The following is a 46,899-nucleotide window of genomic DNA, read 5'->3' on the forward strand; positions in this document are numbered from 1 at the left end:
TCAAAAATCGCACGCGCACATGAGACCCCCGCTCGGGCTATGCCCTCCCGGCGGTCTCATGTGCGCGCCAAAGGTGGCCTGGTCTTGCTCCGCCTAATGGCCGGATTTTACTCCGCCGTTGACAGATGACCTCGTTCGCAACGACCCAGGCGACATTGCAGCGATCGTCCTTGGCCGGTATCGCCTCCCCAAATGAAGGGCTAGCGAAGCTAGCGGCGCTGAGCACCACCAGCCGCTCGGCTGCGACCTCCAGATATGCCTGCTCCAATGGAACCCGACTGATCAACTGCCCAGTATCGGCATCGAAAACCAAGGCTTCGCGATCAGTCGGTGCTAACGCGATCTCCTGGCTAAATGTCGCTGAACTCCAGGTGATCTTCTCAGGCCATGGCGCGGGAAGCGAAAGTCGCTGCCCCCCAGAAATTCGGGTAGGAACAACGCCCATTCGGACCCATTGCGTCCCGCTTGATCGATCCGCCTGGAGTCCAAGTAAGTCTCCGGCCCAGAAGATTTTCGGTGCCCCCACAAGATTGGTGCGTCGCGTACCATAAATCTCGGACGCTTCGTCGAAGGCACTGAAAAGGTGTGCCTCTCCTTCACCATGAGGAAGTTCGCCTTGACGCCAAGCTTCGAACTGTCGGGCAGAGTATGCCGATGCATCATAGTGGATGGTGTCACGCAACCGCGGATGATTTGGGCACCTTTGAATTACCGCAACTCGCTGCCAGCGGCGCGCTGCAGTCGTGTCCTCTATCGCCGGAGGACCAGAGCGCAACGCCGTCTGCACGAACGCCTTCGCTAACTCTCGATGTTGCGCGCGTGCAGGGCCCAATGGTGGGAAAAACAAGGTCGATGGCTCGTTGCCTGAAACAGGCAGCCCGAGTTTCCTTGCCGCCAGTCGAAACTTGCCTTTGAGGATTTCTCTGGACGAGGAGTCCGAGAAATCCTCACCCGAGAAATTGCTGACATGGCTGTATACCTCGCTAGTGCTCTCACCATAATGCAACGAGAGGGGGTGAAGCACCGCCCAAATGGCCAGGGTGGGGTAGCGATCGAGTAGCGTCGACAACCCGACCTGCTTGACGGCCAGTACGGCCAATTCGAACTGGGATTGTGATGGACGGATGTCCGCGAGAAACGGCGTTGATCCAGCGCCAGTCCAGGCAGTATGAAAATCCTCATCCAGTGCCTGCAGGTCCTGATGGCCGAGTATCCTCCTCTTACTAACGATGCCCCCCGACAAAACTATTGCCCCCATCTCAACTCACTGGGTAGCTGACCCGAGATGAGAATTTCCCCAAATAAGCACCCGAATTTTCGTATGCGCGAAATAGTATCCGTCAGTTTTTGTTCGTTTGCAAACCGCCTCTGAGTCCGGTGAAATCTCACTAAATAGATAGCGCGACCTCGTCGAATAGTGATCGCGAGTGCCGCCAGTATGCCAACGCCCCCGGACTTGACACGTCTCGACCCCAGGCGCGTCTTGCACCCAGATCATTGTTGGGGGACCTCCGGCCCCCGTGCAGAGGTCATTCATGGGTTGGCGGTCGCGGAGACTCGAACCGCCAACCAACGCAGGGCCATTGCTCCAGCTGAGCTGATGAGCACCCGCGCTTCGGCGTCAGCGCGGTCTATATGATAGGGTCTGGCGTCAATATGTGATGATTGCTGTCCTTACGTGATGGGAGACAGGCGCGTTTTCACCGCCGTAGGCGGTCGGCGGTCAGTGTCACATTTTGGCAACAATTGTGTTGAAGGGTTGGGCGAATTGGGTCAGACTCCGCCCCTTGCGGCAGAGACGGAGTGCCTTCGGCATTTATGATTGAAGTAACGGCGCCAAATGAGGGCGATCAGCAGCGCGTTGTGAACGAACAGGCCAAGCCGGCCCGGTCGGCGTTTGCGTCTGCACGCAATAATCGGCCGCTGCGCATCCTTGGCTTTATTGTGGTTTTCGCCTCGGTGCTGATGTCGTCGCTGTCGTTCCTGATTCTGTCGGGCACCACCAATATCGAACCATCCACTACCGTCTGGACCGTGATCTGGATTGTCACCGGTCTATTGGTGCTGCTGGTGATCGCGCTGGTGGTGACCGAGGCCGTGCTGCTGATTCAGGCGCGGCTGCAGGGGCAGGCCGGCGCCGGCATGCAGATCCGCATGGTGACCATGTTTGCGCTGGTCGCGGCGATTCCGGCGGCGCTGGTGGCCGTGGTTGCTACCATTGCGCTCAATCAGGGGCTGGACCAGTGGTTCTCCGAGCGCACCCGCGCCATGGTGGAAAGCTCGCGGCTGGTGGCGCGCTCCTACATGCTCGAACACGCCCAGGTGCTGCGCGATGACGTCATCTGGGTCGCCTCGGAACTCGAGCAGGCCCACACCACCTTCGGCGAGGACCAGGAGCGGTTCCAGCGCATCCTGACGGCGCTGGCGGTCACCCGTTCCTTGCCGTTCACCTCGCTGGTCAATGCGCAGGGCGATACGTTGATGCGGGCGCAGATCGCGGTGCAGGGGGCCTATCCACGCTTGCCAGACGGGATAACCGAAGGGCTGGTTGAGGGCATTCCAGCGGCCATTGCGCCGGGCCGAGTCAATCTCGTCGGCTCGGTGATCAAGCTGCGCAACTATGACGACACCTATCTGTTCGTCGCCCGGCCGGTTGAGGCCGAGGTGCTCGAATATATGCAGCTCACCGATGAGAATATCAGCGAATACCGCGAATATGCGTCGAACCGGCTGGTGTTCCAGATCACCTTCACCATCATGTATGTCGGCTTGGCCGTAGTGCTGCTGCTGGCGGCGCTGTGGATCGGCATCGCGCTAGCCAACCGCTTCGTTGACCCCATACGAAACCTCATGATCGCGTCAAATCGCGTCAGCCGGGGCGACCTGGATGTGCAGGTGCCGGTGCAGGAGGGCAGGGGCGATCTGCGCGATTTGTCCAACGGCTTCAACCGCATGACCGAACAGTTGCGCAGCCAGCGCGAGGCGCTGGTGACGGCCAGCCAGATGAACGAAAAGCGCCGCCAGTTCACCGAAGCGGTGGTGGAAGGCGTGTCGGCCGGGATTATCGGGCTCGACCCGTTCGGCGCGGTGACGCTGGTCAATGCCCGCGCCTGCGAAATGCTCGATCAGGACGAAATCGACCTGATGGGCGAGCCGATCGAACAGGTCATGCCGCAGCTGGCCCCGACGCTGGAGCGGGCCCGTTCGGCCCGGCGTGGCCAGGTGCGCGACCAGATCCAACTCGGCAATGAAACCGACCGGCGCACCTATCAGGTGCAGCTGACCCGCGAAGGGTCCATCACCGAATCCAAGGGCTATGTGCTGACCTTTGACGACATCACCGACCTTGAATCCGCCCAGCGCACCAGCGCCTGGGCCGACGTCGCGCGTCGCATCGCCCATGAAATCAAGAACCCGCTGACCCCGATCCAGCTTTCGGCCGAGCGGCTGCGCCGGCGCTACGGAGCGCGGCTGGAAGATGACCGCGAGGTGTTTGACAAATGCATCAACACCATCGTGCGCCAGGTGGGCGATATCGGGCGGATGGTCGATGAATTCTCCGCCTTTGCCCGCATGCCCGAGGCAGCGCCGGAGATGACCGACCTGTCCGATACGGTGCGCCAGGCGGTGTTCCTCGAAAGCGTGCGCCTGCCCGAAATCACCATCAACACCCTGCTGCCGCATGACGCCATTTATGCCTGGTTCGATAACCGGCTGATCGCGCAGACATTGACCAATTTGATCAAAAACGCCGTGGAAGCGTTTGAAACCATTGATATTTCAGGTGGGTCATTGCCCATCATCACGGTCGAGGCGCAGCTGGAAGGCAACCATGCGCGGGTCGCCGTGTCCGATAACGGCAAGGGCTGGCCCAAGGAAAACCGGCAGCGCCTGCTCGAGCCCTATATGACCACGCGGGAAAAGGGCACCGGGCTCGGCCTGGCCATCGTTGCCAAGATCATCGAACAGCATGGCGGCATTGTCGAACTCATCGATGCCGAACCCGACGCCAATGGCCGGGTCGGCGCCTGCGTCACCTTTACCTTGCCCTTGCAGGCACCCAGCAAAATTTCAGCGGCGGATCGTCCGAGCGGCTCGGACGCCGAATCCGCCCAACAGGAGGAACCGCTCGTTTCGGCGGTGGTTCATAAGTAATGGCACTTGATATTCTCATCATTGACGACGAAGACGACATCCGCGACCTGATCGCGGGTATCCTGGAAGACGAAGGCTTTGAGGCCCGCCAGGCGCATGACGCTGACAGCGGCCTCAACGAGATCGCGCGGCGGCGGCCCAGCCTGGTGTTCCTCGATATCTGGATGCAGGGCTCGCGCCTTGATGGGCTGCAATTGCTCGACGTGTTCCAGAGCCAGCACCCCGATATGCCGGTGGTGATGATCTCGGGTCACGGCAATGTCGAAACCGCCGTGTCAGCCATCCGCCGGGGCGCTTACGACTATATCGAAAAGCCGTTCAAGATCGACCGGCTGCTGCATATCACCCAGCGGGCGATGGAAGCGACGCGGCTGCGCAATGAAGTGGCGGAGTTGAAGGAGCGTTCGGCGAGCAAGAGCCTCGACATGGTGGGCACCTCGCCGGCCTTGCAGCAGGTGCGCGGCATTATCGACAAGTCGGCGCCGACCAATTCGCGGATTTTCATCTCCGGTCCGTCAGGCGCCGGCAAGGGGCTGGTGGCTCGGATGATCCATCAGCGAAGCCCGCGCGCCGATTCCCCGTTCGTGGAAATCAACGCCTCGCTTTATGCGCCCGAAGAGGTGCCGGTGGTGCTGTTTGGCCGCGAGGCGCGGGAGAAGACCGGCATCCTCAAGGTCGAGGTCGGCGCGCTGGAACGGGCTCATGGCGGCACGCTCTATCTGTCGGAAGTGACGACGCTGCCGGCGGCGACGCAGGCGGCGCTGCTGCGGACGCTGGTCGACAACCGCTTCACCCGCGTTGGTGGCACCCAGGCGGTGCCGATCGACGTGCGTATCATCGCCTCCAGTTCGCAGAATGTGGCGGCGCAGATCGAAAGCGGCGAATTCCGCTCCGATCTGTTCCACCGGCTGTCGATCGTGCCGCTGCCGCTGATCCCGCTCAAGGAGCGGCGCGAGGACGTGCCGCCGCTGGTCAGCGCCTTCATCGAACAGGTCTGCCGCATGCATAATTTGCAGCGCGTGACCGTGGGCGACGATGCCATGGCCGTGCTGCAGGCCCAGGAATGGCCAGGCAACGCCCGCCAGTTGCGCAATTCCATCGAGCGGTTGCTGATCCTGATGAAGGACCAGCAACCCGAGGACGGGGTGATCACCGCCGCCATGCTGCCGTCCGACATTGGCGAAGTGCTGCCCACGGTGGGCGACACCGACGCTTCGGCGCATCTGATGAGCCTGCCGCTGCGCGACGCCCGCGAGGTGTTCGAGAGGCAATATCTGCTGGCGCAGATCGAGCGGTTTGGCGGCAATATTTCCAAGACGGCCGAGTTTGTCGGCATGGAGCGCAGTGCGCTGCACCGCAAGATCAAATCGCTCGGGCTTTGAACAGACCCGGAAAATTAAGCCGCGCCATGCAATTGGCGCGGTAGGCATAAAATATGATCTGTGTCATAGTGTTCGACGTGTGATGAATTCATGCGGGCAGGAACTGGGCGGCCGTTCCAACGCCGGCTGACAGGGTAATTGCAACGACGACAGCGACAAGTAATGCCGCGGAGAAGAGGCCTAAATGGCAAACGAAAAACAACAAAATCTCCAGGACTCCTTCCTCAACCACGTCCGCAAACAGAAAGTGCCGGTCACGATCTTTCTGGTGAACGGGGTTAAACTGCAGGGTGTGATTACCTGGTTCGACAATTTCTGCCTATTGCTGCGCCGCGATGCGCAGTCGCAACTGGTGTATAAGCACGCGATCTCGACAATCATGCCGGGTGCCCCGATCCAGTTGTTCGATCCCGAGCAGGCTCAAGATAGCGACTGACGAACTCTATGACCGAATTTGACGACGACGAGGCCGCCCAGCGGGGCGGCCCGCAGGCGTTTATTGATCGCAGCGCGCAACAGACCCGCGCCGGCTTGGTTGTGCCCGATGTGCGGGGCGTCTTCTCCCTGCATGGGCTCGAAGGCCGCAAGTCCGAATTTGAAGGGCTGGCCGAGGCAATCCACCTCGATGTGGTGTTCTCCGAAATCGTCAAGGTGCGGGAAATCAAGCCGGCTACCTTTATCGGCGGCGGTCATGTCGAAACGCTGGCCGAGCGGGTGGCGGCCGAAAAGATCGATTTGCTCCTGGTTGATGCGCCACTGACGCCGATCCAGCAGCGCAATCTCGAAACCGAGACCGGCACCAAGGTGCTGGACCGAACGGCGCTGATCCTCGAAATTTTTGGCGAACGCGCCGCGACACGCGAAGGCGTGCTGCAGGTCGAACTCGCCCATCTCAACTACCAGAAGGGGCGGCTAGTCCGCTCCTGGACCCACCTTGAGCGCCAGCGCGGCAGTGGCGGCAGCGGTTTCATGGGGGGGCCGGGCGAAACCCAGATCGAAAGCGACCGTCGGCAGATTCTCGACCGTATCGTGCTGCTGGAAAATCGGCTGGACAAGGTCAAAAAGACCCGCGCCCAGCAGCGCCAGCAGCGCAAGGGTACGCCGATCGTGGCCTTGGTCGGTTATACTAATGCCGGAAAATCCAGCCTGTTCAATGCCTTGACCGGGGCAGGGGTGTTCGCCCAGGATCTGCTGTTTGCCACCCTCGACACCACGGTGCGGCAGTTGGAACTGCCGCATGGCCGCAATGTCGTGCTGAGCGATACGGTGGGGTTCGTCGCCGATCTGCCGACCGATCTGGTGGCGGCGTTTCGTGCCACGCTGGAAGAGGTGGTGGACGCCGACGTGATTTTGCACGCCCGCGACATTGCCAATTCCGATCACGCGGCGCAGGCGTTTGACGTGATGAAAGTGCTCGGCGATCTGGGCGTTTCAGCCGAGACCACGACGATCATCGAAGTGTGGAACAAGGCCGATCTGGTCAGCGAAGACGCTCTAATTGGCATCACGCCAATCGGCAAGGTCGCGGCTACGGTGACGGCGTCGGCGCTGACCGGGCAGGGGATCGATGCCCTCAAACTAGCCATCGAAACCGCGCTGGCCGAGAAAAGCCGGACCTATCACGTCCATGTGCCGCATAGTGCCGGCGCCGATATCGGTTGGCTGCATGCTCACGCGGAAATCATTTCCCGCGACGAACCGACCGAACAGGGCTCGGGCTTCGTCGTGCGGATCGATCCCCGGCACAAGACGGCGTTTCTGGAGCGGTTCAACGGGCGGATCGAGAGTTCGGACGCTTAAGAGCGGCTTAGCCCTTGTCCGCCGCGCGGACTTCATTCCAATAGCCATCCAGCCGCTCCAGTCCGGCGGCTGATGGCTCGACGCCGTCTTCCCGGCAGCGTTCTTCCACATAGTGGAAGCGGCGGGTGAATTTGAAATTGGCGTCGCGCAACGCGGCTTCGGCATCGACGCCGGCATGCCGCGCCAGATTGGCCACGGCAAACAGCAGGTCGCCGATTTCTTCATGTACGGCGGCCGGATCGCCGGACGCCTGCGCGTCGGTGACTTCGGCCAGTTCCTCATCCACTTTAGCTTTCACCGCAGCGAAATCCGGCCAGTCGAAACCAACCTTGGCGGCGCGTTTGGTGAGCTTTTCGGCGCGGGCCAGGGCAGGGAGCACATTGGGCACATCGTCCAGCAGCGATGGCGTGGTGTCGCCCTTGCGCGCGGCTTTGGAAGCGCGTTCCTCGGCCTTGATGGCCTCCCAGCGGGTCTTGGCCGCTTCGGAATCAGCGGCGTCCAGATCGCCGAAGACATGGGGATGGCGCCGGATAAGCTTTTCGGTGATGCCGTAGATCACGTCGCCGATTTCGAAGTGGCCGGCCTCGCTGGCCATCTGGGCATGATAGATCGGCTGCAGCAGCAGATCGCCCAATTCCTCGCGCAGATCGGCAAAGTCCTGTCGCTCAATGGCGTCAGCCACCTCATAGGCTTCTTCGATGGTGTAGTGGCGGATGGAGGCGAAATCCTGCTCCAGATCCCACGGGCAGCCGCCGACTGGATTGCGCAAGGCGGCCATGATTTCGATCAGGCGGGCAATATCGCGGGATGGCTGCATGGGATTCTCGGAGCGGGAGGAATCGTGATTTCGTTGAGCTTAGTTGTTCAGGGCTTGGGCTCAAGTTAAGTTCGCGCAAATCGGATTGGACGGGGATGTCGCTAGTGGGATGGGAAGCGCTCGGACAGTGGGGTGAGGACGTCGTTCGCCTCGAGCCGCTCGCTGGCGGCGTTGCCAACGACGTGTGGAGCGTACGCATTCGCGGGCAACTGGCAGTCGGTCGTCTCGGTACAAGGAGCGACGCCGATCTCGCATGGGAGGCAGGGCTCCTCCAATACCTCGACCGTGAAGGTCTGACCGTGCCAGTGCCTATCCCCACCACGGACGGCCGACTGTTTGCGGGCGGCTTGGTGGTGATGAAATATATGGAGGGCGGACCGCCCGAGACCGCGGCCGACTGGCGTCGCGTGGCCGATACGGTCCGCGAGTTGCATCGGTTGACGCAGGGCTGGCCGCAGCGCCCGGGCTGGCGGTCATCGACGGATCTGCTGCACGCCGAGAAGGGGACAAGGATCGATCTTACCGCGATGCCGCCGGAGGCCGTTGCCCGTTGCCGAGCCGCGTGGGCGCGCCTCGTCGGGCGCCAGACCTGCGTCGTCCACGGCAACCCCAACAGCGCTGGCAACGTCCGCATCACCGCAGATCGAGTCGCGCTGATCGACTGGGACGAAACGCATGTCGACGTGCCGGACCTTGACCTGGTGCTGCCGCACAACGCGGCGGGTCTGGAAGGCGACACCTATGACATCGCCGCGCAGGCCTCGGCTGCCTGGGAAGCTGCCGTTTGCTGGCAAGACGAATACGCCATCAAGCGGCTTGCCGAAGTTCGGGTGGTCTGAACGGCCACAGTTACAAAGATGACCAACGCCAGATTGCATTGCGGGCGACACCCGCAGCGCTGCCGCCCGTGCCTATCCGCTATTCGCATAATATATATTATGGAACTAAAATGGACATCAGAAGTGGATTATCTGGCGAAATTCGCCATTGAGCCTGCATAATTGCGATGGACAATTTTGACCGTTTGGTCAAACTATCAGAAACGACGCTGAGCATTGGAGGATGTGCATGCGCTTCGGTTATAAGGCATCCGCTGAACAATTCGCGCCCAACCGGCTGCTGCAGTTCGCTATCGAGGCCGAACAGGCTGGCTTCGAGTCGGTGTTCATCAGCGACCATTTCCAGCCTTGGAAGCATACCGACGGCCATGCGCCGTTTGCGCCGGCCTGGATGGCTGCGGTCCTGGCGCGCACGGAAAAGCTGGTGGTCGGCACTTCAGTGCTGACGCCGACCTTTCGGCTGCATCCATCCGTTGTCGCGCAGGCCTTTGGCACGCTGGGCGCGATGTTCCCCGAACGCGTCATTCTGGGCGTCGGCACTGGCGAGTCGCTCAATGAAGTTCCGGCCACCGGCATGGTGTGGCCCGAACTCAAGGAGCGTTCGGCGCGCCTGCGCGAGGCCGTGGCGCTGATCCGCAAGCTGTGGAGCGAAGAGCGCGTCAGTTTCGAAGGCGAATTCTATCGTACGCAGAATGCGACGATTTATGATCGTCCGGACAAAATGGTGCCGATCTATCTGGCTGGTGCCGGGCCGCTCAATGCCAAATATGCCGGGCGTGCCGGCGATGGCTTTATCTGCACATCCGGCAAGGGCGAGGAGCTCTATAAGGACATTCTGCTCCCCAATGTTGCCATTGGCCGCGCTGAATCCGATCGGGCTGCCCTGCCCTTTGAGCGCATGATCGAGGTCAAGGTCTCGTTCGATCCCGATGCCGAGGCCGCGCTCAATAATACGCGCAGCTGGGCGGCGCTGTCGCTGACACCGGAAGAAAAGCATTCGGTGGAAGATCCGGCGGAAATGGAGCGGTTGGCCGCACAATTGCCGATCGAGCGCATCGCCAAGCGCTGGATCGTCTCCAGTGACCCCGAGGAGCATGTCCAGGCCATCAAGACCTATATGGACTATGGCTTTGATCATCTGGTGTTTCATGCGCCGGGCGAAGACCAGAGCCGCTTCATTGCGCTTTACGCCAGGGAAATCCTGCCACGGCTGCGGGCGTTGGCGCCCAAGGCCACCAGCTAGGACCAGTCGATCATGCCACTGCCACGCTACAGCGTTTGGGGGGTCACCGGCGTACCGGAGATCGGTGCGGGCGATGACCTCGTCGCGCTGATCGCCAAGGCCATCGATGAGACCACCAGCAAGGATGCCGACGCCGCGCTGCGGGATGGCGATATCCTGGTGATCACCAGTAAAATCGTCTCTAAAGCCGAAGGCCGGCAGGTGCCGGTCGTCGACCGCGAAAAGGCCATTGCCGAGGACACGGTGCGCGTCGTGGCCGAGCGCGTGCATCCGGGCGGCGTCACCCAGATCGTTGAAACCCGCCACGGGCTGATCATGGCCGCGGCCGGTATCGACACGTCCAATGTGCCCGATGGACTGGCATTGCGCCTGCCGGAAGACCCGGACCGTTCGGCGCGCGACCTCTGCGCCGGGCTGCGTCGGCGCTTTGGCGTCGAGCTGGGCATTGTCGTCACCGACACTTTTGGCCGGCCATGGCGCGTCGGGCAGACCGACGTGGCCATTGGCGCGGCGGGGATTATTGTCACCGACGATCTGCGCGGCGGTGTCGATGCCAATGGTCGGCCGCTCAATGTCACCATCACCGTGCTGGCCGACGAAATCGCCGGCGCCGCCGATCTGGTCAAGGGCAAGGCCAGCGGCATTCCGGTCGCCGTGGTGCGCGGCCTCGGCCATCTGGTGACGGCGCTCGATGCGCCCGGAGCTCATACGCTGGTGCGCTCGGTGGATGACGACATGTTCCGCTTCGGCTCGGCCGAGGCCTATCGCCTAGGCTACGAGGCGGCACTGGCGGACCACAACGAGGTCGCAGTCCGCCCGCCCAAACGCGTTAAACAGGACTGACCCTCATGCGCCCCCTGCCCTCGTTCCTTGCCTTTGCCCTGCTGGCGGCTTCATCCACTGTCGTGCTGGCGCAAACCAGCTATCCATTGACCCTCGAAAATTGCGGTGAGACCGTAACGCTGGCGGCCGCGCCGCAACGCGTAGTGACCATCAAATCCACCACCACCGAAATGCTGCTGGCGCTGGGGCTCGGCGAGCGGATCGTCGGCATTGGCTTCATGGATGGGCCGGTGCCCGAACCATGGGCCGCGCAAGCGGCAACATTGCCGGTACTGGCCGACAAGGCTCCGTCGCCCGAAGTGGTGCTCGAAGCCGAGCCGGATCTGGTTTATGCCGGCTGGGAGAGCAATTTCTCCGCTGATGGCGCTGGCGAACGCGCCACGCTGGCGGCATTGGGCGTTGCCAGTTATGTGTCGCCGCCGGCCTGTCGCTCGATCAAACCGCCAAAGCTGACTTTTGAGGCTGTATTCAACGAAATCGCTGAAATCGGCACCATGTTTGACGCCGCGCCAGCGGCCGAGGCACTGATTGCCGAACAGCGGGCCGCGCTGGCGGCCATCGTGCCGGACATGCGCGGCCTGACCGCGCTCTGGTATTCCTCCGCCAGCAAGACCCCTTATGTCGGGGCCGGCAGCAATGCGCCGCAAATGATGCTGGAGGCGCTGGGGCTGGAAAACATCATGGCCGGCGTCGATGAGGGCTGGGTGTCGGTCAGCTGGGAAGCCGTGGTCGATGCCAATCCAGATGTCATCGTGCTGGTCGATTCAATCGGCAATCCGGCAGCCCGGAAACAGGAGTTTCTGGCGGAAAACCCGATCACCAGCAAGCTCGACGCCGTCGCCCACCAGCGCTATCTGATCGTGCCTTTCCCCGCCGCCGAGGCCGGCGTGCGCAACGTCGGGGCCACGGCCGATATGGCCGCTCAGCTCGCCCGGCTCAGTTTTACGCCGTGACGCAGCCTCGGCTGGCGACACTTGGCCTTGGGCTGTTGGTGCTGCTGTTCGCCAGCCTGGTGCTGGCGGTGACGTTTGGTCCGGCCGATATCGCGCCAACCGAAGTGTGGCAGACTATTGCCTATCATTTCGGGCTCGTGGCCGAGAGCCCGGTGAGCCGGTTGCGCGATGCCATTATCTGGGAATTGCGCCTGCCGCGCGTGCTGGCCGCCGCTGGCGTTGGCGCAGGGCTGGCGCTGTGTGGCGCGGTGATGCAAGCGCTGATGCGCAACCCACTGGCCGATCCTTATCTGCTGGGGCTGTCCTCGGGCGCGTCGCTTGGTGCGGTTGGCTTTCTGTTGCTCGGCGCGTCGCTGCTGATGCCATTGGGTGCGTTTCTTGGCGCTGGGGCGGCGATGGCGCTGACTCTTCTGGTGACGCAATTGCTGGGCGGGGCCACGCCAAGTCGGGCCATTCTCGCCGGCATTTCGATTTCGGCGCTGGCCGCCGCTGCCACCTCGTTCCTCATTTTTTGGTCGGCGACCGGTGATTCCTATCGTGAAATCCTGAGCTGGCTGATGGGCTCGCTGGGTGGCGTGGTCTGGGCCGACGCGCTGCTGGTGCTGGCGGCGCTGGCGCTGGCCGGCCTGCCGGTGCTGCTGTCCGGCCGTTCACTCGACGCCTTTGCCTTTGGCGACACGGCGGCCGCTGCGCTGGGTGTCGATGTTGCCCGGCTGCGCTGGTGGCTGCTGGGTGGCACGGCGCTGCTGACCGGCGTGCTGGTGTCTATCGGCGGCGCGATCGGCTTTGTCGGGCTGATCATTCCGCATCTGGCGCGGCTGCTCACCGGCTCGCGCCATCGCGTGCTGCTGCCGATTTCCATGCTGCTGGGCGCATGCTTCATGATCTGGACCGATACGGCGGCGCGCAGCCTGTTTGCGCCGCGCGAATTGCCTGTGGGGATCATCACTGCCCTGCTCGGCGCGCCGATTTTTCTCATCGTACTACTGCGCTATCGGCGGGTCACATGAGCGCCGGGCTGGCCATTGCCGGGGTCACGGTGCGGCTGGGCGCGCAGACCATTCTCAGCGGCATCGATCTGGCGGCCAGACCGGGTCAGGTCACGGGTCTGATCGGCCCCAATGGTGCCGGAAAATCCACGCTGATGCATGCCATGCTCGGACTGGTGCCGCTGGCTGGCGGTTCGGTGCGCTTTGATGATGCCGACCTGCTGGCGCTGCCGCGGCGCAGCCGGGCGCAATTCACCGCCTTTGTCGAGCAGAGCGGCGGCACTGAAGAGCGGCTGGCGGTGCGCGATGTTGTGATGCTGGGCCGCATTCCGTTTCAGCCGGTCTGGCAATCAGCCCCCTCCCCTGACGACCTTGCTGTGGTCGATGCCGCCATGGCCGAAGTCGACATGACGGCATTTGCCGACCGGCTCTACCACACGCTGTCGGGAGGCGAGCAGCAGCGCATCCAGCTGGCGCGCGCGCTGGCGCAGCAACCCAGATTGCTGATCCTCGATGAGCCGACCAACCATCTCGATATTCATGCGCAGCTCGCCACGCTGGAGCTGTTGCGCCGCCGCGCTCGGGCTGGCGCGACGGTGTTGCTGGCGCTGCATGATCTCAATCTGGCGGCTGCTTTCTGCGATTGCCTGGTGGTGCTGCATGGCGGCAAGCAGGTGGCGTCGGGGCCGCCGGAGCAGGTGCTGACCCCTGCCCTGCTGCGCGAGGTCTATGGCGTCAACGCGGTGCTGCTGCGCCATCCCAGCAACGGCAAGCCGCTGATCGCTTATGACCTGCCCGGATAAATCGATGCCGCCGCGCAATTGCGATTGACAATGACACGGCTTCAACTCAAATTTTGATCGAACGGTCAAATTTAAGATCACACGGCGGGAGGCGCTTATGGAATTCGGCATCACTTTCAAAGGCTTCATTGAAGCGGAACGCGCACGTTACCTGGTGCGCGCCGCCGAATATGCCGGGTTCAGCTATTGCTGGTTCTACGATTCCCACATTCTCTGGCGCGACTGCTACGCCGCCATTGCCATGTGCATGGAACACACCACCAAGATGCGCTTTGGTCCGCTGGTGACCAATCCGGACGTGCGCGACTGGTCCGTCGCCGCTTCGATTTTCGGTTCGCTGTCCAAGCAGAGCGGCGGGCGCTTTGATCTGGCCGTGGGCCGGGGCGATAGCTCGATGCGCGTCATGGGCAAGAAGCCGGCGACTTTGGCCCGCGTCACCGAATTCATCTCCAAGACCCAGGCCATGGTGCGCGGCGAGGAGGTCAGCTATGGCGAAATCCCGGCGCCGGTGAAATTCCCCTGGGCCGTGGGCCATGAAATGCCAAGCTGGATTGCCGCTTACGGCCCGCTGGCGCTCAAGACCGCCGGCGAACATGCCGATGGCGTGGTGCTGCAGCTGGCCGATCCGGGCCTGTGCAAATGGTTCACCGACCAGTGCCTCGACGCCGGCAAGGCCGCTGGCCGCGACATGTCGAACTTCCGCTCCATGGCCGCCGCGCCGGCCTATTTCGGCGACAAGGCCCGCGCCATTGAAGCGACCAAGTGGTTCCCGGCCATGGTGGGCAACCATGTTGCTGATATCGTAGAGAAATACGGCGCCGACAACGACCAGATCCCCAAGAGCCTGACCAGCTATGTTGAGAAGCGCCGGGGCTATGATTATTCCAAGCACGGCCAGTCGGATAACCCTTTCCTCGACTTCATTACCCCCGATGTGGTGGAGAATTTCTGCGTGCTGGGCGAACCCGAGGATCACATCGCCAAGATGAAGGCGCTGAAGGCCGCCGGCGTGACCCAGTTCAACATCTATCTCGATAGCGGCGACGAGGAAGAGATCATTGCCGGCTATGGCCGCCACGTGATCCCGGCGTTCCGCTAAGGTTTTAGCGGTTCAAAATCGCGCCGCTGAGCACATCGATCTGCATGCCATCAAACGCCGGGGTCACATTCCCCGGCGTTTCTGCGTCGGTGTGAGCGTAGTCGAGGTCGATATGCATATTGGTCAGTACGGCCTGTTTCGGGGCGAAACGGTCGATCCAGTCGAGGGTTTCCGGCAGACTGAGATGGCTCGGATGCGGGGCATGGCGCAGGGCGTCGATGATCCAGAGATCGAGGCCGGAGATGGCGGCGAATGAGGATTCAGGGAAGCCTGAGAGGTCGCAGCAATAGGCAAAATTGGCGACGCGGAAACCCAAAGAGATAATGTTTCCATGGGCTTGCTCGAATGCGCTGACGCTAATTGTCCCGCCGGGACCGTCGACGGTGAGCACATCGCCGGCAGCGATGGTGTGGGCGTTGAGGATGGGCGGGTAGTCACTGCCGGGGGGCGCGATGAAGCAATAGCCGAAGGCTTCGTGCAGGCGCTCGCTGGTTTCGGCGTCGGCGTAAACGTCGACGCGGCGGCGATTGTGCAAGGCCAGCACTCTGAGGTCGTCGATGCCGTGGGTGTGGTCGGCGTGGGAGTGGGTGTAAAGCACCGCCTCGACGCGGTCGACATTGGCGGTGAGGAGCTGCTCGCGCAGGTCGCAGCCGGTGTCGATCAGCACGCGGGTCGGTTGGTCGCTGCCCTCGCTAAACCCTTCCAGCAGCAGCGAACATCGCAGCCGCCGGTTGCGCGGATTGGCCGGATCGCAGTCGCCCCAGACATTGCCGATGCGCGGAACGCCGCCGGATGAACCGCAGCCAAGGATGGTTGCAACGATCCGTTGGGCTGCCGGCATGGTTCAAGCAAGCCCGGTTTTGCTGAATAGCCGGGCGAAGTTGGCCGTGGTTTCGGCGCCGAGCTGTTCGAGCGAAATGCCGCGGGTTTCTGCCAGCTTTTCGGCGGTGTGGCGGACGTAGCTGGGCTCGTTGGACTGGCCGCGATGCGGGATCGGCGCCAGATAAGGTGCATCAGTTTCAACGAGATAGCGGTCAGCCGGAACGAATTTGGCGACTTCGCGGATCTCTTCGGCGTTCTTGAAGGTGATGATGCCGGAGAAAGAGATGTAGCCGCCCAGCGCCAAGGCGCGGCGGGCGAGGTCGACGCCGGCGGTGAAGCAGTGCAGCACGAAGGGGAAGGCCCCCTGCCCGCTCTCGGCTTCGAGGATCGCCGCCATGTCGTCGTCAGCGGCGCGGCTGTGGATAACCAGTGGAAGACCGGTGATCCTGGCGGCGGCGATGTGGCGCAGCAGACCAGTCTTTTGCGCCTCGCGCGGGGCGTTGTCGTAGAAGTAATCCAGCCCGGCTTCGCCGATAGCAACGCAACGGGGATGGGCACTTAGCCGGACAAGATCATCCGTTTGTATATGCAGTTCCTGGTCCGCGTGATGCGGATGGGTGCCGACCGAACACCAGATATTGGGGTAGCGTTCGGCGATGGCGGCGTATGTGGAAAACTTATCCACATGTGTGGATATCGTCACCATGCCGGTGACGCCGGCGGCCTCGGCACGGGCCAGAACGCCGTCGATATCATTGGCCAGGGCCTCGAAATCGAGGTGGCAATGGCTGTCGATCAGCATTTATTCGGCCTTGCGTTCGAGGCGGGCGAACACGCCCTGCGGCGCCGGAAGTTCAAGCCCCGGCTGCAAGCATGCTGACAGTTTGCTGTCAGAAAGCTGACGGTTTTCTTGTGGCACGCTGAGCTGATCGAGCAGCCGAGCCGCCGAGGCCGGCACAAAGGCCTGCATCGGGATGGTCAGGCGCCGCACGGTGTCAGCCGTAACGTAGAGTACGGTGCCCATGCGGGCCGGATCGGTCTTTTTCAGCGCCCAGGGTTCCTGAGCGGCAAAGTAATTATTGGCCGAGCTGAGGGCGGCAATGATGGCACCGGTGGCTTCATGCACCAGTTGCTCGTCCATGGCCTTCTGGGCGGTGTCGAGGGCGGCAGTGACTTCATCGATCAGCGCCTGATCGGCTTCGGTCAGGGGACCGGGCTGCGGCACCTTGGCGTCGCAGTTCTTGTTGATCATCGACAGCGAGCGCTGCGCCAGATTGCCGAGGTTGTTGGCGAGGTCGGCGTTGACGCGCAGCACCAGCTTGTCGTGGCTGTAATCGCCATCATGGCCGAAGGAAACTTCGCGCAGGAAGAAGTAGCGCGCGGCGTCGACGCCGAACTCCTCGATCAGCTCGAACGGGTCGATGACGTTGCCGAGCGACTTGCTCATCTTCTGGCCGTCAACGGTGAGGAAGCCATGGGCGAAGACGCGATGCTGCACGTCGATGCCGGCGCTCATCAGGAAAGCGGGCCAATAGACGGTGTGGAAGCGGATGATGTCCTTGCCGATGACATGCAGGTCCGCCGGCCAGAACTTCTTGAATAGCTCACTGGCTTCGTCGGGGAAGCCGACGCCGGTGATGTAATTGGTCAGCGCGTCGATCCACACATACATCACGTGCCCAGGCGCGCCCGGCACCGGGATGCCCCAGTCAAAGGTGGTGCGGGAGATGGAGAGGTCCTGCAGCCCGCCCTTCACGAAGGAGATGATCTCGTTGCGGCGCTCCTTGGGAGCGATGAAGTCGGGATTGGTCTCGTAGAGGTCGAGCAGCTTCTGCTGATAGGCCGAGAGGCGGAAGAAATAGCTGGGCTCTTCGACCCATTCGACGGGGGCGCCGGAGGGGGCGAATTTCTTGCCGTCTTTTTCGGTCAGCTCGCCATCATCGAAATAGGCTTCGTCGCGAACCGAGTACCAGCCCTTGTAGGTGGACTGGAAAATGTCGCCGTCGTGATTGGCGGCCATCTTTTCCCAGATTGCCTGGCTGGCCGCATGGTGGCGCGGCTCGGTGGTGCGAATGAAATCGTCGTTGGACACGTCGAGCGCTGCGGCCAGCCGCTTGAACTCGGCCGAGTTGCGGTCGGCCAGCTCGCGGGTGGTTATGCCCTGCGCGGCGGCGGTCTGCACCATCTTGATGCCGTGCTCATCGGTGCCGGTGAGGAAATACACCTCGCGCCCTTCCAGGCGCTTCCAGCGGGCGATGGCGTCGGTCGCAATCATCTCATAGGCGTGGCCGATATGAGGCGCGCCATTGGGATAGGAAATCGCGGTCGTGACGTAAAACGGCTTGAGGGTCATAGGGGCTCGGCAGAAACGGGGGCGGTCAATGAAACATGCTTTCGGATTGCATCAAAGATGGCAATGAGCGTCTGTTTCATATCCAGATTGATGCTGTCGGCATCAGCGAAAAGGGCGTGAGCCTTGTCCCATAGCTCGGTTGCCGAGGCAAGACGGATACGGGAATGCGGCTGCATGGCGGCGTTGCGGGCCTCGTCGGCCATCCAGTCATCCAGCATCTCGCGGGCAAAGCTGAGTTCGGTGCTGGTCGGGTCAGCGCCGAGCGCCTCGGCCAGCTTGAGGCTGACGCCGGCGGGGTGCTGGGCCGGATTGACCAGCCAGGCCTGCAAGGCGCCCAAGGCCGATTCCGGCTCCAGCGCCAAGGTCTCGAAGGCGCGGCGCGGGCGGCCACCGGCCAAAGCCACGGCGCGGTCAATCTCGCCCTGCCCCATGGCACCGTCCTGCTCGACCAATACGGCGCGCACGAGGTCGTCGCTGAGCGGGCGCAGCGCGATGCTGTGGCAGCGCGAGCGGATGGTGGGCAGCAATTGGCCGGGGCGATGCGAGACCAAGAGGAAGATGGTCTCAGCCGGCGGCTCCTCGAGGATTTTCAGCAGCGCATTGGCGGCGGACGGGTTCAGATCGTCAATGCTGTCGATGATGGCGACGCGGTAGCCGCTGCGGCCGCGCGTCTGGTGCAGGCGATCACGCAGCGGATGGCTATCGCCGCTGTCGCGGCGGGCGATCTGGTCGACCGAGATAGTGGCGCTGATCTTGCTGCCGGTCTTGTTGAGGGTGCGGCGCACCAGAAACAGATTGGGATGCGACAGTGAGGCAATCTGTTCGTCGACGCGCTGAGCGTCCTCGTCGCCGGTGGCGACAAAGATGGCGGCGGCCATTTCAAAGGCGAAGGTGGCCTTGCCGATGCCCTGCGGCCCATGCAGCAGAATGGCGCCCGGCAGGCGGCGCTCGGCCAACTGGCTGAGGATGGCGGCGCGGACGTCATCATGGCCACGCGCCAACTGGCGGCGTTCCGGGGTGGCCAGACCGGCAATGGCGTCAGGATCGCTCATGCCTGCGCCCCACCCAGCAATTCTGGAAAGCGCTGGCGCACGGCGTCCCAGATCGCCGCTTCCAGAGCGTCGACCGACTGGTCGGCCGAGATGACGATGCAGCGCTCAGGATTGTCGCGGGCGATGGCGAGAAAGCCGTCGCGCAGCCGCTTGTGCCACTCGATCTCTTCCTTTTCGAAGCGGTCGCCGGTCAGCGCCAGCCCATCTTCGACAGCGCGCTCGGCGACGCGCTTGAAGGCGAGGTCGGGGTCCATGTCGAGCACGATGGTGAGATCGGGCGTATGGCCGTCGAGGGCCAGGGATTCGAGGCCGGCAATCAGCTTGTCGGGTACGCCGCCGGTCAGGCCCTGATAGGCGCGCGTGGAATCATGGAAGCGGTCGGACAGCACCCAGACGCCGTTGCGCAGATTGGGAGCGATGAGCTGGGTGACGTGATCGAGGCGCGCGGCGGCGAACAGCACGGCTTCAGCGCCGGCGCCCCAGCTTTCGGAGCGCCCCTGCAGGATGAAGGAGCGGATCGCCTCGGCCTTTGGGGTGCCGCCGGGCTCGCGGGTGCGCACGACCTCAATGCGCAGCCGCTGCAGGTTTTGCAGCAGGCGTTTGACCTGGGTGGATTTGCCGACGCCTTCACCACCCTCAAAGGTGATGAAACGGGCGCGATTGGCTTTGGGAGTTTGGTGCAACATATGTCCGTCTTCCACTGGCCCGATCCTGGTCACGTCCACCGCGCGTTAAAATCGGGCCTAACCCGAGGGCTATGGAACTGCTGCGCGCCCGTCAAGTGAAGAGGGTATGGGGCGGGAGTGAGGGGGACGAGTGCGGGGCTTGCGATATTGCCCCACCCCCGATGTCACCCCGGCCTTGAGCCTGGGCCCATCTCGAGATCATGCCGGTGAAACCATCTCAGGATGGGTCCCGGCTCAAGGCCGGGATGACACCGCGTTTAATTGCCAGAATTATGATGTTGCAGCCTACAGCCAGCCCAGGGCCAGCTGCTTGAGGGCGTCGGTGGCTTTGCGGACGATATCGCCCTGCCCAACCGTTTCGGCGGCGTAAAGCGGGGCGACCTGGACCAGCTGGTCATCGCAGAACACGCGCAATTCGGCAATCTTGTCGCCCTGCTGCACCGGCGGCAGCAGCGGGCCGGTATAGCTCACCGAGGCGTTGAGGCATTTGCGCGAGCCGCGCGGCAGATAGAGCGCCACCTCGCCATCGCCGATCAGCCCAACGCTGGAGCTGGTGCCGCCATAGACATTGGCATAGGCCACGATGGCGCCTTCGGGATAGGCGGCGACCCGTTCGAAGGCGCGGGCGCCCCAGGTGATCAGCTTGCGGCCCTCTTCGGTGCGTTGCGCCATGGACGTCAGGCCATGCACCACGGCGATCAGCCGGCGACCGCCCTGATCGGTGGAAATCACCGATCCGTAACCGGCAGCTTCCGTGTGGCCGGTCTTGAGGCCGTCGACGCCAATGCCCAATTCCACCAGCGAATTGCGGTTAGGCTGCTTGATCTTGTTCCACTCCATCTCCGGCTCGGAGAAGTAGTGGTAATATTGCGGGAATTCATCGATCAGATAGCGCGCCAGATCGGCCAGATCGCGGGCGGTGACATACATGTCGGGGTCCGGCAGGCCGGTGGGATTGGTGAAGTGGGAATCGGTGAGCCCGATATCCTCGCCCAGCTCGTTCATCATCGCGGCAAAGCTGCCCTCGGAGCCGGCAATGCCTTCGGCCAGCACGATGGCGGCATCATTGCCCGACTGGATGATGACCGAGCGGATCAGATCCTCGACGGCGATCTGCGAATTGAGTTCGGCGAACATGGTCGAGCCGCCCGACTTGGCGCCGCCGGTGCGCCAGGCGTGTTCGGAGACGAAAAACTCGTCGCTCATCGACAGGCGGCCATCGCGGATATCGTTGAACACCACGGCGACGGTCATGAGCTTGGCCATGCTGGCCGGCTCCATCGGCAGATCGGCGTCCTTCTGGAAGATCACCGTGCCGGAGTCTTCGTCCATCAGAATGGCGAATTTGGCCTTGGTGTCGAACTCGGCCTGCGCCAGTACCGGCGCAGTCAAGACCAGCGTCGCGGTCAATATCTGCCAGATCCGTTTCACGATCATCCCGTCCTGTTGGCAGCCGGCCTGTCCGGCTCCCAATACTAATATAGTTTTATGTCATTGAGGCCAAGTTCGCGGGCCAGATCGAGCGCATCAACTCTGCCGACGCCGGGCTTGAGATGGGTCAGGGTCAGCCGCGTTGCGGCGCGACCATTGACCGTCACGGCTTCCTCATCAACAGCGCCGAGTACGGCGAAGCGTTCGGCCAGCGCGATGGCATTGTTCTGATCGGCGAAAATGCCGAGGCTCAGCTTGATCGAGCGCGCATCGGCATCGACGGCCTGCACCCAGGAATCGAGATCGCCGGCGCGGGTGGCCATGGCGGTGACCGCAGCATGGGCGCTGGTGATGTTGGCATCCTGCGCCTGCGGGGTGGTATCGGCATAGGAGAACAAGCCGCCAAAGAAATTGCCGGCGATATCGGCCAGGCTATTGGTGTTGTCGGCGTAAGCGGTGCGGGTGGTGCCGCCGAAATCGGACGGGCCGGAATAGCTGGCGACCAGCTGGCGGGTGTCGTCGCCTTCGAGCGGCGCCGGGCCGACATATTGCGCGGTGATCTGGGTGTGGCCGTTATTGACGTAGCCGAGCATTTCGGCGGCGCGATGCGACAGATCCATGATGCGGCCCGGCATATAGGGGCCACGATCGTTGACGCGGACCACCACCGAGCGGCCATTGGCCTCGTTGGTGACGCGGACATAGGAGGGCAGCGGCAGGGTCGGATGCGCGCCGGTCAGGGCATTGGCCGAGAAGATTTCGCCATTGGCGGTGCGGCGGCCGTGGAAATCCGAGCCGTACCAGGAGGCGTCGCCGCTGGCGACATAGGTCGGGTCTTCCTGCGGCACATAGGTCTTGCCGCGCACCGTATAGGGCTTGCCGACCTGATAGCGGCCGCCGCCCTTGGGCGGATTGGGATTGGTGGTGACGCGGGGAGACACGCCGACGCCATATTCCGAGGAGGAGAAGGCGGCACGTTTGACCGTTGCGCCGGTGCCGCCGCCAACGCAGGCAGCGAGGATCGGGGCGATCAGGGTCGCGAGGGCCACGAAACGGGCGGTTTGGCGCCAGGGGGTCGTCGTCACGGTACGCAATACTCTAAACACAAGACGAGGCGAGCTCCGATGATAGCCGATCGGGCAGCGCTTGGACGCACAGAACAGTTTTCTGGTTTCGATGAGGTTAAGGCCAACAGACTGTTACCAGTCGATGTCGCATTTGACGGCAATGCGCTAAGGAACCGCGACAAAAGTGATCCACGCGCGGTGGGTTGCGAAATTCCTGATATAAAGATATCTTTATGTCACCGGCGAGTATGGCCTGACTGAACTGAGGTAGATGGCGATGAGCCAGCATGAGCACCCCCACATCCCCAATTGGAACGAGGTCCGCAGCGCGCTGACCAAGGCGGCGCAGGAGCGCATCCTGATTCTCGATGGGGCCATGGGCACCATGATTCAGCGGCTCGGGCTGGACGAACATAATTTCCGCGGCGAGCGCTTCAAGGACTGGAAGCTGCCGCTGAAGGGCAATAACGACCTGCTGGTGCTGACCGAGCCGGAGCGGATCGAGGATATCCACTACCAGTATTTCATGGCCGGGGCCGATATCGCCGAGACCAACACGTTTTCGGCCACCTCGGTGGCGCAGGCCGACTATGGCTGCGAAAGCGCGGTTTACGACATCAATTATCAGGGCGTGATGGTGGCGCGGCGGGCGGCATTGCGCGCCGAAGCGGAGGATGGTCGGCGGCGGTTTGTGGCCGGGGCCATCGGGCCGACCACCAAGACGTCCTCCATGTCGACCGATGTGACCAGTCCCGGCTATCGTTCGATCACTTTCGATCAACTGCGCGATGCCTATAGCGAAGCCATTCGCGGGCTGCTCGATGCCGGCGCCGATCTGCTGCTGTTCGAGACCATCACCGATACGCTCAACACCAAGGCCGGCATTTTTGCGGCGCAGCGGCTGTTCGAGGAACGCGGCATCGATGTGCCGATCATGATTTCGGGCACCATCACCGATCTGTCCGGCCGGACCCTCTCCGGACAGACGCCGACGGCGTTCTGGTATTCGCTGCGCCATGCCAATCCGATCACCATCGGGCTGAACTGTGCGCTGGGCGCCAATGCCATGCGGGCGCATCTGGGCGAGCTGTCCGATATCGCCGACACCTTTGTCTGCGCCTATCCCAATGCCGGGCTGCCCAATGCGTTTGGTCAATATGACGAGACGCCCGAATTCATGGCCGAGCAGATCGAGGGCTTTGCCGAAGCGGGCTATGTCAACATTGTCGGCGGCTGCTGCGGCTCGACGCCGGACCATATCCGCGCCATTGCCGAGGCTGTGGCCAAGCACAAGCCGCGCCCCATCGCCAAGCCGAAGCGCCTGCTGCGGCTGGCCGGGCTGGAGCCGTTCACGCTGACCAAGGACACTCCCTTCGTCAATATCGGCGAGCGCACCAACGTCACCGGCTCGGCCCGCTTCCGCAAGCTGATCACCGCCGGCGACTATACCGCCGCGCTCGATGTGGCGCGCGATCAGGTGGCCAATGGCGCCCAGATCATCGACATCAACATGGATGAGGGGCTGATCGACAGTAAGCAGGTGATGGTCGATTTCCTCAACCTGCTGGCCGCCGAACCCGAAATCGCCCGCGTGCCGCTGATGATCGACAGCTCCAAATGGGAGGTGATCGAGGCGGGCCTGAAATGCGTGCAGGGCAAGGCGCTGGTCAATTCCATCTCGATGAAGGAGGGCGAAGAGGCGTTCCTGCATCATGCGCGGCTGGTGCGCGCCTATGGTGCTGCCGTGGTGGTGATGGCGTTTGACGAGCAGGGCCAGGCCGATACGCGCGAACGCAAGGTCGCAATCTGCACCCGCGCCTATCAGCTCCTGACCGAAGAGGTCGGGTTCCCGCCCGAAGATATCATCTTCGATCCCAACGTGTTCGCGATCGCCACCGGCATCGAGGAGCACAATAATTACGGCGTCGATTTCATCGAAGCGACGAAGGACATTACCGCCACCCTGCCCCATGTGCATATTTCGGGCGGTATCTCCAATCTGAGTTTCTCGTTCCGCGGCAATGAGCCGGTGCGCGAGGCGATGCATGCCGTGTTCCTGTACTGTGCCATCCAGAATGGCATGGACATGGGCATCGTCAATGCCGGGCAACTGATCGTCTATGACAGCATCGACCCCGAACTGCGCGATGCCTGCGAGGACGTGATCCTCAATCGCCGCGAGGATGGCACCGACCGGTTGCTGGCGCTGGCCGAACGCTATCGCGGCACCGCCGGCAAGGAAGCCGCCGCCAAGGATCTGACCTGGCGCGAGCGCTCGGTCGAGGACCGCATTGCGCACGCGCTGGTCAACGGCATCACCGAATATATCGACGCCGACACCGAGGAAGCCCGGCTCAAGGCCGAGCGGCCGCTGCATGTGATCGAAGGCCCGCTGATGGCCGGCATGGGCATCGTTGGCGACCTGTTCGGCTCGGGCAAGATGTTCCTGCCGCAGGTGGTGAAATCGGCGCGCGTGATGAAGCAGGCCGTGGCGCTGCTGCTGCCCTATATGGAGGCCGAAAAGGACGCCAATGGCGATGCTGCCGGCCGCCAGAGCGCCGGCAAGATCCTGATGGCGACGGTCAAGGGCGACGTGCACGATATCGGCAAGAATATCGTCGGCGTCGTGCTGAGCTGCAACAACTACGAAATCATCGATCTCGGGGTCATGGTGTCGGCGGAAAAGATCCTGGCGACGGCCAAGGAGCTGAATGTCGACATTATCGGGCTGTCGGGGCTGATCACCCCGTCGCTGGACGAGATGGTGCATGTGGCCGCTGAAATGGAGCGCGAAGGCTTCAACATTCCGCTGCTGATCGGCGGGGCGACCACCAGCCGCGTGCATACGGCGGTGAAAATCCACCCGCGCTACAATCTGGGCCAGGCCGTGCATGTCAACGACGCCAGCCGCGCCGTGGGCGTGGTCGGCAATCTGCTGTCGGCCGACACCAAGGTCAGCTTCATCGCGGATATCCAAAAGGAATATGCCCGCGCCGCTGCCGCGCATGAGCGGGCCGAGAGCGAGAAGAAGCGGGTGCCGCTGGCGGTGGCCCGCGCCAACAGCTTCAAGCCCGACTGGGCCGGCTATAGCCCGCCCAAGCCGAGCTTTCTCGGCACCAAGGTGATCGACGATGTCGATCTGGAAACGCTGTCGGCCTATATTGACTGGACGCCGTTCTTCCAGACCTGGGAGTTCAAGGGCCGCTATCCCAACATCCTCACCGACGAGCGGCAGGGCGAAGCGGCACGGCAATTGTTCGAGGATGCGCAGCGCATGCTCAAGCAGATCATTGACGAAAAGTGGTTCCGCCCGCGCGCCGTGCTCGGCTTCTGGCCGGCCAATGGCGTCGGCGATGACGTGAAGCTGTTCACCGATGAAGGCCGCAGCGAGGAACTGGCGACCCTGTTCACCCTGCGCCAGCAACTGAGCCGGCGCGATGGCAAGCCGCATATGGCGCTGTCGGACTTCGTGGCCCCGGTCGGCACGCCGGACTATCTCGGCGGCTTCGTGGTCACGGCCGGCATTGAGGAAGTGGCGATCGCCGACCGCTTCGAGCGCGTCAACGACGACTATTCCTCGATTTTGGTCAAGGCGCTGGCCGACCGCTATGCCGAAGCCATGGCCGAGGCCATGCATGAGCGGGTGCGCAAGGAATATTGGGGCTATGCCGCGGACGAGAGCTATTCCCCCGAGGAACTGGCCAGCGAGCCCTATCGCGGTATTCGTCCGGCGCCGGGCTATCCCGCCCAGCCGGACCATACCGAGAAGACCACGCTGTTCCGCCTGCTTGATGCCGAGAAGAATGCCGGGGTGACTCTGACCGAGAGCTATGCCATGTGGCCCGGCTCGTCGGTGTCCGGCCTCTATTTCAGTCATCCGGAGTCGTATTATTTCGGCGTGGCCAAGGTGGAACGCGATCAGGTGGCGGATTATGCCGCGCGCAAGGCTATGCCGCTGGCCGAGGTGGAACGCTGGCTCGGGCCGATTTTGAACTATATTCCGACGCAGGTCGTGGCGGCGGAGTAGCGGTTTTTTGTGGGATACCCCCTCCTAACCTCCCCCTGACAGGGGGAGGAACAGAGCGGTGGGCGGGCGATAATCTCGTCAAGAACTTGATATGTTCCTCCCCCTGTCAGGGGGAGGCTAGGAGGGGGTAACTCATGGCGCGCATTGAACAAATCCCCGTCACATTGGTAACTGGTGCGTTGCCGGAGCTGGACAGCGAGACCGCCCTGCTCCGCCTGCCGGCCGGCACCGGGCATGACCATGCGGATGGCGTGCAATGCGTAGCCTGCACGGCACAGAGTGATGTTAGGGCGCTGCTGTATAATCTGCTGCATGAAATGCGGAGCGGTGCGCGGGCGAGGTTTACCCGCGTGGTGGTGGATGCCAGCGCGGTTAGCGATATCGACCGGCTGCGGGCGGCGCTGCGCGGGGAATTGCCGGCGCTGGGGCTGCGCGATCACGAGGTGGCGCGGGCGTTTCGGCTGGAGTGAGGGGATTGGGTTTGCGGAGAAAACCCCTCACCCTGGATTTCTGCTTGGGATACGATCTCGTCTCACCCACGGTGTCACCCCGGCCTTGAGCCGGGGCCCATCCCGCGATGGTGGGTGCGGTGAAATCTCAGGATGGGTCCCGGCTCAAGGCCGGGATGACATCGAGTTTTTTGGGGGGGCATTGCCCCAATCCTGCGGTCCATGCTCGCGCATCCGGCTTGAACGGGGATCGCACCCCTCACCCTAGCCCTCTCCCCTGAGGGGCGAGGGGACGTATCGAGTATGTGGCTCGGTCGTGGGCCGCCCTGCCCCTATTTCAGAAATTGCCCCATCCGCTCCAGGGCCAGTTCGATGCTGTCGCGGCGGCCGGCGTAGGAGAAGCGGACGTAGCGGTCGCCATTGGTGCGGTCGAAGTCGATGCCGGGGGTGGCGGCGACGCCGGCCTGTTCCAGCATGGTGGAACAGAATTGCAGGGAATCATTGGAGAAATTGACTATGCCGGCATAGGCGTAAAATGCCCCGTCGGAGGGCTGGCCGACGTCAAAGCCCAGGCTGCGCAGGCCATCGGTGAGCAAGGTACGGTTGACAGCGTATTCGGCTTTGCGCTCCTCGGCATAGTCGCGCTCGCCCAGCGCTACGGTGGCGGCGATCTGACTCAGGGTGGGGGCCGAGATGAAGAGGTTCTGCTGCAGGATTTCGGCGCGGCGGACCAGCTCGTCGGGCAGCACCATCCAGCCGATTCGCCAGCCGGTCATGCAGTAATATTTCGAAAAACTGTTGATGATGATGGCGTCGCGCGTCAGCTCCAGCGCGCTGACCGAGGGGCCGCGATAGTCGAGGCCGTGATAGATTTCGTCGGAAATCAGCCGCACGCCCAGCCGCTGGCAGGTGGCGACGATATCGGTGAGTTCGGCGCGGTCGACGGCGGCGCCGGTGGGGTTGGCCGGGCTGGCGAAGAGCAAGCCTTCGAAGGGCGTTTCGGCATGGGCGGCAGCGATATCGGCGCCGGTGAGCTTCCAGCCATTGCCGGCGTGGACCGGAATTTCGGCGATGCCGAAGCCGAGGCCGAGCAAGGTATTCACATAAGCCGGGTAGCCCGGGCGGGTGATGGCGATGCGGGCGCCGGGGCGGAAGGCGGTGTGGAAGGCGATGATGAAGCCGGAGGACGAGCCCATGGTGCAGAGGATCGAATCGGGATCGACGGCGACGGCGTGCTGCTGCTGGTAATAATTGGCCAGCCCGTCGCGCAGTTCGCTGAGGCCCTTGGCATTGGTATAGCCCTGCGCCTGTGGCAGCGCCTGGGCCACAGCGGCGATGACGCGGGGCGCCGGCGGAGTGCCCGGCTCGCCGACTTCGAGGTGGCACACGGTCCGTCCGGTGGCTTCATTGGCCTTGGCGCGCTTGAGGATTTCCATGGCATGGAACGGCATCAGGCCATCGGCGGGCTGGTCGGTCATTGTAGGGCATCCTTGGCTGGTCCCTCCCGCCTAGCCCGTTCCGCCCGGGCTCTCAACAACAATTGATGGTTGCGGCAGGACGGCATTCACTCGCGGGTGCCAATGTGTGGGCGGCTCTGCTAGAAGGCGGGCTGATTGTTCATTTGCGGGGAGCTTCCGGTCCATGTCACGCGTAACTCTTGGTCTTGTCGCCCTGGCGGGCATTCTGGCCGGCGGGTTGGGCTATTCGGTGCTCAGCAAGCCCGCGCCGCAGACCGACACCGTGGCGGTGCAGGCGCTGATCGATCAGGCCATCAGCAGCTATGACGCCAAGCGCGCTGCGGACCCTGTGGCCGCGCCGCAGGATGTGGCCGGGATCGACCCGGCGCAGCTCAATCCGCTGATCGAGGCCTATCTGATGGCCGACCCCAAGATTTTGCAGCGCATGTCGGTGGCACTGGACACCACCTTGCAGGCCGAAGAGCGCAGCCAGGCCACGACTGCCATTGCCTCGATGCAGGACGCCATTTTCAATGACCCGGCGCAGGTGGTGGTCGGCAACCCCGATGGCGATGTGACGCTGGTGGAGTTCTTCGACTATAATTGCGGCTATTGCCGCAGCGCCCTGCCCGATCTGGCGACGCTGCTGGCCGAAGACCCCAATCTGCGCGTCGTGCTCAAGGAATTCCCCATCCTCTCCAACGCTTCCATCGACGCTGCCCGTGTGGCCGTGCTGGTCGGCGATTCCGATGTGGATTACTGGACGTTCCACGAAGCGCTGTTCACCAGCCGCAGCCAGGTCGACAAGCAGGTGGCGCTGGCCGCTGCCGCCGATCTGGGGCTGAGCCCGGTGGCGCTGGAGCTGGATATGGGCACCGAGGCGGTGTCGCAGACCATCCAGACCTCCTATGAAATCGCCCGCGCGCTCAATATCACTGGCACGCCGACCTATATCATCGGCAACGAGATCATTCCGGGCGCCATCGGCATCGACGAATTGCGCACACGCATCGCCAATATGCGCGAATGCGGCCAGACTCAGTGTGAGGGCTAGTTCGGGTTTCTCACCCACCAGATGCGTTGAAAAGGCGAGGTTTTTGCCTTTTCGGTGCATTTCGTATAACCGGGCTTGCGCCGGCCGGAGGGGCCGGTGCAAAAGGCAAAAATCATGACCAAGCGCGTTCTCGTCCTCAATGGCCCGAACCTCAATCTGCTCGGCACCCGCGAGCCCGAAATCTATGGCGCGCAAACGCTCCAGGACATCGCCGACCTGTGCACTGCCACCGGTGAAGCGGTCGGGCTCAGCGTGGATTTCCGCCAGTCCAATCATGAAGGCGTACTGATCGACTGGATTCACGAGGCGCGCGGCACCGCCGACGCCATCCTGATCAATCCGGGCGCGCTGTCACACACCTCGCTGGCCATCCATGACGCGCTCAAGGGCGTCGGCCTGCCGGTGGCGGAGGTGCATATTTCCAATATCCACCAGCGCGAAGCGGTGCGGCACCATTCCTTCGTGTCGGCCGTGGCGTTCGGCGTCATTTGCGGCTTTGGTGTCGCCGGGTATAGAATGGCGCTTCTGGCGCTCGCCGATAAACTCAAATAACGATCAACGCGCCCAGCGCGGGAGACCGACAAGAATGACCAAGTCATCGCAAGTGGATCAGGACCTGATCCGGGCAATCGCCGAGCTGCTCAACAAAGAAAATCTCGCCGAAATCGAGATCGAGCAGGAAGATTTCCGGGTCCGCATCACCCGCTCCTATGCCAATGAAGGCGTAACCTACGCCGCCCCGCCGCAGTTTTATGCGCCCGGTCCGGCCGCTGCGCCGACCTCGATCGCGCCCGCTGGCTCGGTGCCGCCGGCTGCGCCGGCCGCCGTTGAAGACCTGGCGTCCAATCCGGGCACGCTGACGTCGCCGATGGTTGGCACCTCCTATCTGTCGCCCGAGCCGGGCAAGCCAGCCTTCATCGAAATCGGCACCAAGGTCACCGAAGGCCAGACGCTGCTGATCATCGAAGCCATGAAGACCATGAACCAGATCCCGGCGCATCGCTCCGGCACCGTGACGCGCATCCTCGTCCAGGATGCCCAGCCGGTCGAATACGGCGAGCCACTCGTCGTCATCGAGTAAGGGGGACCCCATGTTCCAGAAGGTCCTGATCGCCAATCGCGGCGAAATCGCCCTGCGCATCCTGCGCGCCTGCAAGGAGCTTGGCATCCAGACGGTGGCGGTGCACTCCACCGCCGACGCCAATGCCATGCATGTGCGCCTCGCCGACGAAAGCGTCTGCATTGGCCCGCCTGCGGCCAAGGACAGCTATCTCAACATCCCGTCCATCATGGCCGCCTGTGAGATCACCGGCGCCGACGCGGTGCATCCGGGTTACGGGTTCCTCTCGGAAAACGCCCGCTTCGCCAAGATCCTGACCGAGCACAAGGTGACCTTTATCGGGCCCTCGTCGCATCATATCGAGATCATGGGCGACAAGATCACCGCCAAGAAGACTGCCGTCGAACTCGGCATTCCCGTGGTGCCGGGCTCCGCCGGCGCGGTTGAGACCGAAGAACAGGCGATCACCACCGCCCGCGAAATCGGCTATCCGGTGTTGATCAAGGCGACGGCCGGCGGCGGTGGACGCGGCATGAAGCTCGCCCAGACCGAAGCCGATGTGCTGACGGCCTGGTCAACCGCCCGTGCCGAATCCAAGGCGGCCTTCGGCAATGACTCGGTCTATATGGAAAAATACCTCGGCAAGCCGCGCCATATCGAGGTGCAGGTGCTGGGTGACGGCCAGGGCAACGCGGTGCATCTGGGCGTGCGCGACTGCTCGCTGCAGCGGCGCCACCAGAAGGTTTGGGAAGAGGCCGGTGGCCCCACCATCAACCCGGAAGAGCGCGACAAGATCGGCGAAATCTGCGCCAACGCCATGCGCAAGCTGAAATATTCCGGCGCCGGCACGGTGGAATTCCTCTACGAAGACGGCGAATTCTACTTCATCGAGATGAACACCCGCCTGCAGGTGGAGCATCCGGTGACCGAACGCATCACCGGCATCGACATCGTTTATGAGCAGATCCGCGTAGCTTCGGGCGAAAAGCTGTCGATGCAGCAGTCCGATGTGAGCTTTTATGGCCATGCCATCGAAGTGCGCATCAATGCCGAGGACCCGCAGACCTTCGCGCCCTCCCCCGGCACCATCACCTTCTACCACCCGGCGGGTGGCGTCGGTGTGCGCGTCGATTCGGCGGTGTATCAGGGCTACAAGATCCCGCCTTATTACGACTCGCTGATCGGCAAGCTGATCGTTTATGGCCGGACCCGCGAGGAGTGCCTGCAGCGTCTGCGTCGCGCCATTGATGAATTTGTCATCGACGGCATCAAGACGACACTGCCGCTGTTCCAGCGCCTAATCCGCGAGCCGGACGTGCTGGCCGGCAATTACGACATCCACTGGCTGGAAAAATACCTGGCCGAGAACAAGGCCTGACGCTATGGCACCCCCTTCACCGCCTGCTGTGGTGAAGGGGCCTTTGCACCCGGCGCGACGCGCCGATCTCTCCCCGAGGGAGAGGTGAAGAAGGACCGTCGATGGCTAGCCGCCAAGACCCGTTCGACCTCGAAATCACCCCGGAACTGATCGTCCGGGCCTATCGGGCCGGCATTTTCCCGATGTCCGAGGACGCCACCGACGACGATATTTTCTGGGTCAGCCCGGAAATGCGCGGCATCCTCCCGCTCGAGAATTTCCGTCCCTCTACCAGCCTGCGCAAGGCGATACGCAAATCGGGCTTTGTGGTGAAGGTCGACAGCGATTTCGAATCCATCATCGAGGGCTGCGCCACGGTGGGCGAGGATCGTGCCTCCACCTGGATCAATTCCACCATCCGCAAAGTCTATGGCGAGCTGTTCCGGCGCGGCGTGGCCCATACCGTTGAGGTATGGGACGGGGACGAACTGGTGGGCGGGCTCTATGGGCTGGCCATTGGCGGCGCGTTTTTCGGGGAATCGATGTTTCACCGCAAGACCAATGCCAGCAAGATGGCGATCGCCCATCTGGTCGAGCGGCTCAAGACCGGCGGCTTCGTGCTGCTCGACACCCAGTTCGTGACGCCGCATCTGGCCTCGCTCGGCGGCATCGAAATTCCGCGCGAGCTCTATGAGGAGCGCCTCGCCGATGCGCTGCTGTACACCGGCGACTGGTCGGCCTGGGAAGCTGCTATTTCAACCTGAAAGCCACCTCGGTAACCGGATGACCTGACGGGTCCTCACCCGGATCGCTGAGATAGATCTCCAGGCGATTGGCGCCAACGAAGCGATCGCCTTCTACAGTACCATCAAGCACATGGCCGTTGCTCTTCGCCCATTGGTCGAGCTGCATATTGGCGTCGTGCAGCTCGTGATAGGGCGCGGTGGCGGTGAGCGAGGCGAATGTGCCGCCCGGCAAGGTGCCGGTGCTGATCTTGTCGTCGCCCGGCAACTGGGTCGCGGTCGGCATGCCGACCTGCATCTCCATTTTGCCGTCGGGGAAGAAATTCACATAGTTGAAGAAGGGCGCGCCGGTGATCGTGCCGCCCTTGGACTCGATCCAGGCGATGACATCGGCAATCAGCGGCGGCGCCACGCCGGCGATTTCGGGCTGGTGCAGCGTCAGCAAGATGGCGGCATAGGGCTGGGGCGGCTTGGTGACGAGTGTTGGTTCGGTGAACATGTTGCGTCTCCTCGTTGTGGACTAATCGATCTGCGCGCCGCCGGTTGCATTGGCCAGCGTGGCGGTCATGCCGGCGGCCAGATCGCTCGACAGCAGCACGGCGGCGTCGGCCACCTGGGCCAGTGCCGTGACCCGGCGCAGCGGCGTATCCTTGGCGAAGTCACGATGGACGTCCTCGAAACTGACACCCATTTCATTGGCCCGCAATTGCCAGGCTTCGCGCACGCCCGGCGCATCGGGTGAGCCCGGCGAGCGCACCCAGCAGATCCGTACGCCCTGCGGGCCGTTTTCCACGGCCAACTGCCGCAGATAATGCTCAACGGCAGCGCAGGCGATGGCGAAGCCGCCGATATTGCCCACCGGCCAGCGCGCCACATTGGCGGTGATGCCGACAATGACGCCGCCGCCCTGCTCGCCCATGTGTCGGGCCAACGCGGTGCCGGTGTGAAACCAGGTGGTGAGCGCGGTCTGGATCGGTGTCAGCAGGCGGTCGACCGGCATGGCGGTGAGCAATTGCCCCTGGGTGTCGCCCCAGCCAATGGCGTTGAACATGAGCCCGACCGGACCGATTGTGCTGATGGTCTCGGCCAGATGCGCATCGACGGCGGCTTTGTCGGTGGCGTCTACGGTGGTGATGTCAGCCCTGCCGCCGGCAGCGCGGATGGCTTCGGCGACCGGTTCCAATCCGGCGCGATTGCGTGCCGCGAGCACGACCCTTGCCCCTTCCCGCGCATAGGCTTTTGCCACAGCGCCGCCAACCGCGCCGCTGCCGCCGTAGATGATGGCCGTCTTGTTGCTGAGCAGCATGGGATTGTCCTCCCCCCGGCCCCGCGCGAATGCGGCGGGTTCCGAGAACTAGGACGAGCGGGGAAACCTGGATTCGACAAGGGGGAGCGAAAATTGCCGTCCGGCGTCGCAAGAACCCTCGGGTCAGGCCCGAGGGGACCGATCTGGGGTAAGATTGGCCGGCAGCGGCCTAGCGTTCGTCGGGCGGCGGCACGTCGGTGCTGGTTTTGCACTCGATCAGCCACACGTCATAGATCGCGTGATCGACGGCATTGAGCGCGGGGCTATCGGCGAACATCCAGCCGGTAAAAATCCGGCGGGACACGCCGGTGAGGCTGCGCTGATCGACCTCAAGAAAGGCCGACACGCGCTGCGCCTCGGTCGGCGGGCGGTTGTAGCAGGCGCGCGGGGTGATCTCGAGCGCACCGAACAGCACGGTTTCGTCGATATAGACGTCGAATCGGGTGATGCGGCCGGTGATCTTGTCGAGACCGGCAAAAGTGGCCACCGGATTGGCGATGGGCTGGGCCAGGGCCGGCAGCGCCGGGCCGCAAAAAGCCAGCGCCGCTGCGGTCAACAGCGGCTTGAGAGGGGATGTCAGGCTGCGGATCGGGCCGGGGCGCAAGGCGCCGCGGTCCTTATTCAGGCGACCAGGCGTCGTAGTCACCGGTCACGCGCGGGCGCTCGCCCTTGTTGAGCAGGCTGCCATCGGGGCGGTAGGCCGCTGCCGTGCCGGTCAGATTGGCCTCATGCGGCTGTTCCCAGGCCTGGGCGACATATTTGGCCTGGCTCGGCGCCACATCGGTACGGTGATGCATCCAGCCATGCCAGCCATCGCCAATGGTGGAGGCGTCGGCGGCGCCGGCATAGGTGACGTAGCGCCGGTCGGCCTTGCGGTCCTGATAGTATTTATTGCCGAAGGCATCGCTGCCGACATAGTCGCCGAAGCGCCAGATCCACAGCCGTGTGCCCCAAGTCTGGCCGCCCCACCAGGAGAAGATTTCAGTCAGGAACTGCGAGATACCAGATTTGGCCAATTGTCGATTCCGCCGTCGAGATATGCGTGATGGGCCGGGTTTAACATGCGGGGCGCATGGAGCCTAGCCGGAATTGGCCTTCGAGCAGCGGCAAATGGCCTAAACGGCACTTGTCCCTGCGCGGTGCGCACCCACTACCTGTAGTGTCCGGCGATGTGGAAAAACCCGCCAAATTTCTATGCTTGACAGCGCTTTGATAGAATCAGGACTGTACCTGAAAGCGCTCAGAAGCCAGCAATATCGGGGCTTTGGCGCTGCTGGCTCATGCGCTGTTGCGGGTTCACGCCCTGTAAATCAGGTTTGTTAAGCTTTGCAGACACTGGTAAGTTATCCACGCTAATCCCATATGAAACACTAGATTTTGCGTCTCTCTGCGCCGCGATCACCAGCCATGGTGTAGGGGCCGTAAAAAAATCGGAGATCGACACCAGAGAAATTTGGCGTCTTTATGGTTTTAACAGAGCCGTTGAGTCACCCCTCACGGCCCCCCATCCGAACACCCGTAAGAGACCGTCCATGCGCATAGAACGCCGTTTCACGACCGCCAATCAGGACCGCTATAGCGGCATCGAATTCCGCTCGGCCACCAGCGAGATTCGTAATCCCGATGGTTCGGTCGTCTTCAAGCTTGAGGATATCGCGATCCCCTCGAGCTGGAGCCAGGTTGCGGCTGATATCATTGCGCAGAAATATTTCCGCAAGGCGGGCGTCGCCCAGGCGCTGAAGAAGGTCGAAGAAAATTCGGTGCCGTCCTGGCTGTGGCGTTCGGAGCCCGACGAGAAGGCGCTAGCCAAGCTTCCCGAAGCCGAGCGCTATGGCTCGGAAATGGATTCGCGCCAGGTGTTCGATCGTCTGGCCGGCACCTGGACCTATTGGGGCTGGAAGGGTGGCTATTTCGACTCCGAAGAGGACGCGCGCACGTTCTTTGACGAGTTGGCCTATATGCTCGCCACGCAGCGCGTGGCGCCGAACAGCCCGCAGTGGTTCAACACCGGCCTGCACTGGGCCTATGGCATTGACGGCCCCGGCCAGGGCCACTTCTATGTCGACCCGTTCACCCACAAGTTGGTCAGCTCCAAGAGCTCCTACGAGCACCCGCAGCCGCATGCCTGCTTCATCCAGTCGGTCAATGACGATCTGGTCAATGAAAACGGCATCATGGATTTGTGGGTCCGCGAGGCGCGCCTGTTCAAGTATGGTTCGGGCACCGGCACCAATTTCTCGGCCCTGCGCGGCTCGGGCGAAAAACTCTCGGGCGGCGGCAAGTCCAGCGGGTTGATGAGCTTCCTCAAGATCGGCGACCGCGCTGCCGGTGCCATCAAGTCGGGCGGGACGACCCGTCGCGCCGCCAAGATGGTGGTGCTCGATATCGATCACCCGGATGTGGAAGAATATATCAACTGGAAGGTCAAGGAGGAGCAGAAGGTTGCCGCTCTGGTGACCGGCTCCAAGGTGGTGTCCAAGCACCTCAAGCTGATCATGAAGGCGGCCGTCAACTGCGAAGGCAGCGGCGACGATTGCTTTGACGTGGCGATGAATCCGGCCCTCAAGCGCGAAGTCCGCGCCGCCAAGAAGGCGTTGGTGCCGGAGAATTACATCTACCGCGTCATCCAGTTCGCCAAGCAGGGCTATACCGAGATCGAATTCCCGGTTTACGACACCGATTGGGATAGCGAAGCCTATCTGACGGTTTCGGGCCAGAACTCCAACAACTCCGTCCGCGTCACCGACGACTTCCTGCGTGCTGTCGAAGGCGATAGCGACTGGGATTTGAAGGCCCGCCAGACCGGCAAGGTCACCAAGACGCTGAAAGCCCGCGATCTGTGGGAACAGGTGGGCTATGCCGCCTGGGCCTCGGCCGATCCCGGCATCCAGTATCACACCACCATCAATGAGTGGCACACCAGCCCCAAAGCCGGTCCGATCAACGCATCGAACCCGTGCTCGGAATATATGTTCCTCGACGACACCGCCTGCAATCTGGCGTCGGTGAACCTGCTGCCCTATCGCAATGCCGATAGCTCGTTCGACACCGCTGCCTATGAGCACACCGTCCGCCTCTGGACCATCGTGCTCGAAATCTCGGTGATGATGGCGCAGTTCCCGTCCAAGGCGATTGCCGAGCGCTCGTTCGAATACCGCACGCTGGGCATCGGCTACGCCAATATTGGCGGCTTCCTGATGACCTCGGGCATTCCCTATGACTCGGCTGAAGGCCGCGCCATTGCCGGTGCCGTCACCGCCATCCTGACCGGCGTCTCCTATGCCACCTCGGCCGAAATGGCCAAGGAGCTGGGCCCGTTCAAGGACTATAAGCGCAACGCCAAGCACATGCTGCGCGTCATCCGCAACCATCGCAATGCCGCCCATGGCAATGCGACGGGCTATGAAGCGCTGTCGATCAATCCGGTGCCGCTCGATCATGCGTCGCTGATCGACGCCGCGCTGAGCGAACGCGCCAAGGCCGCCTGGGACAACGCTCTCGCTCTCGGCGAGAAGCACGGCTTCCGTAACGCGCAGGTTTCGGTTATCGCCCCCACCGGCACCATCGGTCTGGTGATGGATTGCGACACCACCGGCATCGAGCCCGACTTCGCCCTGGTCAAGTTCAAGAAGCTTGCCGGTGGCGGTTACTTCAAGATCATCAACCGCGCCGTGCCCCCGGCCCTGCGTACGCTGGGCTATTCGGAAGCCGATATCGCCGAAATGGAAGCCTATGCCGTCGGCCATGGCAATCTGAACCAGGCGCCGGGCGTCAATCCGTCGACGCTGGCCGCCAAGGGCTTTACCGAGGACAAGATCGCTGCGCTGAACGCTGCGACGGCCTCGGCCTTCGACATCAAGTTCATCTTCAACCAGTGGACGCTGGGTGCGGATTTCCTCAAGAGCCTGGGCGTCACCGACGAGCAGCTCGGCGATTTCACCTTCGACCTGCTGAGCTTCCTCGGCTTTTCCAAGAAGGACATCGAGGCCGCCAACATCCATGTTTGCGGGGCGATGACACTGGAAGGCGCACCGCATCTCAAGGAAGAACACCTGCCGGTGTTCGATTGCGCCACCCCCTGCGGCAAGATCGGCAAGCGCTATCTGTCGGTTGAAAGCCACATCCTGATGATGGCGGCGGCACAGCCCTTCATTTCGGGCGCCATCTCCAAGACCATCAACATGCCCAATGACGCCACGGTGGAAGAGGCCAAGGAAGCCTACATGCTATCCTGGCGCCTGGCGCTCAAGGCCAACGCGCTGTATCGCGACGGCTCCAAGCTCAGCCAGCCGCTGAACTCCTCGGTGCTGGCTGCGGCCGATGAGGACGAGGACGAAGACCACGTCGAAAATCTCGCCGCCATGAGTGCCGATGCCCGCGTGCCGGCGATTGCCGAACGGATCGTCGAGCGCATCATCGAGCGCGAAGTGGAAGTCCGTCGCCGCGAAAAAATGCCCGACCGCCGCAAGGGTTACACCCAGAAGGCCGTGGTCGGTGGCCACAAGGTCTATCTGCACACCGGCGAATATGCCGATGGCCGGATCGGCGAAATCTTCATCGACATGCACAAGGAAGGCGCTGCCTTCCGGGCGATGATGAATAGTTTTGCCATCTCGATCTCGGTCGGCCTGCAATATGGCGTGCCGCTGGACGAATATGTCGAGGCGTTCACCTTCACCCGCTTCGAGCCGGCCGGCATGGTGCTGGGCAATGACCGCATCAAGAATGCCACGTCGATCCTCGACTATGTGTTCCGTGAACTGGCGGTGTCCTATCTCGACCGGGATGACCTCGCCCACGTCAATCCAGACAGCCCCACCTCGCTCGGCAAGGGCGTTGCCGAAGGCGTGGACCCGCGCAGTGCTGCGCCCGCCCCTGCCCCGGTGCCCGCCGAGCGCTTTGTCTCCCGCGGCATGACCCGCGGCCGTGTCGCCAATAGTCTGATGATCGTCTCCGGCGATCAGCAGACCAATCCGGTGCAGGCCATGCAGACTTCGACCGTGACGGCGCTGCGTTCCGCCACGGCGCTCAAGGTGGACACGCAATTGTCCCCCTCGGCCTTTGCTGCTGCCGAACTCAACCCGATCCCGAGCCCGCCGACCCTCAAGGACGCCGGCCTGCTGCGCGCCGAAGCCCAGATGAAGGGTTATACCGGCGACCAGTGCACCGAATGCCACAACTTCACCATGGTGCGGAATGGCACGTGTTTGAAGTGCGACACCTGCGGGACGACGACTGGGTGCAGCTGAGCTGATGAAGGTGAGTGAGTGTAACCGCCCACATAGGTTTAGACGATCCCAACCAGAGTGTGCCTCAATGACCCGCATCAGTATGGCGCACACCCTCTGAAGATAAAGAAAGGCCCTGCAACCAGGACCTTTCTCTTTTCCGCGGATTTCCTGGGTTGGCGCATAGCCGTTGCTCGATCTGCAAGAATTGCGGGACCACCAACTGGTGACAGACCCAAAGTTGTGAATTCGGCCTCAAAGTTCTGAACTGACCTGAACAGTCAAAATTGATTGTTCGAATTAAGGGAACGGCGGCGAGATTTCTCGCCGCCTAATGACTAGCAGAACATTCTGGCAACGCATTAAGGCAAGCGCCACCACCAGGAGAGAAGCTTGGCTAACGACATTCCGGCCGTTCAGAACCAGGAAGGTAACCTCACTCTTCGCCGGGCTGCATTTGAGGCCTATGCCGGTGCTCAAGTTTTTCTCAACTGGCAACTCGCCCTCACTGTCGCCCTGCCAGTTGTGATTTCAATTTTGGGCCTCTTGCTGCCGTCATTCCGACCCGCGGCAGGTATCATCTCCATCATTGTCCTGGGACTGGATATTCTCTGGCTGGATAGGAGCCAAAAGCAAAAGATCATGCTGGCCGCAAAGGCTGCCGAGAAATTCGACACCATTGTGCTGGACATCCCATGGAACGAGATGATGGTTGGGAGGGAGGCGGAGCTATCAGCGATAGCCAAGCTCGACCTCGACTTCCGGCAGAAAAGCCGCAAAGCAAATCTTCCGGATTGGTACCCGATCGATGTCGTCGCCGCTCCCATGCACTTGGCCAGGATCATCTGCCAACTGACCAATGCGCAGTACGACGGGCGCCTTAGGCCAGTCTACAAACTGCTGGTGGCGGCAATCGCACTCGGTGTGTTCGTGGCCTTGATATGGGCAGGCTTGGCTCTGGGTCTTCCATTAGCCGACTTCATCGCCGCGGTGCTTTTGCCCGCGCTACCACTGATGACCTGGGCGGTGAGAGAATTTCACAGGCAGTCGGACACCGCGAGATCCGTCGGCGAAATCGAAGAAAAATCCCTGAGGCTGTGGGCAGGGGCACGAGGTGGCCTTCTCTCCGAAGCTGAATGCCGAGTCGAGTCGCGATCGCTTCAAGACCTCATCTACCTTCATCGGTCCAAAAGCCCGCTTCCCATTCCCTTCGTTTACAATGCCCTGCGGGACAGGCTCGAGGACCGGATGAACGTGAGCGCCAAAGACCGCCTCCGGGAGATAGGGCTTTGAGGGGCACACCTGCGGCGTCCGAAACTCGTCTGAAGAGGTAAGCGATCAATGACCGTAAACAGTTATCTCGTTGGAAGAGCCTGGGCTGCCGTATTGTCGGCTGACGAGAAAGCGTCCATTGCCCGATCGCTTGCCACGCTGCAGAGCAGGCTAAATTCTTGGTTCGGTGATAAGCTAACTTCGCACTTCACGTTCGGATCATTCACGCGTGAGACGATCCTGCCTCGCTCATTGGATGCACAGTCCGATATCGACTACATGGTGGTTTTCTCCGAAGGGGGGAGCTCGCCCCAGACATACCTCAACCGTCTGAAAGCCTTCGTCGAGAAGTACTATTCATCGTCTGAAATCTACCAGTCGAGCCCGACAATCGTACTGAATTTAAATCACATTCGATTTGAGCTGGTGCCCGCACTGGCAGCTTACTGGACGGGATACCAAATTCCGAGTGGCCCCCAGAACTGGCAAGACACCGATCCAAACGGCTTCAATGCCACCCTGACGCAGGCAAACAAGAACTGCGGCTACCTGCTCAAGCCCGCAGTTCGGCTGTTCAAGATATGGAACGCTCGACGCAGCTATCCGCTTGAAAGCTATGCTTTGGAAAAGTGGATGGCCGACCAAATTTACTGGAGCTGCACCACCCTCACTGAGCACTTCTTCCACGCTGTGGACAATGCGCAGTTGTCCTACTATGCGCCGCAATGGAAGATCGACGAACTCAACCGGGCAAGGGAAATCGTCGCTAAAACGAGATACTATTTACAGTCCGACATGCCGATCAATGCAGAGTGCGAGATAAAAAAGCTTCTTCCCGCGTAGACGAATGGAGCACTGCGGATGGGGTTCTCGAACCATCACGCCAGCAGGCGCAACCCTGCAAACTAGAATATCCCTTGATTGTTCTTTGGATTCAACGCGCTATAGAAATTGACGATCCCATAATCCATCACCTTGAGCTGACTGTCTTGGGCCTTGCCAAAAGCGCTCTTCTTTTTGTCGTTGAGCCAAAGGGGAAACTTGTGTCCCGCAGGATGAGGATCCTCGATTTCCAGCTTTGTAAGCCGCTCCATCATTAGAAAGCGGCCGGTTTCGCTGATGGCGAAGCATTGGGCGAAAAGAAGCCGTAATTCGGCATTCGGCTCGTTGCCCAGTATGTCTTCTTGCATCTTCACCAAGGCGTGCCAAACGGTCCATTCTGTAAAATTTGCGTCGGGGTATGCGGCTTTCGATTCCTTGATGACAACATCAGCGTAACCAACGACACCAAAGACTTTGCGGGTCTGCCCTTCCCCAACAAAATCATCGCGGCTGATAACACCTTCAAAGGCAGCATCAGGTTGAGGGCCGGTAAAGGGTGGCACACTTGATCTCCATGTCTTCTTGGGTTGCCTGTAGGATTCACGTAAAGAATGCAGGCCGCGGCGCTGGCCACCCGTTGGCGCTCATCTGCGCTGCGAGATCCCTTGTGGATACTCGGCGAACCGTACTGGCAGCGAGAAACTGCACCGCAAGAGCCAGTCGCACCACCGCCAGTCTGTTTAGACCGGATGGTGCGTAACGGCTCGCTACATAAGGCGGGAGATGATCGATTACTGCTGGCACCAATGCATCGTCTGGGTGAGGCATTTCTGAAGTCATGCGTTGAGATAGATCGCTGAGATTATGACCTTTGGGGCCTTTGAATTCATTGGGGCTGGCGCCGTTGTGTACTAGCACTGCCTTGATCGACAACTCAGCAACCATACAAACCTGCTGGGTGATGGTATCCACACTGAAGCCTGATGGCAGAGCGTTGGCGACATCACCTAGATTGGATCCGGCCATGTGCCACAACGTCAGGGCGTCTTGAGAACTACCCCGAAGGTCATCAAAGCCGTATGAGAAGTCTAACAAGTCAGACACCGCAAAGCAGGACTCCGCAGCGATGCCAGGGTCATTCCGGCACCAGGTTTGCCAGTCTGTTACACTGGGAAACCCCAGCACACTCCATGGCTCGATAGAAACCTGGCCATATCCGACAGGTGCCATGAATCTGCGGACCTGATCAACCGAAGCTGCCAGTCCCACGCCCATGCCAGGCCACGAAGTAGCAGCATCTGGAAATAATTTTTCCCAGGCGTCCATGATTTCTCGAACAGCGGGGTTTTCACCCATAGAGATGATCTGAAATGCCGGCCCAAGCAGTTCTACCGCTGCACGAAACGCACGTTGGTGAGCGTGGACACCTTCTTTGGCATATCTCGCATCAAGCCGATGCAAATCTTCGGTTGTCCAAGTCATCGGGGCACTTTCATTATGCAAGCATGTGAGGACGCTAGTTGACTGGCTTACATGTCATCGGAAACTACATCATCAGCCCTGACAAAATGCCGGTATCGCCGCCAGCCGCGTCCTGAACTGTGTTGTGGTACATCTCAATGACGACCTTGCGCAGCTCGTCGACATTGTCTGCATTGATGGCTCGCTGGCCACGCTCAGCCAAACGATCGTGTAGCGCCTTGTCCACGGCGTTGAAGCGGGAATCCACCAAGCTATCGAATTGAGCCGCCCAGAAGGCTGGTTGTTTAAGCATGAAGCCGTTCAGCAACGCGCTCGCTTCTTCCATTGCATGACGGCTCTCCTGAAAGTCGCCACGTCGTAGAGCGTCTCTGGCCGATGCCAGTTGCCTTGTGATGCTGGTGTTTGTGTCAGGCTCTACCTGAGTGGCAAAGTACCGAGTGTAATGGTTTTCGAAATCGTCCAACTCAATTTGCTGCACCGCTGCCACGTTGGATGAATCATGCTTGAGACGGTGAATTTCCTGGCGAAGGAAACGCGCTTCCTGAGTCACCATCCTCTTCGTATCCGCATCAGACGAAAGACTGACTGCAGTTTCCTGCGCGTCCAATTTGCTACGCAGCTGCTGAGATTGAGTGCTGATACGATTGCCCAGAGCACGCTCCAGGTGCTCAAGATCTCGGCGAGCATCCTCGATTCCACCGCGGGCCAGTAATGTCCCATCCTCGCCATCGTAATTTGATGCTGAAGTTGTTGGCGCATACATGTTTTCAAGGCTGTGGTAGAGCCCAGCGTCTGGCATTTCGAAATGGCAATGGAGCAGGCTGCTTGCGTCTATGCTCCAATGAACATTGACACGATCACCCTTTCGAATGATCTGGCCAGGGGTAAGACTGTCCCCCTTCAATTCGAACGATCCGATCGCCAAATTCAGGTTCGGATCATCCACGCCGTCGGCTTGCTCAAAAACTTCGAACACAAGCGACGATTTCTCCCCTGCCCGCAGGTCTCTTGAGGCGCGGTATGACTCCATGCCACGGGCCGGCGTTGGTGCGCCCTTCTTGGCAATGGTGTGTAGCTTGTTGTGTTCGGCGCCAGGACCACCTTTCACAACCTTTATCGCAAGGTTGTGCATGAGCGGCATACCGTCAGCTGTTGCCGTGAGGCGCGTCACCTTGAGAACGGTACTCGACTGTTGGTCCAGTGAACCGTCGGGACTGAATACCGACACTTTGACTTCGTTCGAGCCGATGCGTGGCAAGGGCACAGCTTTTACATCAACTACGGCTAATAGCGGTAGTTTGCCCGAGGTCCAGCCATTCGCAGCATCGATCTGCACATAGACGTTTGTTGGTATTGGTTCGACGGACGTTTTCACCTTCAGGTTGATGGTCGATGCGGCCGTGTTGTCGATATACTCGAACTTCAGCTGCAAAGCTGATGAGGACGTTTTTGTGGCACGTCCGGTTCGAGAAGTGGTCGCTCCATCCGCGTCCCAGTTTCTTCCTGATGCGAAAATCGCCGCACCAGTTGCCACGGCCGTCATCGGGTCGACTTTGGTGTCGAGTGCAATGCCGAGCTCAAAAGCGACACGTTCCCGAACGTAGGGCATCCGGCTGGGGCCGCCGATCAGCACGACACTGTCCATATCGGTATGCGAGTAGCCGTTGCTGCTTAGCAGAGTGCGGCACTCTGAAATGGACCGTTCCACGTTCTCTGCAATCAGGTTTTCCAGAACTGCGCGAGTGACCTCAACATCAAGAAAGATGTCGGTGCCGGCAGCATCCTTTGTGCCAATCTGGCTTTCATCAGCCGACACATGGTCGACCTGCTGCGAAGACAGGGCAATCTTGCAGAGTTCTGCTCGATATGAGGCGATACGGATCAGTCGAGAATATAGTGGATCAGTCTGGAAATTATCTGGAAGGTCGAAATTCTCCAACAACCACGGCCGCACCAGGTTGTTCACGATAGCCCGGTCAAAGTCAGCGCCGCCCAACATGTTCACGCCAGCATGTGCGACGATGGTGATGTTACCGGAAATGCTCTGCACGATAGCAGCGTCGAAGGTACCGCCACCCAGATCATAGACCAGGAATTGTCCGGAGCCCCCGCTGATCCCTGCATTTGCTGCCAGCGCTGCAGCGATAGGCTCCTGAAGAAGTGACACTTTTTCCAGCCCAGCCATTCGGGCGGCACGCATTGTGGCTTCCGACTGCATTTGGTTGAACGCTGCCGGAATGGTAATGACCGCTCCCTCAATTTCGACGTCAGGCAAATCACGACGAGCCTGCCCTACCAGGCTCTTGATGACCTCGGAACTGGCTTCTTCGGGAGTCATAAGGCGATCAGTGCCCGGAAATTCAATCGTGCTGCCCGTGCCCATCAACCGTTTGAATTTCTGCTGCACGCTCTGAGGGGAAAACGCTGACTGCTCGTAAGCCTTACGGCCAACGAACAGCCCACCCCGTCGGTCGATCATGATTGCGCTGGGCATCACATCCATGCCCTCAACGGTTTTGAATAGCCGGAGGGTTTCGCCGTCGCTACCGACGATTGCCGAATTGGAAGTGCCGAGATCGATACCAAGATACATGATGTACTCCTATGCTTTTTCGGCACGTAGAAAGACGCGACCAGTTTTGACTGCCGTGGTGCCAACTACGATGGCGGGCTCCAACGTCTGTTCAACCACCGGGCTACCATCGGCGAAATCCTCGGCATTTACCGCGGTGACAGGCAGATTTGCGCTGTAGGTGACGCCATCAAATGTCTCGATGTGCATCCCATGCCGATCAAGGATACTCACCAGCCGGCGATTGCCGTACTTTGCTTGAGCTATGAGCCCGGCTTTGAGATTTTCAGGGGCTGCTTCAACCACCCGATCGTAGTTGCGGAGAAGCTTCCAGAACTCTGATGCAAGCTCAGCCATATCGATGGTTCGTTCGTCGATCTGATCGGTCAATTCGAAGCCCTCCAATTCTGCAACATGGTCCGAGCATCCGCAGATATCTGGAGCCTCGCTGCATTGATTTCTCGCTGCACCGCAGTCATGTCGCTCTGGTAATATTGGTAATTTGCGCAGCGTAGATTGTAGTCATCCACTTTGTCGTTGAACAAGGATATGACCTGATTGCTCTCAGACACGATCAGCACATCAAGAGCGTCGATAAGCGCATTTTCGAACTGGCAATATCGGATCTGGCCACGCGAAAATTCGCCAGTACTGTACAGAGCTGGCTTCTCAGGGGCCTGTCCCACCGGCGCTGTAACCGTTGGCCTGGCTGCTGGTGTGGCCGCTGGTGTGGCCGCTGGTGTGGCCGCTGGTGTGGATGCCGGTCGGTAAGTTGATGTCGACGAACCTGAGCTGCTTCGCCCGCCGCCTTGGCTGGCAGAGCTGATGACGATGACAGCAAGAACAATCGCCCAGAATACCCATTTGATGATGCGGTTGCGCTTGGCATCATCGATATTGGATATCGCTTTTTGGTAATCCCGCCGCTCGCTATCGTCCGTTGCAAGGTCAACCAATTCCACCAAAGCCTGACGCGCTGTGGTCGTATCCTTTTTATCGATGGCCTTTTTGAATTTTGCCTGAGCAGAGTTGGTACGCAGGACCTGTCGGTCGGTCTTTATCGCGGCTCTTAATTGCTCAGATGCCAGGGAAAACTGACCATGGGATACAAGCCCCCTGATCAAGGCTTCACCTGCGGCACCCTCGCCCAAATCATTATTGATATCCAAAGCCAAGCTTCGAATAAGCACCCAAGGAATATCTGCTGCTGCAGTCCCCTTTGTGGCTCTCACCGCTTGATCAAACAGAGTATACAGGCGTCTGGCTTGCCCAATTCCGGTTAGTTCAAATCCACCGTTCAGATCGGCGACTAGGGGATCCAGGTTCAGCCTAAGCTTTTGTACAAACAGCAGAAGCTCTTTGGTGCCTTCCTGATCGACCAAATCCTGAAGATCTGATTGATCCTCCTGTAACTGCCCAACGGCTCGAGGAAGTTCAGCGAAAACCTGCAAGCATATTTTATTAAGCCGAAGAGAGGCCTTTGCGGCTTCATTTTCGTTCGCGAGTTCAATCATGAACCCGCGAAGTTTTTGGAACAAATCCCGTGCGTCCTGCTCATCACGACCCTTGTGCTGAGCTAAAAGATGGGCTGGTTGAGCAATCTCATCCCACGTGTCAACGGCGGAGTAAAATCCGGCCATTAGGCGGAGCAAGACCAGGCCACCTTTGGCGCGCGCATGAGACCGCCGGGAGGGCATAGCCCGAGCGGGGGTCTCATGTGCGCGTGCGATTTTTGA

The 46,899-nt window shown here is 61.3% G+C and carries 39 protein-coding genes and 1 pseudogene; 21 read left to right on the forward strand and 19 right to left on the reverse strand.

Annotated elements, in window-relative coordinates:
* Positions 1-37: 37 nt before the first annotated feature.
* The gene (locus ACX3OZ_RS18060) at positions 38-1,243 is read right to left on the reverse strand and encodes a hypothetical protein (RefSeq protein ID WP_459105113.1); all 1,206 of its coding nucleotides are present in this window, start codon (positions 1,241-1,243) and stop codon (positions 38-40) included.
* 575 nt (positions 1,244-1,818) lie between these two features.
* Here ACX3OZ_RS18060 and ACX3OZ_RS18065 point away from each other — a divergent pair.
* The 4 genes from ACX3OZ_RS18065 to hflX all read left to right on the forward strand — a co-directional run bounded on the left by ACX3OZ_RS18065 (position 1,819) and on the right by hflX (position 7,337).
* Positions 1,819-4,155, forward strand: coding sequence for a sensor histidine kinase NtrY-like (locus ACX3OZ_RS18065; RefSeq protein WP_459097125.1), 2,337 nt, complete (start codon positions 1,819-1,821; stop codon positions 4,153-4,155).
* Positions 4,155-5,537 carry a nitrogen assimilation response regulator NtrX gene (gene ntrX, locus ACX3OZ_RS18070; protein WP_459097124.1) on the forward strand — a complete coding sequence of 461 codons (1,383 nt, stop codon included), beginning with the start codon at positions 4,155-4,157 and terminating at the stop codon, positions 5,535-5,537. The genes ACX3OZ_RS18065 and ntrX overlap by 1 nt, the downstream gene beginning before the upstream one ends.
* Before the next feature lie 184 nt (positions 5,538-5,721).
* Complete coding sequence (gene hfq / locus ACX3OZ_RS18075; protein ID WP_459097123.1) at positions 5,722-5,973, forward strand: RNA chaperone Hfq; 252 nt, start codon at positions 5,722-5,724, stop codon at positions 5,971-5,973.
* A gap of 8 nt (positions 5,974-5,981) precedes the next feature.
* Positions 5,982-7,337, forward strand: a complete 1,356-nt coding sequence (hflX, locus tag ACX3OZ_RS18080; RefSeq protein ID WP_459097122.1) for a GTPase HflX — start codon at positions 5,982-5,984, stop codon at positions 7,335-7,337.
* Positions 7,338-7,344: 7 nt separating this feature from the next.
* Here hflX and mazG read toward each other — a convergent pair whose 3' ends face one another.
* Entirely contained in the window at positions 7,345-8,154 is an 810-nt protein-coding gene (gene mazG, locus ACX3OZ_RS18085) for a nucleoside triphosphate pyrophosphohydrolase (protein ID WP_459097121.1), read from the reverse strand.
* Between the two features lie 104 nt (positions 8,155-8,258).
* Between mazG and ACX3OZ_RS18090 the strand changes: the two genes are divergently transcribed.
* The 7 genes from ACX3OZ_RS18090 to ACX3OZ_RS18120 all read left to right on the forward strand — a co-directional run bounded on the left by ACX3OZ_RS18090 (position 8,259) and on the right by ACX3OZ_RS18120 (position 14,923).
* Positions 8,259-8,993, forward strand: coding sequence for a phosphotransferase enzyme family protein (locus tag ACX3OZ_RS18090; protein WP_459097120.1), 735 nt, complete (start codon positions 8,259-8,261; stop codon positions 8,991-8,993).
* A gap of 229 nt (positions 8,994-9,222) precedes the next feature.
* The gene (gene fgd / locus ACX3OZ_RS18095) at positions 9,223-10,236 is read left to right on the forward strand and encodes a glucose-6-phosphate dehydrogenase (coenzyme-F420) (RefSeq protein ID WP_459097112.1); all 1,014 of its coding nucleotides are present in this window, start codon (positions 9,223-9,225) and stop codon (positions 10,234-10,236) included.
* A 12-nt stretch (positions 10,237-10,248) separates the two neighbouring features.
* Positions 10,249-11,079 (forward strand): coenzyme F420-0:L-glutamate ligase, encoded by an 831-nt coding sequence (gene cofE / locus ACX3OZ_RS18100; protein WP_459097111.1) that lies wholly within the window; start codon positions 10,249-10,251, stop codon positions 11,077-11,079.
* 5 nt (positions 11,080-11,084) lie between these two features.
* Complete coding sequence (locus ACX3OZ_RS18105; RefSeq protein ID WP_459097110.1) at positions 11,085-12,032, forward strand: putative F420-0 ABC transporter substrate-binding protein; 948 nt, start codon at positions 11,085-11,087, stop codon at positions 12,030-12,032.
* Positions 12,029-13,042: a putative F420-0 ABC transporter permease subunit gene (locus tag ACX3OZ_RS18110; RefSeq protein WP_459097109.1), complete on the forward strand. Its 1,014-nt coding sequence runs from the start codon at positions 12,029-12,031 to the stop codon at positions 13,040-13,042. The genes ACX3OZ_RS18105 and ACX3OZ_RS18110 overlap by 4 nt, the downstream gene beginning before the upstream one ends.
* A complete protein-coding gene (locus ACX3OZ_RS18115) occupies positions 13,039-13,824 on the forward strand; it encodes an ABC transporter ATP-binding protein (protein WP_459097108.1) in 786 nt (261 codons plus the stop codon). Before ACX3OZ_RS18110 ends, ACX3OZ_RS18115 begins: the two co-directional genes overlap by 4 nt.
* Before the next feature lie 97 nt (positions 13,825-13,921).
* Entirely contained in the window at positions 13,922-14,923 is a 1,002-nt protein-coding gene (locus tag ACX3OZ_RS18120; protein ID WP_459105114.1) for a TIGR03842 family LLM class F420-dependent oxidoreductase, read from the forward strand.
* A 4-nt stretch (positions 14,924-14,927) separates the two neighbouring features.
* On the opposite strand, the gene ACX3OZ_RS18125 is transcribed toward ACX3OZ_RS18120, so the two are convergent.
* The 7 genes from ACX3OZ_RS18125 to ACX3OZ_RS18155 form a co-directional block, all read right to left on the reverse strand.
* A complete protein-coding gene (locus ACX3OZ_RS18125; RefSeq protein ID WP_459097106.1) occupies positions 14,928-15,764 on the reverse strand; it encodes an MBL fold metallo-hydrolase in 837 nt (278 codons plus the stop codon).
* 3 nt (positions 15,765-15,767) lie between these two features.
* A complete protein-coding gene (locus ACX3OZ_RS18130; protein WP_459097105.1) occupies positions 15,768-16,547 on the reverse strand; it encodes a TatD family hydrolase in 780 nt (259 codons plus the stop codon).
* Positions 16,548-18,098: a methionine--tRNA ligase gene (gene metG, locus ACX3OZ_RS18135; protein ID WP_459105115.1), complete on the reverse strand. Its 1,551-nt coding sequence runs from the start codon at positions 18,096-18,098 to the stop codon at positions 16,548-16,550.
* Positions 18,095-19,150, reverse strand: a complete 1,056-nt coding sequence (locus ACX3OZ_RS18140) for an AAA family ATPase (RefSeq protein ID WP_459105116.1) — start codon at positions 19,148-19,150, stop codon at positions 18,095-18,097. The genes metG and ACX3OZ_RS18140 overlap by 4 nt, the downstream gene beginning before the upstream one ends.
* On the reverse strand, positions 19,147-19,836 hold the full coding sequence (gene tmk / locus ACX3OZ_RS18145) for a dTMP kinase (protein ID WP_459105117.1): 690 nt from the start codon (positions 19,834-19,836) through the stop codon (positions 19,147-19,149). The genes ACX3OZ_RS18140 and tmk overlap by 4 nt, the downstream gene beginning before the upstream one ends.
* A 285-nt stretch (positions 19,837-20,121) precedes the next feature.
* Positions 20,122-21,267: a D-alanyl-D-alanine carboxypeptidase family protein gene (locus tag ACX3OZ_RS18150; RefSeq protein WP_459105118.1), complete on the reverse strand. Its 1,146-nt coding sequence runs from the start codon at positions 21,265-21,267 to the stop codon at positions 20,122-20,124.
* 44 nt (positions 21,268-21,311) lie between these two features.
* Positions 21,312-22,352: a septal ring lytic transglycosylase RlpA family protein gene (locus tag ACX3OZ_RS18155; RefSeq protein ID WP_459097100.1), complete on the reverse strand. Its 1,041-nt coding sequence runs from the start codon at positions 22,350-22,352 to the stop codon at positions 21,312-21,314.
* A 259-nt stretch (positions 22,353-22,611) separates the two neighbouring features.
* Between ACX3OZ_RS18155 and metH the strand changes: the two genes are divergently transcribed.
* Both metH and ACX3OZ_RS18165 read left to right on the forward strand, forming a co-directional pair.
* Positions 22,612-26,361 carry a methionine synthase gene (gene metH, locus ACX3OZ_RS18160; RefSeq protein WP_459105119.1) on the forward strand — a complete coding sequence of 1,250 codons (3,750 nt, stop codon included), beginning with the start codon at positions 22,612-22,614 and terminating at the stop codon, positions 26,359-26,361.
* 134 nt (positions 26,362-26,495) lie between these two features.
* Positions 26,496-26,831, forward strand: coding sequence for a hypothetical protein (locus ACX3OZ_RS18165; protein WP_459097098.1), 336 nt, complete (start codon positions 26,496-26,498; stop codon positions 26,829-26,831).
* 311 nt (positions 26,832-27,142) lie between these two features.
* Here ACX3OZ_RS18165 and ACX3OZ_RS18170 read toward each other — a convergent pair whose 3' ends face one another.
* The gene (locus tag ACX3OZ_RS18170) at positions 27,143-28,288 is read right to left on the reverse strand and encodes a pyridoxal phosphate-dependent aminotransferase (RefSeq protein WP_459105120.1); all 1,146 of its coding nucleotides are present in this window, start codon (positions 28,286-28,288) and stop codon (positions 27,143-27,145) included.
* Between the two features lie 163 nt (positions 28,289-28,451).
* Between ACX3OZ_RS18170 and ACX3OZ_RS18175 the strand changes: the two genes are divergently transcribed.
* The 5 genes from ACX3OZ_RS18175 to aat all read left to right on the forward strand — a co-directional run bounded on the left by ACX3OZ_RS18175 (position 28,452) and on the right by aat (position 32,502).
* A complete protein-coding gene (locus ACX3OZ_RS18175; RefSeq protein WP_459097096.1) occupies positions 28,452-29,321 on the forward strand; it encodes a DsbA family protein in 870 nt (289 codons plus the stop codon).
* A gap of 114 nt (positions 29,322-29,435) precedes the next feature.
* Positions 29,436-29,873 (forward strand): type II 3-dehydroquinate dehydratase, encoded by a 438-nt coding sequence (gene aroQ / locus ACX3OZ_RS18180; protein ID WP_459097095.1) that lies wholly within the window; start codon positions 29,436-29,438, stop codon positions 29,871-29,873.
* A gap of 34 nt (positions 29,874-29,907) precedes the next feature.
* On the forward strand, positions 29,908-30,402 hold the full coding sequence (accB, locus tag ACX3OZ_RS18185) for an acetyl-CoA carboxylase biotin carboxyl carrier protein (RefSeq protein ID WP_459097094.1): 495 nt from the start codon (positions 29,908-29,910) through the stop codon (positions 30,400-30,402).
* 10 nt (positions 30,403-30,412) lie between these two features.
* Positions 30,413-31,759 carry an acetyl-CoA carboxylase biotin carboxylase subunit gene (accC, locus tag ACX3OZ_RS18190; RefSeq protein ID WP_459097093.1) on the forward strand — a complete coding sequence of 449 codons (1,347 nt, stop codon included), beginning with the start codon at positions 30,413-30,415 and terminating at the stop codon, positions 31,757-31,759.
* A 101-nt stretch (positions 31,760-31,860) separates the two neighbouring features.
* Positions 31,861-32,502, forward strand: a complete 642-nt coding sequence (aat, locus tag ACX3OZ_RS18195) for a leucyl/phenylalanyl-tRNA--protein transferase (RefSeq protein WP_459105121.1) — start codon at positions 31,861-31,863, stop codon at positions 32,500-32,502.
* Here the strand turns inward: aat and ACX3OZ_RS18200 are convergent.
* From ACX3OZ_RS18200 to ACX3OZ_RS18215, 4 genes are all read right to left on the reverse strand, one after another.
* Positions 32,489-32,980, reverse strand: coding sequence for a GyrI-like domain-containing protein (locus ACX3OZ_RS18200; protein ID WP_459105122.1), 492 nt, complete (start codon positions 32,978-32,980; stop codon positions 32,489-32,491). The two genes, aat and ACX3OZ_RS18200, sit on opposite strands and share 14 nt — an antisense overlap.
* Positions 32,981-33,001: 21 nt before the next feature.
* Complete coding sequence (locus tag ACX3OZ_RS18205; RefSeq protein ID WP_459105123.1) at positions 33,002-33,787, reverse strand: SDR family NAD(P)-dependent oxidoreductase; 786 nt, start codon at positions 33,785-33,787, stop codon at positions 33,002-33,004.
* Between the two features lie 169 nt (positions 33,788-33,956).
* Positions 33,957-34,346 carry a DUF2155 domain-containing protein gene (locus ACX3OZ_RS18210; protein ID WP_459097210.1) on the reverse strand — a complete coding sequence of 130 codons (390 nt, stop codon included), beginning with the start codon at positions 34,344-34,346 and terminating at the stop codon, positions 33,957-33,959.
* Positions 34,347-34,404: 58 nt separating this feature from the next.
* Positions 34,405-34,788, reverse strand: a complete 384-nt coding sequence (locus ACX3OZ_RS18215; RefSeq protein ID WP_459097209.1) for an NADH:ubiquinone oxidoreductase subunit NDUFA12 — start codon at positions 34,786-34,788, stop codon at positions 34,405-34,407.
* A gap of 531 nt (positions 34,789-35,319) precedes the next feature.
* On the opposite strand from ACX3OZ_RS18215, the gene ACX3OZ_RS18220 reads away from it, so the two are divergent.
* The 3 genes from ACX3OZ_RS18220 (at position 35,320) to ACX3OZ_RS18230 (ending at position 41,130) form a co-directional block, all read left to right on the forward strand.
* Complete coding sequence (locus ACX3OZ_RS18220; protein WP_459105124.1) at positions 35,320-39,036, forward strand: vitamin B12-dependent ribonucleotide reductase; 3,717 nt, start codon at positions 35,320-35,322, stop codon at positions 39,034-39,036.
* 372 nt (positions 39,037-39,408) lie between these two features.
* On the forward strand, positions 39,409-40,308 hold the full coding sequence (locus ACX3OZ_RS18225; protein WP_459105125.1) for an S-4TM family putative pore-forming effector: 900 nt from the start codon (positions 39,409-39,411) through the stop codon (positions 40,306-40,308).
* A 48-nt stretch (positions 40,309-40,356) separates the two neighbouring features.
* Entirely contained in the window at positions 40,357-41,130 is a 774-nt protein-coding gene (locus ACX3OZ_RS18230; protein WP_459105126.1) for an SMODS domain-containing nucleotidyltransferase, read from the forward strand.
* Between the two features lie 62 nt (positions 41,131-41,192).
* Here ACX3OZ_RS18230 and ACX3OZ_RS18235 read toward each other — a convergent pair whose 3' ends face one another.
* The 5 genes and pseudogenes from ACX3OZ_RS18235 to ACX3OZ_RS18255 form a co-directional block, all read right to left on the reverse strand.
* Entirely contained in the window at positions 41,193-41,672 is a 480-nt protein-coding gene (locus ACX3OZ_RS18235) for a hypothetical protein (RefSeq protein WP_459105127.1), read from the reverse strand.
* A 37-nt stretch (positions 41,673-41,709) separates the two neighbouring features.
* Complete coding sequence (locus tag ACX3OZ_RS18240) at positions 41,710-42,591, reverse strand: HEPN domain-containing protein (protein WP_459105128.1); 882 nt, start codon at positions 42,589-42,591, stop codon at positions 41,710-41,712.
* 64 nt (positions 42,592-42,655) lie between these two features.
* On the reverse strand, positions 42,656-45,184 hold the full coding sequence (locus tag ACX3OZ_RS18245) for an Hsp70 family protein (protein WP_459105129.1): 2,529 nt from the start codon (positions 45,182-45,184) through the stop codon (positions 42,656-42,658).
* A 9-nt stretch (positions 45,185-45,193) separates the two neighbouring features.
* A complete protein-coding gene (locus ACX3OZ_RS18250; protein ID WP_459105130.1) occupies positions 45,194-45,553 on the reverse strand; it encodes a hypothetical protein in 360 nt (119 codons plus the stop codon).
* Positions 45,550-46,899, reverse strand: a pseudogene (locus ACX3OZ_RS18255) (hypothetical protein); the annotation flags it as partial. The pseudogene ACX3OZ_RS18255 and the gene ACX3OZ_RS18250, both read right to left, overlap by 4 nt.

The organism is Devosia sp. A369 (assembly GCF_054489345.1).

Bases quoted from the DNA above. Each gene is read 5' to 3' on its own strand.
- tmk (WP_459105117.1), bottom strand. From the start codon at position 19,836: ATGTTGCACCAAACTCCCAAAGCCAATCGCGCCCGTTTCATCACCTTT.
- ACX3OZ_RS18230 (WP_459105126.1), top strand. From the start codon at position 40,357: ATGACCGTAAACAGTTATCTCGTTGGAAGAGCCTGGGCTGCCGTATTG.
- ACX3OZ_RS18140 (WP_459105116.1), bottom strand. From the start codon at position 19,150: ATGAGCGATCCTGACGCCATTGCCGGTCTGGCCACCCCGGAACGCCGC.
- hfq (WP_459097123.1), top strand. From the start codon at position 5,722: ATGGCAAACGAAAAACAACAAAATCTCCAGGACTCCTTCCTCAACCAC.
- mazG (WP_459097121.1), bottom strand. From the start codon at position 8,154: ATGCAGCCATCCCGCGATATTGCCCGCCTGATCGAAATCATGGCCGCC.
- metH (WP_459105119.1), top strand. From the start codon at position 22,612: ATGAGCCAGCATGAGCACCCCCACATCCCCAATTGGAACGAGGTCCGC.
- ACX3OZ_RS18175 (WP_459097096.1), top strand. From the start codon at position 28,452: ATGTCACGCGTAACTCTTGGTCTTGTCGCCCTGGCGGGCATTCTGGCC.
- ACX3OZ_RS18245 (WP_459105129.1), bottom strand. From the start codon at position 45,184: ATGTATCTTGGTATCGATCTCGGCACTTCCAATTCGGCAATCGTCGGT.
- ACX3OZ_RS18125 (WP_459097106.1), bottom strand. From the start codon at position 15,764: ATGCCGGCAGCCCAACGGATCGTTGCAACCATCCTTGGCTGCGGTTCA.
- aroQ (WP_459097095.1), top strand. From the start codon at position 29,436: ATGACCAAGCGCGTTCTCGTCCTCAATGGCCCGAACCTCAATCTGCTC.
- ACX3OZ_RS18240 (WP_459105128.1), bottom strand. From the start codon at position 42,591: ATGACTTGGACAACCGAAGATTTGCATCGGCTTGATGCGAGATATGCC.
- aat (WP_459105121.1), top strand. From the start codon at position 31,861: ATGGCTAGCCGCCAAGACCCGTTCGACCTCGAAATCACCCCGGAACTG.
- ACX3OZ_RS18120 (WP_459105114.1), top strand. From the start codon at position 13,922: ATGGAATTCGGCATCACTTTCAAAGGCTTCATTGAAGCGGAACGCGCA.
- metG (WP_459105115.1), bottom strand. From the start codon at position 18,098: ATGACCCTCAAGCCGTTTTACGTCACGACCGCGATTTCCTATCCCAAT.
- ACX3OZ_RS18065 (WP_459097125.1), top strand. From the start codon at position 1,819: ATGATTGAAGTAACGGCGCCAAATGAGGGCGATCAGCAGCGCGTTGTG.
- ACX3OZ_RS18105 (WP_459097110.1), top strand. From the start codon at position 11,085: ATGCGCCCCCTGCCCTCGTTCCTTGCCTTTGCCCTGCTGGCGGCTTCA.
- ACX3OZ_RS18170 (WP_459105120.1), bottom strand. From the start codon at position 28,288: ATGACCGACCAGCCCGCCGATGGCCTGATGCCGTTCCATGCCATGGAA.
- accC (WP_459097093.1), top strand. From the start codon at position 30,413: ATGTTCCAGAAGGTCCTGATCGCCAATCGCGGCGAAATCGCCCTGCGC.
- ACX3OZ_RS18130 (WP_459097105.1), bottom strand. From the start codon at position 16,547: ATGCTGATCGACAGCCATTGCCACCTCGATTTCGAGGCCCTGGCCAAT.
- ACX3OZ_RS18205 (WP_459105123.1), bottom strand. From the start codon at position 33,787: ATGCTGCTCAGCAACAAGACGGCCATCATCTACGGCGGCAGCGGCGCG.
- ACX3OZ_RS18220 (WP_459105124.1), top strand. From the start codon at position 35,320: ATGCGCATAGAACGCCGTTTCACGACCGCCAATCAGGACCGCTATAGC.
- ACX3OZ_RS18115 (WP_459097108.1), top strand. From the start codon at position 13,039: ATGAGCGCCGGGCTGGCCATTGCCGGGGTCACGGTGCGGCTGGGCGCG.
- accB (WP_459097094.1), top strand. From the start codon at position 29,908: ATGACCAAGTCATCGCAAGTGGATCAGGACCTGATCCGGGCAATCGCC.
- hflX (WP_459097122.1), top strand. From the start codon at position 5,982: ATGACCGAATTTGACGACGACGAGGCCGCCCAGCGGGGCGGCCCGCAG.
- ACX3OZ_RS18200 (WP_459105122.1), bottom strand. From the start codon at position 32,980: ATGTTCACCGAACCAACACTCGTCACCAAGCCGCCCCAGCCCTATGCC.
- ntrX (WP_459097124.1), top strand. From the start codon at position 4,155: ATGGCACTTGATATTCTCATCATTGACGACGAAGACGACATCCGCGAC.
- ACX3OZ_RS18165 (WP_459097098.1), top strand. From the start codon at position 26,496: ATGGCGCGCATTGAACAAATCCCCGTCACATTGGTAACTGGTGCGTTG.
- cofE (WP_459097111.1), top strand. From the start codon at position 10,249: ATGCCACTGCCACGCTACAGCGTTTGGGGGGTCACCGGCGTACCGGAG.
- fgd (WP_459097112.1), top strand. From the start codon at position 9,223: ATGCGCTTCGGTTATAAGGCATCCGCTGAACAATTCGCGCCCAACCGG.